The organism is Dactylosporangium cerinum, assembly GCF_042653625.1.
GTDB classification, from domain to species: Bacteria; Actinomycetota; Actinomycetes; order Mycobacteriales; family Micromonosporaceae; genus Dactylosporangium; species Dactylosporangium cerinum.
The window spans coordinates 1-56,670 of record NZ_JBHSIU010000030.1; the positions used below are offsets into that span (position 1 = coordinate 1).

General features: G+C 73.1%; 50 protein-coding genes and 1 pseudogene. 23 read left to right on the top strand and 28 right to left on the bottom strand.

What is annotated here, in order from left to right:
• Positions 1–520 precede the first annotated feature (520 nt).
• The 12 genes from ACFPIJ_RS25095 to ACFPIJ_RS25150 all read right to left on the bottom strand — a co-directional run bounded on the left by ACFPIJ_RS25095 (position 521) and on the right by ACFPIJ_RS25150 (position 11,162).
• Positions 521–1,663 carry a hypothetical protein gene (locus tag ACFPIJ_RS25095; RefSeq protein WP_380117778.1) on the bottom strand — a complete coding sequence of 381 codons (1,143 nt, stop codon included), beginning with the start codon at positions 1,661–1,663 and terminating at the stop codon, positions 521–523.
• Positions 1,664–1,711: 48 nt separating this feature from the next.
• Complete coding sequence (locus ACFPIJ_RS25100; protein WP_380117780.1) at positions 1,712–2,560, bottom strand: HpcH/HpaI aldolase/citrate lyase family protein; 849 nt, start codon at positions 2,558–2,560, stop codon at positions 1,712–1,714.
• Positions 2,557–3,720 (bottom strand): acyl-CoA dehydrogenase family protein, encoded by a 1,164-nt coding sequence (locus tag ACFPIJ_RS25105; protein ID WP_380117782.1) that lies wholly within the window; start codon positions 3,718–3,720, stop codon positions 2,557–2,559. The genes ACFPIJ_RS25100 and ACFPIJ_RS25105 overlap by 4 nt, the downstream gene beginning before the upstream one ends.
• An 11-nt stretch (positions 3,721–3,731) precedes the next feature.
• A complete protein-coding gene (locus ACFPIJ_RS25110) occupies positions 3,732–4,109 on the bottom strand; it encodes a Zn-ribbon domain-containing OB-fold protein (RefSeq protein WP_380117784.1) in 378 nt (125 codons plus the stop codon).
• A complete protein-coding gene (locus tag ACFPIJ_RS25115) occupies positions 4,106–5,218 on the bottom strand; it encodes a thiolase C-terminal domain-containing protein (RefSeq protein ID WP_380117786.1) in 1,113 nt (370 codons plus the stop codon). Before ACFPIJ_RS25115 ends, ACFPIJ_RS25110 begins: the two co-directional genes overlap by 4 nt.
• Positions 5,215–5,604: a MaoC/PaaZ C-terminal domain-containing protein gene (locus tag ACFPIJ_RS25120; RefSeq protein WP_380117788.1), complete on the bottom strand. Its 390-nt coding sequence runs from the start codon at positions 5,602–5,604 to the stop codon at positions 5,215–5,217. The genes ACFPIJ_RS25115 and ACFPIJ_RS25120 overlap by 4 nt, the downstream gene beginning before the upstream one ends.
• A complete protein-coding gene (locus tag ACFPIJ_RS25125) occupies positions 5,601–6,089 on the bottom strand; it encodes an FAS1-like dehydratase domain-containing protein (protein ID WP_380117790.1) in 489 nt (162 codons plus the stop codon). Before ACFPIJ_RS25125 ends, ACFPIJ_RS25120 begins: the two co-directional genes overlap by 4 nt.
• On the bottom strand, positions 6,086–7,039 hold the full coding sequence (locus ACFPIJ_RS25130) for a RidA family protein (protein ID WP_380117792.1): 954 nt from the start codon (positions 7,037–7,039) through the stop codon (positions 6,086–6,088). The genes ACFPIJ_RS25125 and ACFPIJ_RS25130 overlap by 4 nt, the downstream gene beginning before the upstream one ends.
• Positions 7,036–8,361 carry an MmgE/PrpD family protein gene (locus ACFPIJ_RS25135; RefSeq protein WP_380117794.1) on the bottom strand — a complete coding sequence of 442 codons (1,326 nt, stop codon included), beginning with the start codon at positions 8,359–8,361 and terminating at the stop codon, positions 7,036–7,038. Before ACFPIJ_RS25135 ends, ACFPIJ_RS25130 begins: the two co-directional genes overlap by 4 nt.
• The gene (locus tag ACFPIJ_RS25140; RefSeq protein ID WP_380117796.1) at positions 8,358–9,569 is read right to left on the bottom strand and encodes a CaiB/BaiF CoA transferase family protein; all 1,212 of its coding nucleotides are present in this window, start codon (positions 9,567–9,569) and stop codon (positions 8,358–8,360) included. Before ACFPIJ_RS25140 ends, ACFPIJ_RS25135 begins: the two co-directional genes overlap by 4 nt.
• The gene (locus ACFPIJ_RS25145; protein ID WP_380117798.1) at positions 9,566–10,573 is read right to left on the bottom strand and encodes an LLM class flavin-dependent oxidoreductase; all 1,008 of its coding nucleotides are present in this window, start codon (positions 10,571–10,573) and stop codon (positions 9,566–9,568) included. Before ACFPIJ_RS25145 ends, ACFPIJ_RS25140 begins: the two co-directional genes overlap by 4 nt.
• 85 nt (positions 10,574–10,658) lie before the next feature.
• Positions 10,659–11,162 carry a MaoC family dehydratase gene (locus ACFPIJ_RS25150; RefSeq protein WP_380117800.1) on the bottom strand — a complete coding sequence of 168 codons (504 nt, stop codon included), beginning with the start codon at positions 11,160–11,162 and terminating at the stop codon, positions 10,659–10,661.
• A gap of 77 nt (positions 11,163–11,239) precedes the next feature.
• On the opposite strand from ACFPIJ_RS25150, the gene ACFPIJ_RS25155 reads away from it, so the two are divergent.
• Positions 11,240–11,929, top strand: coding sequence for a hypothetical protein (locus ACFPIJ_RS25155; protein WP_380117802.1), 690 nt, complete (start codon positions 11,240–11,242; stop codon positions 11,927–11,929).
• Here ACFPIJ_RS25155 and ACFPIJ_RS25160 read toward each other — a convergent pair.
• Positions 11,926–12,741 (bottom strand): IclR family transcriptional regulator, encoded by an 816-nt coding sequence (locus ACFPIJ_RS25160; protein WP_380117804.1) that lies wholly within the window; start codon positions 12,739–12,741, stop codon positions 11,926–11,928. The two genes, ACFPIJ_RS25155 and ACFPIJ_RS25160, sit on opposite strands and share 4 nt — an antisense overlap.
• 125 nt (positions 12,742–12,866) lie before the next feature.
• Between ACFPIJ_RS25160 and ACFPIJ_RS25165 the strand changes: the two genes are divergently transcribed.
• From ACFPIJ_RS25165 to ACFPIJ_RS25190, 6 genes are all read left to right on the top strand, one after another.
• The gene (locus ACFPIJ_RS25165) at positions 12,867–14,099 is read left to right on the top strand and encodes a flavin reductase (protein ID WP_380117806.1); all 1,233 of its coding nucleotides are present in this window, start codon (positions 12,867–12,869) and stop codon (positions 14,097–14,099) included.
• Between the two features lie 15 nt (positions 14,100–14,114).
• Positions 14,115–15,392 carry an acyl-CoA dehydrogenase family protein gene (locus ACFPIJ_RS25170; protein WP_380117808.1) on the top strand — a complete coding sequence of 426 codons (1,278 nt, stop codon included), beginning with the start codon at positions 14,115–14,117 and terminating at the stop codon, positions 15,390–15,392.
• On the top strand, positions 15,393–16,811 hold the full coding sequence (locus tag ACFPIJ_RS25175) for an aldehyde dehydrogenase family protein (protein ID WP_380117810.1): 1,419 nt from the start codon (positions 15,393–15,395) through the stop codon (positions 16,809–16,811).
• Entirely contained in the window at positions 16,808–17,659 is an 852-nt protein-coding gene (locus ACFPIJ_RS25180; RefSeq protein ID WP_380117812.1) for an isocitrate lyase/PEP mutase family protein, read from the top strand. The genes ACFPIJ_RS25175 and ACFPIJ_RS25180 overlap by 4 nt, the downstream gene beginning before the upstream one ends.
• On the top strand, positions 17,656–18,780 hold the full coding sequence (locus ACFPIJ_RS25185) for an FAD-dependent oxidoreductase (protein ID WP_380117814.1): 1,125 nt from the start codon (positions 17,656–17,658) through the stop codon (positions 18,778–18,780). The genes ACFPIJ_RS25180 and ACFPIJ_RS25185 overlap by 4 nt, the downstream gene beginning before the upstream one ends.
• 85 nt (positions 18,781–18,865) lie before the next feature.
• Entirely contained in the window at positions 18,866–20,323 is a 1,458-nt protein-coding gene (locus ACFPIJ_RS25190) for an aldehyde dehydrogenase family protein (RefSeq protein ID WP_380117816.1), read from the top strand.
• Between the two features lies 1 nt (position 20,324).
• Here the strand turns inward: ACFPIJ_RS25190 and ACFPIJ_RS25195 are convergent, their stop codons facing one another.
• Genes ACFPIJ_RS25195 through ACFPIJ_RS25205 form a run of 3 tightly spaced genes read right to left on the bottom strand, consistent with a single transcriptional unit; the run spans position 20,325 to position 23,215 of the window.
• Positions 20,325–21,680 carry an MFS transporter gene (locus tag ACFPIJ_RS25195; protein WP_380117818.1) on the bottom strand — a complete coding sequence of 452 codons (1,356 nt, stop codon included), beginning with the start codon at positions 21,678–21,680 and terminating at the stop codon, positions 20,325–20,327.
• 46 nt (positions 21,681–21,726) lie between these two features.
• The gene (locus tag ACFPIJ_RS25200) at positions 21,727–22,911 is read right to left on the bottom strand and encodes a tetratricopeptide repeat protein (protein ID WP_380117820.1); all 1,185 of its coding nucleotides are present in this window, start codon (positions 22,909–22,911) and stop codon (positions 21,727–21,729) included.
• A 28-nt stretch (positions 22,912–22,939) separates the two neighbouring features.
• Entirely contained in the window at positions 22,940–23,215 is a 276-nt protein-coding gene (locus tag ACFPIJ_RS25205; protein WP_380117822.1) for a Dabb family protein, read from the bottom strand.
• 83 nt (positions 23,216–23,298) lie between these two features.
• Between ACFPIJ_RS25205 and ACFPIJ_RS25210 the strand changes: the two genes are divergently transcribed.
• From ACFPIJ_RS25210 to ACFPIJ_RS25260, 11 genes are all read left to right on the top strand, one after another.
• Entirely contained in the window at positions 23,299–24,894 is a 1,596-nt protein-coding gene (locus tag ACFPIJ_RS25210; RefSeq protein ID WP_380117824.1) for a carbon-nitrogen hydrolase family protein, read from the top strand.
• 61 nt (positions 24,895–24,955) lie between these two features.
• Positions 24,956–25,756 (top strand): oxidoreductase, encoded by an 801-nt coding sequence (locus ACFPIJ_RS25215; protein WP_380117826.1) that lies wholly within the window; start codon positions 24,956–24,958, stop codon positions 25,754–25,756.
• Positions 25,757–25,841: 85 nt separating this feature from the next.
• The gene (locus tag ACFPIJ_RS25220; RefSeq protein WP_380117827.1) at positions 25,842–26,807 is read left to right on the top strand and encodes an alpha/beta hydrolase family protein; all 966 of its coding nucleotides are present in this window, start codon (positions 25,842–25,844) and stop codon (positions 26,805–26,807) included.
• An 8-nt stretch (positions 26,808–26,815) separates the two neighbouring features.
• Positions 26,816–28,024 (top strand): aromatic ring-hydroxylating dioxygenase subunit alpha, encoded by a 1,209-nt coding sequence (locus ACFPIJ_RS25225; protein ID WP_380117829.1) that lies wholly within the window; start codon positions 26,816–26,818, stop codon positions 28,022–28,024.
• Complete coding sequence (locus ACFPIJ_RS25230) at positions 28,024–28,752, top strand: hypothetical protein (protein ID WP_380117831.1); 729 nt, start codon at positions 28,024–28,026, stop codon at positions 28,750–28,752. The genes ACFPIJ_RS25225 and ACFPIJ_RS25230 overlap by 1 nt, the downstream gene beginning before the upstream one ends.
• Entirely contained in the window at positions 28,749–29,672 is a 924-nt protein-coding gene (locus tag ACFPIJ_RS25235) for a hypothetical protein (protein WP_380117833.1), read from the top strand. The genes ACFPIJ_RS25230 and ACFPIJ_RS25235 overlap by 4 nt, the downstream gene beginning before the upstream one ends.
• 156 nt (positions 29,673–29,828) lie before the next feature.
• Positions 29,829–30,599 carry an SDR family NAD(P)-dependent oxidoreductase gene (locus ACFPIJ_RS25240; protein WP_380117835.1) on the top strand — a complete coding sequence of 257 codons (771 nt, stop codon included), beginning with the start codon at positions 29,829–29,831 and terminating at the stop codon, positions 30,597–30,599.
• Positions 30,596–31,225, top strand: a complete 630-nt coding sequence (locus ACFPIJ_RS25245) for a hypothetical protein (protein WP_380117837.1) — start codon at positions 30,596–30,598, stop codon at positions 31,223–31,225. Before ACFPIJ_RS25240 ends, ACFPIJ_RS25245 begins: the two co-directional genes overlap by 4 nt.
• A 16-nt stretch (positions 31,226–31,241) precedes the next feature.
• Positions 31,242–31,985 (top strand): maleate cis-trans isomerase family protein, encoded by a 744-nt coding sequence (locus ACFPIJ_RS25250; protein ID WP_380117839.1) that lies wholly within the window; start codon positions 31,242–31,244, stop codon positions 31,983–31,985.
• Positions 31,986–32,137: 152 nt separating this feature from the next.
• A complete protein-coding gene (locus ACFPIJ_RS25255; RefSeq protein WP_380117841.1) occupies positions 32,138–32,917 on the top strand; it encodes a class I SAM-dependent methyltransferase in 780 nt (259 codons plus the stop codon).
• A gap of 133 nt (positions 32,918–33,050) precedes the next feature.
• Positions 33,051–34,097, top strand: coding sequence for an AI-2E family transporter (locus ACFPIJ_RS25260; protein ID WP_380117843.1), 1,047 nt, complete (start codon positions 33,051–33,053; stop codon positions 34,095–34,097).
• A gap of 11 nt (positions 34,098–34,108) precedes the next feature.
• Here the strand turns inward: ACFPIJ_RS25260 and ACFPIJ_RS25265 are convergent, their stop codons facing one another.
• Positions 34,109–35,200 carry a nuclear transport factor 2 family protein gene (locus ACFPIJ_RS25265; protein WP_380117845.1) on the bottom strand — a complete coding sequence of 364 codons (1,092 nt, stop codon included), beginning with the start codon at positions 35,198–35,200 and terminating at the stop codon, positions 34,109–34,111.
• Between the two features lie 132 nt (positions 35,201–35,332).
• Between ACFPIJ_RS25265 and sigJ the strand changes: the two genes are divergently transcribed.
• The 3 genes from sigJ to ACFPIJ_RS25280 are packed head-to-tail and all read left to right on the top strand — an operon-like array spanning position 35,333 to position 37,791.
• Positions 35,333–36,220 carry an RNA polymerase sigma factor SigJ gene (sigJ, locus tag ACFPIJ_RS25270; RefSeq protein WP_380117847.1) on the top strand — a complete coding sequence of 296 codons (888 nt, stop codon included), beginning with the start codon at positions 35,333–35,335 and terminating at the stop codon, positions 36,218–36,220.
• Positions 36,221–36,271: 51 nt separating this feature from the next.
• Entirely contained in the window at positions 36,272–37,021 is a 750-nt protein-coding gene (locus ACFPIJ_RS25275) for a DUF6928 family protein (protein WP_380117849.1), read from the top strand.
• 32 nt (positions 37,022–37,053) lie between these two features.
• On the top strand, positions 37,054–37,791 hold the full coding sequence (locus ACFPIJ_RS25280) for a phosphotransferase family protein (protein ID WP_380117851.1): 738 nt from the start codon (positions 37,054–37,056) through the stop codon (positions 37,789–37,791).
• A 41-nt stretch (positions 37,792–37,832) separates the two neighbouring features.
• Here the strand turns inward: ACFPIJ_RS25280 and ACFPIJ_RS25285 are convergent, their stop codons facing one another.
• From ACFPIJ_RS25285 to ACFPIJ_RS25330, 10 genes are all read right to left on the bottom strand, one after another.
• Positions 37,833–39,077 (bottom strand): MFS transporter, encoded by a 1,245-nt coding sequence (locus ACFPIJ_RS25285; protein ID WP_380117853.1) that lies wholly within the window; start codon positions 39,075–39,077, stop codon positions 37,833–37,835.
• A gap of 12 nt (positions 39,078–39,089) precedes the next feature.
• Positions 39,090–41,843: a helix-turn-helix transcriptional regulator gene (locus ACFPIJ_RS25290; RefSeq protein WP_380117855.1), complete on the bottom strand. Its 2,754-nt coding sequence runs from the start codon at positions 41,841–41,843 to the stop codon at positions 39,090–39,092.
• Positions 41,844–42,152: 309 nt separating this feature from the next.
• Positions 42,153–42,431 (bottom strand): DUF4242 domain-containing protein, encoded by a 279-nt coding sequence (locus tag ACFPIJ_RS25295; RefSeq protein WP_380117857.1) that lies wholly within the window; start codon positions 42,429–42,431, stop codon positions 42,153–42,155.
• A gap of 94 nt (positions 42,432–42,525) precedes the next feature.
• Positions 42,526–43,857 (bottom strand): hypothetical protein, encoded by a 1,332-nt coding sequence (locus ACFPIJ_RS25300; protein WP_380117859.1) that lies wholly within the window; start codon positions 43,855–43,857, stop codon positions 42,526–42,528.
• On the bottom strand, positions 43,854–44,471 hold the full coding sequence (locus ACFPIJ_RS25305; RefSeq protein ID WP_380117861.1) for a neocarzinostatin apoprotein domain-containing protein: 618 nt from the start codon (positions 44,469–44,471) through the stop codon (positions 43,854–43,856). Before ACFPIJ_RS25305 ends, ACFPIJ_RS25300 begins: the two co-directional genes overlap by 4 nt.
• Before the next feature lie 44 nt (positions 44,472–44,515).
• The gene (locus ACFPIJ_RS25310; protein WP_380117863.1) at positions 44,516–47,749 is read right to left on the bottom strand and encodes an ABC transporter permease subunit; all 3,234 of its coding nucleotides are present in this window, start codon (positions 47,747–47,749) and stop codon (positions 44,516–44,518) included.
• 85 nt (positions 47,750–47,834) lie between these two features.
• A complete protein-coding gene (locus ACFPIJ_RS25315) occupies positions 47,835–48,563 on the bottom strand; it encodes an ABC transporter ATP-binding protein (protein WP_380117865.1) in 729 nt (242 codons plus the stop codon).
• The gene (locus ACFPIJ_RS25320; RefSeq protein ID WP_380117867.1) at positions 48,550–49,908 is read right to left on the bottom strand and encodes a type 1 periplasmic-binding domain-containing protein; all 1,359 of its coding nucleotides are present in this window, start codon (positions 49,906–49,908) and stop codon (positions 48,550–48,552) included. The genes ACFPIJ_RS25315 and ACFPIJ_RS25320 overlap by 14 nt, the downstream gene beginning before the upstream one ends.
• Positions 49,895–51,118, bottom strand: a complete 1,224-nt coding sequence (locus tag ACFPIJ_RS25325) for a hypothetical protein (protein WP_380117869.1) — start codon at positions 51,116–51,118, stop codon at positions 49,895–49,897. The genes ACFPIJ_RS25320 and ACFPIJ_RS25325 overlap by 14 nt, the downstream gene beginning before the upstream one ends.
• Positions 51,115–52,089 (bottom strand): WxL protein peptidoglycan domain-containing protein, encoded by a 975-nt coding sequence (locus ACFPIJ_RS25330; RefSeq protein ID WP_380117871.1) that lies wholly within the window; start codon positions 52,087–52,089, stop codon positions 51,115–51,117. Before ACFPIJ_RS25330 ends, ACFPIJ_RS25325 begins: the two co-directional genes overlap by 4 nt.
• On the opposite strand from ACFPIJ_RS25330, the gene ACFPIJ_RS25335 reads away from it, so the two are divergent.
• Positions 52,058–52,321, top strand: coding sequence for a hypothetical protein (locus ACFPIJ_RS25335; protein WP_380117873.1), 264 nt, complete (start codon positions 52,058–52,060; stop codon positions 52,319–52,321). The genes ACFPIJ_RS25330 and ACFPIJ_RS25335 overlap by 32 nt on opposite strands.
• On the opposite strand, the gene ACFPIJ_RS25340 is transcribed toward ACFPIJ_RS25335, so the two are convergent.
• Entirely contained in the window at positions 52,318–53,967 is a 1,650-nt protein-coding gene (locus ACFPIJ_RS25340) for a hypothetical protein (protein WP_380117875.1), read from the bottom strand. The genes ACFPIJ_RS25335 and ACFPIJ_RS25340 overlap by 4 nt on opposite strands.
• A gap of 912 nt (positions 53,968–54,879) precedes the next feature.
• Between ACFPIJ_RS25340 and ACFPIJ_RS25345 the strand changes: the two are divergent.
• A pseudogene (locus tag ACFPIJ_RS25345) lies at positions 54,880–55,044 on the top strand (IS256 family transposase); the annotation flags it as partial.
• Between the last annotated feature and the right edge of the window lie 1,626 nt (positions 55,045–56,670).

Sequence of the window (56,670 nt, forward strand, 5' to 3'; positions counted from 1 at the left end):
GTTCGTGGGCCCTGCCTGACGTCTCATGGTCGGAGGCCAGCGTGCGGGGGGACGATGCCTGGGGCAGGGCGGGGATCAATGGGCCCGTTCTGAGCACCGAGCGCCCAGGAAGCTCGAACCTGTCTGATCGTCGATGAGCGTCCGGATCTGCTTGATATGCAGGTAATCCTCGTTCACCTTCAGTGTGTTGACGCCGACGCGGCTGGGAATATTCCGCTGTCAGCCCCGTTGGACAAGAACGAGTGACTGCGTGATCACTTGTGGTGGATGCGTGCTCGTACACTGATGCGCGATAGCCGCGTTTCCGGTGTTCGCCGTGGCAAGGGAGAGTGTGCGATGCCTCGACGGAGCCCACTGTCGGCGACGGGTGAAAACTGACCCCCTAGCGACGGACGCGCAGGTTGCGCCGGCAGCCCCGCCATCGCAACGACCACGGCCAGGCCCATCCTCATGACGATCGCCCCCCGGGGGGAGACGCTCACCCCTCCCTGCCAAGGTCAAATGATCGATGTCAATGCAGTCACGGCAGCCAGGCGACCACGCGGGCGGCGGCGTCCAGGCCGTCGGACGGGACGGGGGTGGCGGTGCCGGCCTTGACGTCGACGACGACGAGCTGCTTGTCGACGACGGCGGCGAACACCTCGGCTCCGGGTTGCCAGGTCGCCGGCTCGTCGAACAGGTGGACCTCGATGCCGCCGGCGGGCAGGGTGGCGACCGGGGCGCCGACCGCCCGGGTCGCCGGGTCGACCGTCTGGAAGGTCCGCTTGTCGACGGAGTACAGCAGCGGGCGGCAGGCGCCGGGCACGAAGAGCACGCCGTGGGTGGTGCCGGCGGTGCCGGCCACGGCCAGGTCCTGGCCGGTGAACGCGCCGGCCCTGGTGATGTCGCCGTCGCCGGTGCGCTGCTTCAGGTGCAGCACGTCCGCGTTCTTGCCGTTGTTGGCCACGACCCAGTTGCCGCAGACGGCGGTGGGGTTCCACATCGCCGGCGAGTCGATCAGCTTCGGGCTCTTGCCGCCGAGCACCGCGACGGTCGTGGTGTCGGCGTCGACGGTGACCTCGAACTCGAGGGCCTTGACGGAGACGGTCTCCGGCAGCGACTTGCGCCGGTCGAACACGACGTGCGTCGCGTCCAGCCACTCGCCGCAGCCCAGCTCGGTGGTGGCGGTGACCGTGCCGGAGCCGTACTTGTCCCGCTTCACCTTGTCCAGCACGGTCACCTTGCCGGCCAGGTCGACCACGACGAGGTCGTCGTTGCGGCGGTAGGAGACCCGCTTGCCGTCCGGCGAGGTCCGCAGGCACAGGCTGTTGCTCTTGGCGTCGCCGGCGAGCTTCTTCTCGCTGCCGTCGGCGAGGTTGCGGGCCGTCACCACCGTGCCGGCGCGGTAGATCACCGTCTTGTGGTCGGGCGTGAACTCGTAGTCCTCGAACTTCGGCGCGTCCAGCGGCGCGATGATCAGGTGGCCGTCGGGCTCCTGGGTCAACACCTTCAGCGAGCCGCCCACCACGACCACGATCTTGCCCGGAACCTTCGGCGGCGGCGCCTTCGACGCCGACGCGGATGCACCGGGCTTGCCCTTCGCGGGTTCACCGGACGAACCGGACGAACCGCAGCCGGCCAGCCCGATCGCGAGCACCCCGAGCACCACACAGAGACGACGCATGCTGTACCTCCCCCGTACGGGAGAGTTTCTAGCACACCTGGCCGATCGCTACCTGGCGAGGTCCAGGAGGCGGCGGGCGGCGCGGACGACGGCGGCGTCGACCATGCGGCCGTCGACGTCGACGAGGACACCGGCGCCGGAGTCGAGCGCGGCGTCGAAGCGGCGGACCAGGTCGGCCGCCTCCTCGACCTCCTCGGGTGTCGGGGTGAACACCTCGTTGACCACGGCGACCTGGGCCGGGTGGATGCAGGCGCGGCCGAGGAACCCGAGCCGCCGGAACGCGACCGTCGAGGCGCGCAGGGCCGCCAGGTCGCGGTAGTCGGTGCTGACGGAGGCGACCGGCGGGGCGATCCCGGCGGCGGCGCTGGCCAGGACGATCTGCGAGCGGACGAACAGCAGCTCGCGCTCGTCGGGGCCGAGGGTGACGCCGAGCTCGGCGCGCAGGTCGGCCTCGCCGATCTGGAGCCGGGCGACCCGCGGCGCGCGGGCGATGTCGGGCGCGCCGAGGACCGCCGCCGCGGACTCGAGCAGCGGCACGACGGCAACGCTGCCGACCGGCCGGCCGCACGCCTCCTCGGCGGCGGCGATGGTGGCGCCGAACGCGGCGACCTCGGCCGCGCTGCCGGCTTTGGCGAGGCAGACCCCCGCGAGGTTGGGCCCGGTCACGGCGCGCACGTCGGCCTCGCCGGTCGGGCCGGGGTTGACCCGGACCCAGACGGCCGGACGGCCCGCGGGCGGCAGGTCCGACAACCAGGCGGCCACGAGCGCGCGGGCGCGGGACTTGCCGGCGGCGGGCACCGCGTCCTCGAGGTCGACGATGAGTGCGTCCGCGCCGCGGGTCAGGGCCTTGTCGAGCTTCTGCGGCGCGTCGCCGGGGACGTAGAGGTACGACCTCATCCGATGGTGCCTTTCCCGCTGGTGAGTGCCTTGGCGATGACGATGCGCTGGATGTCGTTGGTGCCCTCGCCGATCATCATCAGCGGGGCGTCGCGGTAGAGCCGTTCGACGTCGAACTCCTTGGAGTAGCCGTAGCCGCCGTGGACCTGCATCGCCGACAGGGCGCAGGCCGCGGCCGCCTCGGACGCGAACGCCTTCGCCATCCCGGCCTCGAGGTCGACGCGGCGGCCGGCGTCGGCGCGGGACGCGGCCCAGTACACCATCAGCCGGGCCGACTGGACCTGCATCGCCATGTCGGCGAGCCGCAGCTGGATCGCCTGGAACTCCGAGATCTGCGACCCGAACGCCTTGCGCTGGCCCGCGTAGCGCAGCGCCTCGTCGTAGGCGGCCTGGGCGATGCCGAGCGCGCGGGCGGCGACGTTGATCCGGCCCGTCTCCAGGCCGGACAGGACCTGCTGCATGCCGCGGCCCTCGACGCCGCCGAGCAGGGCGGACGCGGGGACCCGGCAGTCCTCGAAGAGGATCTCGCACGACTCGGTCCCCTTGTAGCCGAGCTTCGGCAGGTCGCGCAGGACCTCGAAGCCGGGCGTGCCGGCCTCGACCAGCAGCACCGACATGCCGCGGTGCGCGGGGCTCGCGGCCGGGTCCGTCTTGACGAGCACGGGCAGCGGGTCGGCGTGCCGGGCGTTGGTGATCCACGTCTTGCGGCCGCTGATCACGTAGTCGTCGCCGTCGCGGCGGGCGACGGTGCGGATGCCCTGCAGGTCGGTGCCGGCGTCGGGTTCGGTGAGCGCGATGCCGGTGCGGCGGGCCCCGGTCGCGAGGTCCGGCAGGTACCGGCGGCGCTGCGCGTCGGTGCCGTGCCGGGCGATGAGCCAGCAGGACAGGGAGTGGCTGCCGAGGATGCCGGCGATGCCCATCCAGCCCTTGGCGATCTCCTCGAAGACGAGGGCGAAGGAGACCATGTCGGCGCCGAGGCCGCCGTACTCCTCGGGGACGGTCAGCCCGAACAGCCCCATCCGGCGCATCGTGGCGACGATCTCGGTGGGGTACCGGTCGGTGGCCTCCCATTCGCGGGCGACGGGCCGGATCTCCTTGTCGACGAACGCCCGCAGCGCGTCGCGGAACTGGCGCTGCTCGTCGGTGAGCTCGAAGTCCACTGTGGATCCCCTTACACGACTGCGAAGTAGGGCAGGTTGCGGCCGTCGTCCAGGGCCCGCCAGCGCACCTGGACGCGGGCCCCGATGGTCACGTCCGGCCAGGGTTCGACGTTGGCGAGCAGCCGGGGACCCTCGGCCAGGGCGACGACGGCGACGGCGTACGGCGCGGTGAACGCCGGTGACGGGGCGCGGCGCACGACGGTGAACGTCTCCACGATGCCCGCGCCGGTGACGTCCACGAGGGGTGGTTCGGGTCCGCCGCAGGCCAGGCACACGGGTCGCGGGTAGTGCTGGTGGTGCCCGCACGCGGCGCACCGCTGCACGGTGAGCCGCCGCTGCCGGGTCGCGTCCCACCATGCAGCCGTTGTCTCGTCCTGCGGCACCATCATGTGGTCCGTCCCAACAGGACGGTGCCGTGGGTGGAGAGGATCCCGCCGGTGCCGTGCACGAGCGCGGTGCGGTCCGGCGTGGCGCGCAGCCGGCGGACCGCCTCGACGAGCAGCAGCACGCCCAGCTGGCCTGGGTGGCAGTACGACAGCCCACCGCCGGACGTGTTCAGCGGCAGCGTCCCGGCGGCGACGAGGTCGGGGGCCTCGCCGAAGCCGCAGAAGCCGAGCGCCTCCAGGGACAGCAGGACGGTGATGGTGAACGAGTCGTAGATCTGGGCGGAGTCGACGTCCGCCGGGGTGAGCCCCGCCATGGTGAACGCCCGCCGGCCGGACTCGACGGCGCCGGTGCGCAACAGGTCGCCGATGCCGACAATGGAGGTGCCGGTCGTCGCCTCGCCGTAGCCGAGCACCTCGACGAGGACACCGGGCAGGTCCCGGGCGAGCGAAGCGGTGGTCAGCACGACCGCGCCGCCGCCGTCGGTGACGAGGCAGCAGTCGGCGACCCGCAGCGGGTCGCTGAGCAGCGGGCTGTCCGACACGTCCCCGGCCGACAGCGGCCCCGCGCCGTAGCGGTAGGCGCGCGGGTTCGCCAGGGCCCACTCGCGGGCGGCGACGGCGACCTCGGTCATGCCCGCACGGCCCCGGGCGGCGCCGTACGTGTGCAGGTACAGCTGGGCGGCCATGGCGTACGCGGACACGGGGTACAGCGGCCCGTACGGCTGCTCGAACTGCGCCTCCGGGGTGTGCGCCTCGTACGGGTCGAGGGTGCGGCTGCGCGCCGACCGCTGGTTGGACCCGTACGAGATGACCACCACCGACGCCTGCCCGGCCTGGATCGCCTGGACGGCGTGACCGACGTACAGCTCGAACGCGGACCCGCCGGCGAACGTCGAGTCCGTCCACCGTGGACGCAGCCCGAGATGCTCGGCGACCTGGGTGGCGGAGAACCGGGACACGCCGTTGGTGGCGAGCCCGTCGACGTCGGCGAGGCGCAGCCCGGCGTCGGCGAGGGCCCGGGTGATCGCCTGGGTCTGCAGGTGCAGCACGGTCTTGCCGGTGACCCCGAGGTCGGACTCGGCCGCGCCCACGATGCAGACCCCGGTGCTCATCGCAGTTCCACCGTGGACGACGCGGGCGCGACCGCGACGCGCGCTGCGTCTCCGGCGAGCACCTGGTGTTCGATCGTGACGAGCGCACCGTCCACGGCGGTCACGGTGCCGACGCAGCGGACGGTCTCCCCGGCGTACACGAGCTGCTTGAACCGGAACTTCAGGGTGCGCAGCACCCCGGCGGCCCCGATCCAGTCCTGGACCTGCTCGGCGAGGAGCGCCCCGAACACCTGCCCGTCCACGACCGGGAGGTCCAGGCCGCGCGGGGCGAGATACGAGGGGTCGTAGTGCAGCCGGTGCCAGTCCCAGGTGGCGCCGGCGTAGGCGATCATGTCGGGCAGTGCGATGCGCCGTTCGAGCGGCGGCAGTTCGAGGCCGGGCTTCACGGGGTCACCCCGAGGTAGATGATGGTCTCCTCGTTGGTGGCCAGGAGGTCGCCGTCCTGGTTGGTGTAGGTGGCCCGGGACGTGAACACCAGCATCGGCTGCCCGGCACCCGTGGTCCGCTCGGCGATGTCCTGCAGGCGCCACGTCGCGGTGACCACGTCGTCGGGGCGCACCGCCCGGTGGAACTCGTAGGCGTTGCCGCCGCGGACCTGGCGGGTGCCGGGCAGCTCGATGCCCCAGGTGTGCCCGGCGTAGCCGTCGGCGTCGGCGGGCAGCCCGGCGTACTGGTTGGTCTCGCAGATGAGCGTCGGCGGCGCGACGACCCCGTCGTGCCCGGCGGCGCGGGCCGCCGCGTCGTCGGTGTAGACGGGGTTGTGGTCGCCGACGGCGAGCGCGAAGTAGCGGATCGCGGCCCGACCGAGGGGTTCCGGCGCGGTGTAGGTGACCTCGCGGCCGATGAGGGCGCGGATCGCGTCGGTCATCATGCGGGCACCACCGCCGTCGGCACGACCTCCAGGAGGAACTCCGGCCGCAGCAGGGCCGAGCAGACGACCGAGGTGACCGCGGCCTCCGGGTACCGCTCGGCGCGCATCGCGGCGAGCTTGCCGTAGTCCGCGAGCCCGGCGGGGGTGACGTATTCGAGGAGCCGGGTGACGGTGGCACCCGGCGCGACCAGGTCGATGTTGTCGTAGATGAACGCCGCCTGCGCGACGAGGTCCCCGTCGTGCACGGCGAGTTGCGTGGCGGGGTCGAGGGCGCCGAAGCCGGACATGACGAGGGTGTTCCCGGCGACGACACCGGGCTGGTAGGTCAGGGTGTCGTAGCGGGCCCAGCCGGGGTTCACCGGTCGCAGCGGGCCGAGACCGGCGAGGGCGTCGAGGGACACCGCGGCGCCGGCCGCGACGGGGGTGTCGACGAGGATGCCGGCGGCACCGGGGAAGACCGGGCCGAGCAGCTCGCGCCGGGGCCGGCCGCAGCGCGGGTACTCGGCGCGGGTCGCGGTGGCGGTGAAGTCGGTCGTGCGGACCAGCGCGTCGAGGCCGAGCCCGGCGTGCGCCAGGAGCTCGCCGAGTCGCGTCAGGCACCAGCGGTACTGGTCGCGGAACTCCCCGGTGGTGGTGTGCACGCTCGGCAGGTGGACCAGGTCCCCGGCGATCCGCAGCACTCCCCCGTCGCCCGTGTCGATCGCGGTGCCGCCACCGGCAAACACGGCGAGCTCGACGCCGAACGTGTGTGCCGGGTCGGGGAACCCGGCGACGGGCACCACCGACACCGGCACCCGGTGCACGTCCAGAGCACCGCCGGCACCGGTGACGTACTGCGTGACGTGCACGATGTCGTCCGGCCCGAAACCGGCGTCGGCCAGCTGCCGGACGGCCGCCGCGTGGACGGCGGCCGGGTCGGTGCCGGAGACACCCGGCAGGTAGGTGGTCATGCGGTCGCTCCCAGCGCGTCGAGGAGGTCGTCCAGGTCGGGGGCGCCGGGCAGCGCGGCCACGGCGGCGAGCACCGCGGGTCCGCCGGCGCCGAGGTTGGTGAGGGCCTTGGCGCGCACGGTCGCGTCGAGGCCGGGCGCGCCGGGTCCGCCGCCGCTGCGCGGCACCTCGCCGACGACGATCCGGCCGGACCGCAGCGTCACCTCGACCCGCCCGGGCTGGTCGGCGGCGGCACCGGACCACGGCGCGACGCGGTGCCGCACCACCGCGGCGAGGGCAAGCACGTCGGGCCGGTCGACGCCGGTGAAGGTGGCGGCCGTGACCGCGCCGTCGCGCAGCATCGCCGCGACACACCAGGCCAGGGCGAACTTCGCCTGGTATGCGGTGCGGGGCGCGGCCTGGTCGGGCCCGCACACGATCGCCTCCGCGTCGGGATGCACGTCCACGACGACAGCAACGATCTCGCCCGGGTCGAGGCGCAGGGTCGCGGCGGCGTCGAGCGGCGCGTGCAGCAGCTGGCACGCCGGATAGGGCTTCACCGTGATCCGGGTCAGCTCGAACCGCTCGCCGAGCCCGTCGAGGACCGCTTCCGGTGGGACCCGCCGCCCGGCGAGTGCCGCGTAGAACCCCGATGGGCCCTCGATGGCGCTGGCGGGTCCGCCGGCGCCCGCGGCGGCGAGGCGGGCGGCGAGGATGCCGTGGTGCGCGGCGAACCCGGTGTGCAGCTGCTTCGTCGACGACCCGGTGTGCAGGAACTCCAGGAGCCCGCCGGCCTGGCTGGCGGCGATGCCGAGCGCGTCGACCGCCTGCACGGCGGTGAGGCGGTGCAGCCGGGCGGCGGCGAGGGCGGCGGCGAGGACCCCGCAGGCGGCGGTGGCGTGCACCCCGCGGGCGTGGAACGCGTGCGGCGCGGCGGCGCCGAGCCGGCAGACGGTTTCCAGGCCGACGGCGAGCGCGGCGACCGCCTCGGCGCCGGTGACGCGCAGCTGCTCGCCGACGGCGAGGACGACGGGCAGCACGGGCGCGGTCGCGTGGACGAGACCGCCGGCGTGGGTGTCGTCGAAGTCGAGGGCGTGCACGAGGACCCCGCCGGCGAGGGCGGCGGCGGGTGCGCCGAGCCGGGTGGCGGTGCCGGGGATCCGGGCCTCCGGCGGCCCGCCGAGCTCCCGTGCGACGGCGAGGGCCGGGTCGGCAACACCAAGTCGCAGGGCCGCGACGGCGGTGCCGCACCCGTCGAGCAGGTGCCGCAGCGCCGCCTCGACCGGCAGGTCCTCGAGGGCGACCGACAGGCCCCAGTCGGCGAGGGCGGCGGCGACCGTCATGTGACCGGCCCGAACGCCCCGGCGGCGGTGAGGCCGCCGATGCGGGTGTCGTCGTAGCCGAGGATGTCGTGCAGCACGTAGGCGGCGTCCTCGTTGCGGCGCGGCGCGCGGCGGTGCGGGACGGGTTCGGCACCGACCCGCACCGGCGACGCGGGCTGGCGGATCGTGCCGAACACCGGGTGATCGGTTTCCACGACCATGCCACGGGCGGCGGTGTGCGGATCGGCGAGGGCCGCGGCGACGTCGTTGACGGGCCCGCACGGGACACCGGCGGGTTCCAGGTCGGCGAGCCACGCCGCGACCGTCCGCGTCGCGAAGGCGTCCTCGAGCAGCGCGAGCAGCATCGTCGCGTGCTGGTGCCGCCCGCCGAACGTGGCGAACCGGGGGTCCGTGGCGAACGACGTGCCGGCCACCCCGTCGAGCAGGTCGGCGAGGCGCCGCCAGAACTTCTCCTTCGCGCAGCCGACCACGAGCCACCCGTCGGAGGCCCGGAACACCTGGAACGGCACCAGCGACGGGTGCGCCGAGTGGTGGGTGCGCACGGGTTCGAAGCCGCCGTTGAGGTGCCACACCGCCGGGTAGGTGAGCATGCCGACGGCGGTGTCGTACAGGCTGAGGTCGCAGTCCATGCCGATGCCGTCGCGGCGGGCCGCGTGCACCCCCGCCAGGAGCGCGATCGCGGCGACGAGGCCGCCGCTGTAGTCCACCAGGGACAGCCCGCTCTTCGTCGGCGGCCCGTCGGGTTCGCCGGTGAGCTCCATCCAGCCGGCGAGGCCCTGCAGGATGTAGTCGTAGCCGGGCTGGGTCGAGCGCGGGCCGTTCATGCCGAAGCCGGTCAGGGAGCAGCAGACGATCGCGGGGTTGATCCCGGCGAGTTCGTCGTAGCGGATGCCGAGTTTCGCCGGCACGTCACCGCGCAGGTTGGAGTAGACGGCGTGGCTGGCCCGCACCAGATCCTCGAAGACGAGCCGCCCGGCGGGCGAGGTGACGTCGAGGGAGATGGAGCGTTTGTTGCGGTTGAACGTCTCGAAGAACAGCGAGTCCTCGCCGTCGGCGAACGGCGGCACGTACCGGCCGACGTCGCCGCCGGTCCGCGGGTCCTCGATCTTGATGATCTCGGCGCCGAGGTCGGCCAGGTGCACGGACCCGAACGGTCCGGCGCCGTACTGTTCGAGGGACACGATCCGGATGTCTTCGAGGGGTCTCACCGGCTCAGCTCCTCGATCAGTCGCAGGATCTGCTGCTGGAGCGCGCGGATCCGCGAAGGCGGCAGCCCGTGCGTGGGCGGGCTGAGCTTGATCGCACCGGCGAGCCCGCTGTACTCGCCGATCCGCGCGGCGACCTGGTCCGGCGTCCCGGCGAGGGTGAGCCGGTCGACCATCGCGGGGGCGACCGCGCCGGCGAGCCCGTCGGCGGGCAGGCCGCCCCGGAACGCCTCGATGACCCGCTGCTGCTCGTCGGCGAGGTCGTGGAAGGCGAACAGGTCGGCGTAGGTGCGCACGGAGGCGTAGAACCCGACGACCCCGGCGGCGGCGGCCCGGGCCGCGTCCGCGTCGTCGTCGATCGCGCAGCAGGCCGACACCACCACCTCGAACCCCGCTTTCGCACCGAGGCGCGGCAGGACGTGGGAGGCGAGGTAGGACGGGGAGCACAGCTCGTGGGAGATCCAGCCGTCGCCGATCTCCCCGGCCAGGGCGGTCATCGCGGGCCCGACCCCGGCGAGGTACACCGGGATCGCGGCCCGGACCGGTGCATATGGCCGGCGGTACCCGCGCACCCGCAGCCGGACCTCTTCGCCCTGGAAGTCGATCGGCTCACCCGTGTGCGCGCCGGCGATGAGCAGGCGGATGGCAAGCACCGTCTCGCGCAGCCGGCGGACGGGGCGGGACCAGGTGACGCCGTGCCAGTCCTCGTTGAGCCGCTGCACGCCGGTGCCCAGGCCGAGCCGCAGCCGGCCGCCGGACAGCTCGTCCAGGTCGAGCGCGGACAGCGCGGTGAGGAACGGGCTGCGGGCGAAGGCCAGGGCGATGCCGGTGCCCACCCCGATCGTGCCGGTGCGGGCGGCGAGCGCGGCGGCGGTGACGGGGGCGCTGCGGTGCAGCTCGGGCGCCCAGACGACGGCCGCCCCGGCGGCCTCGGCCCGGTGCGCCGCGTCAAGCTGCTCCTGGAGCGTCTCGCCCCACGGCTGGAAATGCAGCGCCGGAAGCGTCATTCCGTCACCTCCGCTGCGCTCCGGCGCCGGCCTGACTTCAACCTGCGATCCTGATTCGCGGCCCCTCCGCTCCGCTCCGGACCGCTCATGCGGTCAGCGGTCCCGTCTTCGCCACGGGGAAGTGGGACTTGTCGTGGGGGGCGTCGCGCCGGTACACCATGACGCTGCGCTCCCACGACATGACCTCGTCGCCGTCCTGGTTGAGCCCGCGGGTGCGGCACGTGACGATGCCGGCGTAGGGGCGCGACGCCGATGGGCGGGTGGCGAGCACGATGGATTCGGCGTAGAGGGTGTCGCCGACGAACACCGGCGCGGTGAGGCGGATCTGTTCCCAGCCGAGGTTCATGATGGCGTGCTGGCTCATGTCGGAGACGGACAGCCCGAGCACGATCGCGACGCTCAACCCGGAGTTCACGATGAGGCGGCCGTACGGGGCGTCGGCGGCGAAGTGCGCGTTGAAGTGGTTCTGGTTGGTGTTCATCGTGAGCAACGTGAACCACGTGTTGTCGGCCTCGCTGATCGTGCGCCCGAGAGGGTGCTGATACACCGCGCCGACCGTGAAGTCCTCGAGGTAGTTGCCCAGCGTCATGCCCGTGACGCTAGGCAGGGCGCCGCGCCGGAGTCAAGCACTTGTTTCCCACAGCGGATCAGTGTTTCCATTGTCCGATGGGCTGGTGGATCCTGCTGCACATCGTGCTGTTCGTGTTCTGGCTGGGCGGAGACCTGGGCGTCTTCTACTCCAGCCGCTTCGTCCTGCGGCCCGACCTGCCGCCCGTCGCGCGCAACACCGCCCTGAAGATCATGGGCGGGCTGGACCTGGGCCCGAAGATCTGCCTGGTGCTGTTCCTGCCCAGCGGGGTCACCCTGATGGCCCTGGACTCCCACGGCGCGCAGCTCGGCGGCTTCACCCTCTTCCAGTGGTGGACGGTGCTGCCGGTGTGGCTCTTCGCGTTCGGCTGGCTGTTCCTGACGATCAGGGACCACCACGCCCCGGGGAAACACCCCCTCGTCCGGCGGGCCGACTGGAGCATCCGCATCACGCTGATCGGCATCCTGTACGCCCTCGCGGTGTACACCATCTTCACCACCGAACCGTTCGGCGTGACGAGCAACCCGAAGTGGCTCGGCGCGAAGGTGGCGCTCTACGCCACGGCCATCGCGTGCGGTCTGGGCATCCGGCTGACGCTGCGCGGCTTCGCCGCCCCCTACGGCGAGCTGATGACGAGCGGCTCGACGCCGGAGGTGGAGCGCCGGCTGCGGCGGGCGGTGGACGGCTGCCTGCCCTACGTGTGGGGCATCTGGCTGTCCGTCCTCGCCGCCGCCGCGTTCGGGGTGCTCAAACCCTGGATGCACTAACCGGCGTGGTAGCCGAGATGGCCGGACACCCGGGCGGCCGCGGCGAGGAGCCGGTCGGCGCACTCGGCCATCCGCGGCTTGAAGCGCGACAGCGGGCCGGCCGCCGACAGCACCGCGATGACGTGCCCGTCGTGGTCGAACACCGGCGCGGCGACCGACGCCGCCCCGACCTGGCGCTCCCCCATCGAGGTGGCGTAGCCGCGGCGCTGGATCGCGGCCAGCTCCAGGCGCAGCGCGCCGTCCTCGACGATGGTCTTCTCGGTCAGCGCGTTCAGGGCGTGCTTCGCCAGGTACACCTCGATCTCGTCCTCGCCGAGGAAGGCCAGGAACGCCTTCGACGACGCGCCCGCGTGCAGCGGGTAGGGCGTGCCGAGCTGGACCTCCAGGCGCAGCTCCTGCTCGGGCACCACCTGGTCGACGTAGAGCCGCATGTCACCGCGGCGGATGGACAGGGTGGCGGTCTCGCCGGTCTCCTCGGACAGCCGGCGCAGCTCCGGCGCGGCGATCGCGCGCAGGTCGGTGCGGGCCAGGTAGGCCCGGCCGAGCGCCACGGCCGCGTGGCCGAGCGCATACCGGCGGGTGGTCGGATCGACCGTCACCAGGTCCCGGTTGCGCAGTGCGGTGAGGATGCGGTGCACCGCCGCCTTGGTCAGGCCGAGCTCGGCGGCGATCTCGGTGACGCCGAGGTCGGGGCGCCCGACCCGGCCGAAGAGCAGCAGGACGTCCATGGCCCGCTCGACCGCCGCGATGGAGCGGCTGGCGGAGCCGTCGGCGTTGTCGGCGCTGGACGCCGTCGTGGTGGTGGTCGACACCCCAGAAGTCTAAGCACAGATTTCCCTAGGGGAAACGGCGTCCGCGCATCGTTGACATCGCTTCACCGCCGTCGTTACCGTGACCGTGACAGCGTTTCGCTAAGTGGAACAAAAGGTGGGCGCGGGTGACGATCGACCCCGACACGTTCCGTTCGGTGCTCGCACAGTGGCCGAGCGGTGTCAGCGTCGTGACCACCGTCGCGGGCGACGGCTGGCACGGCATGACCGCGAGCTCCTTCTCCAGTGTGAGCATGGACCCGCCGCTGATTCTCGTGTGCCTCAACCGGCGCATCATCACGCACACGCTCATCGAGGCCAGCGGCGTCTTCGCGGTGAGCGTCCTGGCCAAGGACCAGACGATGGTCGGCCGCCGCTTCGCCGGTCAGGAGGGCGTCACCGACCGGTTCGCCGGCGGCGCCTGGCAGACCCGGGTCACCGGTGCGCCGGTGCTCACCGACGCCGTCGGCTGGCTCGACTGCCGGGTGGTCCACGCGTACGCCGGCGGCGACCACACCATCTTCGTCGGCGCCGTGCTCGGCGCGTCCACCGCCCGGATCGTCGCGCCGCTGCTGTTCCACTCCCGGGCCTGGGGCCAGCTGGCCGACGTGCTGCCCGACGAGGTCAGCGTCGCCGACACCGGCCTGCTCTCCGCGCTGCGCAACCACACCGTCTCCGCCGGCGCCGCCGGCACCCTCGCCACCGCGCTGCGCGCCGCCGGGGTCCGGGTCCGGGTCCGCGACCCGCTCGGCTGCCTCACCTCCACCGGCGACCGGTCGACGGCGACCGCCCTGGTCGCGACCGCCGACGAGGTCGCCGACGCGGCGCTGAGCGGCGCCGGGGTGATCGAGCTGCTCGCGGGCGACCCCGCGACCACGAAACACATCCTCGACGAGGCCGACCGCTACGACATGACGGCGACCTGCTGGGTGCCCGACGCGTTCGCGCCGGGCAGCAGCACCGCCGTCCTGGACGCCGTCGACCTGCTGGCCTCGCTCGGCTGTGCCGAGATCGGCCTGGACGAGGGCGCCGAGGCCGCCTCCCCCCGCCAGGTCCGGGAGCTGCTGCAGGACGCCACCGTCCGGGCCAGGCCCGTGTCGCTGCGGGTCCGCCTGCGCGACCGGCACGGCCTCGGCCTGGTCAACGCGCTGACGGCGATGAAGAGCGGGGTGCGGCACTTCGACACCACGCTCGGCGGCATCGACGGGGTGCTCGCCTGCGAAGACGTGCAGTTCCTCGCCGACCGGCTCGGCGTGGCCTGCGACAGCCCCCGCGCCGCGCTGGTCGCCGCCGCCGCCGAGCTCGAACGACATCTCGGCGGCGCGCTGCCCGGCCGCACCTACCGCGTACCGATCTCCTGAAAGGACTTCGCTGTCATGGCACAGCTCACCGCCGACCGTCTGCTGGACGGCCTGTCCGACGCCGAACGCGGCCGGGCCGAACGCGTCGAATCCGTGCTGCCCGCGCTGCGCAAGGCCGCGGCGGGCGCCGACGCCGAAGGCCGCTTCCCGATCGAACACGTCGGCCTGCTGCGCGACGCCGGGCTGCTCGGCCTGGTCGTGCCGGAGGAGTACGGCGGCCTCGGCGGCACCCTGCGTGACCTCGCCGCGGCCACCTTCGCCATGGGCACCGCCTGCGGTTCGACGGCCCTGGCGTACTTCTTCCACAACACCAGCGCCTCCCGCGGGCTGCTGCCCCTGGAGGCGATCCGGGCCGGGCTGTTCGAGACCGACGAGATCCCGGCGGTCCGGGCGTTCGCCGAGAAGGTCCTGACCCGCATGGCAGAGGGCGTCTGGCTGGCCAACTTCGCCAGCGAGTCGGTGAAGAGCGCCGGCGCCAACATCTCCATCAGCACCACCGCGACGAAGACCGACGGCGGCTGGCTGCTCAACGGCGAGAAGTCCTTCGGGTGCGCCACCGGCGTCGCCGACTACTACCTCACCACCGCCCGCCTGGCCGGCACCGACACCGCCGCCGGGCTCGCCACGTTCTTCGTGCCCCGCGACGCCGCCGGCGTCGGCGAGCGCCCGACCTGGGACGCCCTCGGCATGCGGGCCACCGCCAACCAGGGCATCACGCTCAAGGACGTGTTCATCGCCGACGACGAGGCGCTGACCGTGCCCGGCGCGTTCGTGCGGATGCTGCAGGTCAGCCGCGGCTCGTTCGTCGGCAACCAGTGCGCCATCTCCGCGGTCTACCTGGGTTCGGCGCAGGCCGCCTATGACGCCGCCCTCGCCGCCACGACCGGCAAGGCGTTCGCCGACACCGGCCGACCCGTCGCCAGCAGCCCCATGCACCAGGTGCTGTTCGGTGACATGACCGAGCGCCTCGAGACCGCGTACCTGTGGATCCGCCGGCAACTGGAGCTCGAGACGTCCGAGCCGCCACTGCGGAGCAAGGACGACGTGTTCCGCCAGTGGCGGATGGCGAAGGGCTCCATCACCGAGGCCTGCTTCGACGTCGCCGTCGGCGCGCTGAAGTGCACCGGCACGTCCGGCACCGCCAACACCGGGGTCATCGCCCGCGCCGTGCGCGACACCGCGATGTCCCTCGTCATGACGTTCCCCGCGGAACGCGGCCGCCTCGAAGCTGCGAACCTGGTCACCTCGGGCGCGGAGAACGCGCTGTTCGCCAACGTCGCCAAGGGGGAATAGATGGCCGCCCGGTCACTCGTCGACGGTGCCTGGGCACCGGCCACCCGGACCCTGAACGGCACCCTGGAGGACCCGGCGACCGGCGCGGTCCTCGGCCCGCAGCTCGGCAGCACCCGCGCCGAGGTCGAGGCCGCCCTCGCCGCCGCGGACCGCGCCGCCGCCCCGTGGGCGGCCGTGCCGCCGGCCGAACGCGCCGACCTGCTCGACGCCTGCGCCGACGCCCTCGAGGCGGCCGTCGCCGGCATCGTCGCCGTGGAGAGCGCGAGCACCGGCGTGCCGATCCGGCAGGCGACCCCGCTCGGGTTCATCGTCACGGGCTCGTTCCGGCTCGCCGCCGCGCAGCTGCGCGAGGGCTGGCTCACCCGCACCATGACCCGCGACGACGGCCGGCCCGTCACCGTGGAGCTGCTGCCGTGGGGGCCGGCGCTGTGCCTCGTGCCGTGGAACGCCCCGGCGCCGATGGCCGCGCACAAGGCCGCCAACGCCCTCGCCGCCGGCTGCCCAACCATCGTCAAGCCCAGCGAGTACGCCCCTTTGGGCACCCAGTTGCTCGTCGAGACCATCGCCGGGCTGCTGCCGCCGGGCGTGCTGCAGCTGCTGCACGGCGGCCCCGAGGTCGGCGCCACGCTCGTCGGCGACCCCCGGATCCGGGCCGTGTCGTTCACCGGCGGCGTCCCCGGCGGCCGGGCCGTCGCCGGGCAGTGCGCGTCCGGGCTGAAACCCGCGCAGCTGGAGCTCGGCGGCAACAACCCCCTCGTCGTGCTGCCCGACGCCGACGTCGACGCCGCCGCCCGCGCCGCCGTCGACCTGCTCACCACCCTCAACGGCCAGTGGTGCCGGGCGCTCGGCCGGCTCATCGCGCCGCACGACCTGCTCCCGTCGCTGCTCGCGGCGATCGGCGAGCGGCTCGCCGCGCTGCGCGTCGGCGACCCCGCCGACCCGGCCACCGAGCTGGGCCCGCTCATCCACAGCGGGCACCGCGCGCTCGTCGCGGCCCGGATGCTCGACCTCGGCGGCAAGGCGCACACCTTCACCGACGTGCCCGCCGGCGGGAACTTCTTCGCGCCCGCCCTCGTCACCGGCGCCGCCGAGGAGCCGGCCCGGCACGAGATCTTCGGGCCGGTCGCCACCGTGCACGGCTACGGCACCGTCGAGGAGGCCGTCGCGCTCGCCAACGACACCGCCTACGGCCTGGAGGGCTACGTGTTCGGCACCGACGAGGCGGCCGCGCTCGCGGTGGCCCGGCGGATCCGGGCCGGTGAGGTGAAGGTCAACGGCTCCTCGGTGATGAGCCTGCACCTGTTCACGCCGCGGCCCGCCTGGGGCGTCTCCGGCCTCGGCGAGGAAGGCACCGCGGAGACCCTGCGCTTCTTCACCAACCCGCGGGTGACCGGCGTCGAGAACGGCTTCGCGCTGTGAGACGGCTCCTGACCGGTGCGGGCGTGACCCACCTGCCCGGCGTGTACGACCCGCTGACCGCCGCCCTCGCCGTGCGGGCCGGGTTCGCCGCGGCGCACCTGTCCGGGGCGGCCGTGTCGGCGCTGCGGCTCGGGCTGCCCGACCTCGGCTACCTGCACGGCACCCACATCGCTTCCGTCGCCGCCACCGTGACGCCCGCGCTGGGCGGGGTGCCGCTGCTCGCGGACGCCGACACCGGCTACGGCAACGCCCCGCACGCGGTGTGGACGGCCCGCCGGTACGCCGCCGCCGGGGTCGCCGGGCTGCACCTGGAGGACCAGGTCAGCCCGAAACGCTGCGGGCACCTGGCCGGCAAGGAACTCCTCGACGCCGGCCCGGCCGCGGCGAAGATCCGGGCGGTCGCCGAGGCCGGCACCGGCCTGGTCGTGGTCGCGCGGACGGACGCGTACACCGTCACCGGCCTCGACGACGCGATCGACCGGGCGGCCAGATACGTGCACGCGGGCGCCGACGCCGTGTTCGTCGAGGGCGTCACCGGTGTTGACGAGCTCGCCGCCGTGCACGCCGCACTGCCGGGCGTGCCCCTCGTCGTCAACCGCTCCGAGGCCGGCCCGGCCGCCTTCGTGGCCGACGAGCGGCTCGCCGAACTCGGCGTCCGGCTCGTCCTGCACCCGGTCGCGCCGCTGCTCGCCGCCCTGGAGGCGGCCCGGGCCGCGTACGCCGCGATCGCCGCAGACGGGCACGCCGGCGCGGTCCCCCGCCTGCCCTGGGACGGGTTCACCGGCCTGGTCGGACAGGCCGACGCGCTCGCCCTGGACGCCCGCTACGCCCCGGAGGTGCCCGCATGAAGGTCATCGTCGCCGGCGCCGGGCCGGTCGGCCTCACCGCCGCGCTCACCCTGCACCGCCTCGGCGTCGACGTCACCGTCCTGGAGGCCGGCGACGCCCTCGCCACGGAGTCGCGGGCCTCGACGTTCCACCCGCCGTCCCTGGAGATGCTCGCCGACCTCGGGGTCCTCGACGCGCTCCTGACGCAGGGCCTGGTCTCGCCCCGCTTCCAGTACCGGGAACGCGGTGGCGGCATCATCGCCGAGCTGGACATGTCGCTGCTGGCCGGCGACACCCCGTACCCCTTCCGCCTGCAGTGCGAGCAGAGCAAGCTGACCCGGCTCCTGCTGCCGCTGCTTCCCCCGGGAACCGTCCGCTTCGGGCAACGCGTCGACCGGGTGACCCAGGACGGCACCGGGGTGACGGTCAACGACACTGTCCGGGGCGATTGGCTCGTCGGCGCCGACGGCGCCAACTCCGTGGTGCGCCGGTCGCTGTTCGGCGACGCGTTCGAGGGCATCACGTATCCGGACCGGTTCCTGGTCGGCTCCACCGACGAGGACCTGACCGCGCTGCTGCCCGGCATCGCCGAGGTGAACTACCTCTTCGACCCGGTCGAGTGGCTCGTCGTGCTCCGCACCCCGGACCACTGGCGGGTGCTGCTGCCGACCCCGCCCGACACCCCCGACGACGTGGAGCGGGCCCGCCTCCCGGAGCGGCTGCTCGGCGTCGCCGACCCGGGACGGCCGTGGCGGATCGCGCACACCACGCTGTACCGCGTGCACCAGCGGGTCGCGGAGTCCTTCCGGGTCGGGCGGGTCGTGCTCGCCGGGGACGCCGCACACATCAACAACCCGCTCGGCGGGATGGGCATGAACTCCGGCATCCACGACGCGGTCCTGCTGGCCGGCGCCATCGCCAACGGTGACGACGACGCGGTCACCGCCACCGCCACCGCCCGGCGGGACGTCGCCCGCAACTACGTGCAGAAGACCACCCACAACAACTGGGAGAAGCTGCGCGCCGGCGGCGCCTCGGCCTACGCCGACGAGCTGCGCGCCCTGGCCGCGGACCCGGTCGCCGCCCGCGCCTATTTGCTACGGTCCTCGATGATCGCATCGCTGCGGGAGGTTTCAGCGTGAGCGGGCCGCAGCGGAGCGAGGACCCGCGAACCAGGGGCACAGGGTGGAGCTCAGGCCGGCGCCGGAGCGCAGCGGAGGTGACGGCGTGAGCGGCAGGGCGGCCATCTGGCGGAACAACCCGGCCCGGCCCGGCGAGACGGTCGGGCGGGTCCATCCCGTCACCCGCAACATCCCCGACCGGGTCGATGATGCCGTCCGGGCCGCCCACACCGCGTTCCGCGGCTGGTCGGCCATGCCCCTCGACGAGCGGCTGGCCGCGCTGCGCGCCGCCGCCGATGCGATCGCCGCCGACCGCGGCGACCTCGCGGAGCTGCTGGCCCGGGAGATCGGCAAGCCCCTGCCCGACTGCCACGGCGAGATCGGGTTCGCGGTCCAGCACCTGCGGTGGGTCATCGAACACGCCCCGGCCGCATACGCCGACCGCAAGCTCGACGACGAGCTCGGCCGGCTGCTGCGCATCCACAAGCCCTACGGCGTGGTCGTCGCGGTCACCCCGTGGAACGCGCCGGTCATCCTGGCGATGCTGAAACTCGCCGCGGCACTCGCGGCCGGCAACACCGTCATCGTCAAGCCTTCACCGCTCGGCCCGCTCACCGTGCAGCGCCTGGTCCAGCTCTTCCAGCGGCACCTGCCGGACGCCGCCGTGCAGGTGCTGCACGGCCATGCACCGCTGGTCGCCGCGCTGGTCACGCACCGCCTGGTCCGCAAGGTCGCCTTCACCGGCGGTGAGGACGCCGGGCGGGCCATCGCCACGGCGGCCGCGGACCGGCTCATTCCGACCGTCCTGGAGCTCGGCGGCAACGACCCCGCGGTCTTCCTGTCCGACGCGCCGTTCGACCCCGCGAGCATGGAACGGCTCGTCATGGCGAGCTTCGCCAGCGCCGGCCAGGTCTGCATGGCGGCGAAACGGTTGTACGTGCCCCGGTTCCGCCAGGGCGAGTTCGTCGAGCTGTACACGCAGGCGGCGGAGCGGGTCCTCGTCGTCGGCGACCCCCTCACCGAGGGCGTCACCATGGGCCCGCTCATCAGCGCCGACGCCCACCGGGGCGCCTACGACCTGCTGATGACCGCCGACCAGGGCGACGCCGACCTCGTCCCGGTGGGCCGCATGCAGGACGACCGCGACACCGAGGGTTACTTCATGGGTCCGTTCCTGGTGGTCGACGCCGACCCCGGCGCGACACTGGTCCGCGAGGAGCAGTTCGCCCCGCTGGTGCCGCTGATCCTCTACGACTCCGAGGAGCAGGTCCTGGCCATGGCCAACGACGACGACCTCGGCCTCGGCGCCTCGGTGTGGAGCGCCGACGAGGAGCGGGCGTTCGCGTTCGCCCGCCGCATCGAGGCGGGCTTCACGTTCATCAACACGCACAACCGCACCGGCATGTCGCTGCGGGCGCCGTTCGGCGGGGTGAAGCGGTCCGGCTGGGGCCGCGAGTACGGCGAGGAAGGGCTCGCCGAGTACGTGCAGACCTGCGTGGTGCACGCCCCGGCCGCGTTCCGTGCCGGCGGCGCCGGCCTGCCCCCCACCGCGTACCCCTCCTGACTCAACGGCGGCGACTGAGGGTCACGTCAGTCAGGGCGGCGGCGAGGGCGAGGACCAGGGAGCCGATCGCGACCATCAGCGCCATCTCGAACGCGGCCGTCCAGTTGCCGGACGTGGCGGTGAGCCGGGCGAAGAACACCGCGCCGATCGCCGCGATGCCGAAGGCCGCGCCGACGCGCTGGGCGGTCTGCACGACGCCGGCCGCGCTGCCGGCCCGGTCGACGGGCACGTCGGCGAGGGTGAGGGTCTGGTTGGGGGTGATGACCAGGCCGCTGCCGACGCCGGCGACCAGCAACGGCGCCGCCAGCGCCCACGCTGAGTCGACGGTGTGCAGCACCACGATCGTCCCGACCAAACCCGCGATGACGGTGACCAGCCCGGCCACGACCAGGGGCCGGCCGAAGCGGTTGACGACCCGGCCGCCGGCGACCGCGGCCAGGGCCGAGCCGAGCGCGAACGGGGTGGTGGCCAGGCCCGCCTGCAACGCGGTGAAGTGCTGGCCGCGCTGCAGATACAGGGTGAGGATGAAGAAGTTGGCGGTGAACCCGGCGAAGTACAGCAGCACCAGGGTCGTGCCGAGCGCGTAGGAGCGGCGGCGGAACAGTTGCAGGTCGGCGAGGGGCACGCCGGGGTAGCGCAGCTCCCACCACACGAAGCCGCCGAGGGTCAGGGCGCCGGTGCCCAGCAGGTACCACTGCCGCTGTTCGATGAGGGGCAGCAGGATCTGCACCACGGCCAGGCCCAGCAGCAGCACGCCGACCAGGTCCAGGCTCTCCCGGCGGATCCGGTCCGCGGGTCGCCGGGGTATCAGCCGCCAGCCGAGCACGGCGGCGGCGAGCCCGACCGGCAGGTTGATGTAGAACACCCAGCGCCAGCCGTCGCTCGCCCCGGCCAGCTGGATGATCACCCCGCCGAGCAGCGGGCCGGCCGCGGTGGCGATGCCGATCGTGGCGCCGAGCAGACCGAACGGCCGGGCCCGCTCCGGCGGTGGGTACAGCCGCTGGATGAGCCCGGTCACCTGCGGGTTCACCACGCCGGCGAAGGCGCCCTGCACCAGGCGGGCGGTGACCAGCCAGGCCTCGTTCTGCGCCGCCCCGGCCGCGGCGCTGGCCGCGGTGAACCCGAGGAGCCCCGCCACGAACACCGGCCGGATCCCGCGGGCGTCGCCGAACCGGCCGGCGGGCACCAGCAGCAGGCCGAACGTCAGCGCGTACCCGGACAGCACCCACTGCAGCCCGCTCGCGCCCATGTGCAGGTCGGCCTGCATCGACGGGATCGCGACGTTGACGATGCTGACGTCGAGCAGCGTCATGAACGACGCCACGAGGGCGATCGCGAGCGCCCGACCCCTCATCATCGCCGCCGGAGGTACCCGCCCGCAGGCCGTTCATGCGGCCCGCGCGTCACCAGCTGCTGTCGCTGGAGTACCCGCCGCCGGACGGGTCACTGGAATACCCGGAGTCGTCCGAGGATGCGGTGTAGCCCGGGTCCCCTCCGCCCCCGCTGTCGAAGGCGCGGTGCACCAGGCCGGTGACCACGCCGTCGACCACACCTTCAAGCGCGGAGCCCGGCCAGGGCACCCCCGCGCCGGTCCCGCCGGGATACGACCAGCTGGGCCCGACGGGAGCGGGGCGCGGACGGGTCATCTGCCTGGGCCAGCCGCCCGGCGGCACCAGCGCCTCGGCCTCCGCGGCCTTGCCCCGGCCCCGCAGGATCAGGTACAGCGCGTAGTTGACCACCAGGTCGTCCTTGACGGGGTGGGCGCGCAGCACCTTCACCGCCTGCGCGGGTTTGCGGCGCTGCACCAGCAGCCCGGCCAGCGCCGCCAGGACGTTCGGGTCGCGCATGCCCAGGCGCAGGACCTGCTCGGCGTCGGCGGCGCGCTTGCGCTCCACGAAGCCCCGCGCGACGCGCTGCAGCAGGTCCGCGGCGCGCCGGTCGAGCGGTGCGTCGCCGAGCAGGGCCATGACCGTGTCCAGTTCCGCCATCGCCTCGTCCGTCGCTTCGCTCTCCCCCAGCAGCGCCGCGTAGAGGAGTCGCTCGTGCACGTCGTCGGGCCGGCGGGTCACCATCTCGGCCTGCAGCCACCTCGCGAAGCCCGGGTAGCGGTAGGGCGTCGACACCATGACCCGCAGCTGCTCCACGGTGCCCGACCCGGCGATCTGCGTCGCCAGCGCCCGCACGTCGTCCTCGCGCTGGTAGTGGTGCAGGAGGCTGACCAGCTCCCGCAGATGCGGCAGGCTGCCGCCGGCGATCTCCTCGCGCAGCAGCCGCTCGCCTTCCGGGCCGCGCCGGCCGAGTTCGGCCAGGACGCGGGCGTGCAGCTCCATGCCGGGGTCCTTGGCCAGGGCGCACCGCAACCGCCGGCCGCTGAGCGTCTCGTGCGGGTCACCGAGGACCGCACCGAGCGCCACGAACGCGACCCCGGCGCCGAGGAGCGCGGCGACGCCGGTCGCGATCCAGTTGCCCCAGATCAGCCAGGCGCCGCCGGCGAGCGCGACCGGCGGCAGCACGGCCACGGCCCGCAGCGCCCACTCGGTGAGGACGGACGGCCACAGCGGCACTCCCCGGTACGCGCGCAGTCGCATGCATCGATGATGCCGGAGGACGGCAACGTCAGAAGTCCACCACCGTGCGCGCGGCCAGGCGCGGCCGCAGCCAGGCGCCGACCTCCTGGTGCGCCTCGTGCGCCTGATAGCCGCGCAGCCCGTCCACGTCGTCGTGGGTGGTGATCATGCACAGGTCGCCGGACACCTCGCTGTGCACGGTGTCCAGCCCGAGCGTCATCGACAGGACCTGCGGCACCACGCCGACCAGGCCTTCCAGGAGCTCCTTGGCCTTCGGCGCGTCGCCCGGATCCACGAACTTCATGACGACGACATGGGTCAGCACGAGAATCGACCTCTCTTTCAGTGAACGCGCGGCGAGTGTATGTTCGGGAAACACTGTTCCGCTAGAGGAACCAGGAGGCCCTCGTGAGGGTTGCCGCTGTCCAGTTCGCCGTCGGTCAGGACGTGTCCGCGAACCTCGCGAGCTGTCTGCGGATGATCGACCAGGCCGCCGCCGAGCGCGCGAATCTGGTGGTCCTGCCGGAATTCTGCAACCACCTGTCGTGGTACGACGACCGCGACCACGCCCGCCGCATGGCCTGCCGCCTCGGCGACCCGTTCCTGACCGCGATCGCCGAGCGGGCCGCGCTCCTCAAGGTCCATGTGAAGATCAACGTCACGCTGGCCCGCGACGACGGCCGCACCACCGGCACCAACCTGCTCTTCGGCCCGGACGGCACCCTGCTGGGGCAGAGCGACAAGCAGACGCTGATGGGCAGCGAGAACGACCACCTGCACCGCGGCAGCGAGAACGGCCCGGTGATGGCCACCGGCTTCGGTACCGTCGGCATGTATGCCTGCATGGAGGGCGTCGCTCCGGAGGTGGCCCGCGGTCTCGCGCTGCGCGGGGCGGAGGTCCTGCTCAACAGCCTCAACTCGTTCGCCACCGACGAGGCGAGCCTGCACATCCCGGTGCGGGCCGCGGAGAACCGGGTCTGGGTCGTGGCGGCCAACAAGGTCGGCCCGCTGCTGCCCGCCGACAAGCTCGACGTCATCAGCGCCGGGCTCAAGGTGCCGCCGGAGTGGCTGCACGGCGCCGGCGAGAGCCAGATCGTGGCGCCCGACGGCACGGTCGTGGCGAAGGGGCCGCGGACCGGCGAGGCCGTCGTGATCGCCGACATCGACCCCTTGCTTGCCAGGGACAAGCGCCGCCCCGACGGCACCGACCGCTTCGCCGCCCGCCGCGGGCCCGTCTACGCACCGATCGGCCGGCCGCCCCAGGACCCCCGCCCGCCACTGGCCGCCGAGTCGCTGCGTACGGCGGTGGCACGTGGGTGCGCCGGCGTGCCCGAGGCCCTGGCCGCCGGCGCCCGGCTCCTGGTGCTGCCCGAGCTGCAGGACCCCTCGGTCGTGCCCACCCTGCGGGAGGCGCTGGCCGGCACGGACGCGGTCGCGGTGACCAGCATCCTCACCGACGGCGCGCACACCGGCGTCGTGGTGTCCGCCGCCGGCGTCATCGGCCGGCAGCTGCAGCTGCACCCGGTCGCCAGGCTCGACGGCCGGGTCGACCGGCACGGCGACGGCCTGGAGACGTTCGATCTGCCCTGGGGCCGCCTGGCAGTCGTGGTCGGCGACGACGCCATCTACCCGGAGGTGTTCCGCCTCGCCGCGATCGCCGGCGCCGACGTGGTGGCCGTGCCGTTCAGCCCGGCCGAGGACTGGGAGCTGGCCCTCGGCCTGCCCGAGCGCGCCGCGGAGAACCGGCTCAACATCGTCGCTGCCACACCCCTCGGCACGCCGGCCGCCTTCTACGCGCTGAGCCCCGACTTCACGCTGTGGACCGCCTGGGAAGGTCCGTTCACCGGCCGGATCAGCCACCCCCTGGTGACCGAGGTCCCGGCGGGCACCACGGTCGCCACGGCGGTCCTCGCCCCCGCGCAGAGCCGCAACAAGCTCGTCTCGCGCGGCACCAACCTGCTGGACGGGCGACCCTGGCAGCTCGTGGACGCACTGACCCGTTGACATCCGTTACCCGTAGCGAAACACTGTTTCCATAAAGGCTTGAGAGTTGGAGAGTGAGCGCGTGGAGGAAACCGTCCAGCACGTCGAGGAGATGCTCGACGCCTCGCCCGTCATCGACGTCAACGACACCTTCGCACAGTTCCAGCAGCTCCTGGCGGATCTCAAGGCCAAGATCGACGCGAGGTTCGCCACCACCCGCGATCCGTCGACGGAGCAGCTGGAGCAGTACGGGACGTATCCGGAGGGTCCGGGCGGCCGGGTGGCCGCCTACAGCGGGCCGGAGGTCGACTGGATGGTGCACTCGTGGCTGGGCGACCCGTCGCGCAGCTTCGTCAACCTGCACCTCACCTGCTGGCTCGGCCCCCAGGTCAAGGTGCCGCACCTCGGCATCGCGCTGCTGTGCTGGCCGGGCGGCTGGTTCTACACCGACTACATCCCGCGCACCGACATCGTCGTGGACGGCGACTACTTCGACCGCTACTACGCGCCGCCCAACGACGCGTGGCTGGAGCACCGGGCCGACACGGAGTTCGCCTGGTTCACCAGCCGGGCCGGGTTCATCCGCGCCTCGCTGTCGCCGAACGCCTACGTGTACTCGTTCGAGCGCACGGCCCGCAACATCCAGGTGGTCAGCGACCGGCTGCACGCCCAGGTCGACCAGTGGCTCCGGTGGGTCGACGAGGCCCCCGAGGTGCCCGCCGGCGAGCGCGACGCGCTGCGCGAGCGGGACCTGGCGACCCGGCGCAACATCGCCGACCGCGACCCGGCCAACGTCATGGGCGTGCGCTACTTCGGCGAGGAGACCACCCAGCGCCTGGTGCGGGCGCTGTGGGGCGGCGACCGCGAACTGCCCCGCCCATGACCGGCCCGGAGCGCAGCGGAGAGGCTGGTCATCATGAGCACAGTGATCGGTCAGGGCGGCGCCGGAGCGCAGCGGAGGTGACGCCATGACGACCATCCGATCCCTGTGGTCCGCGGTGACGATCCCCGGCGCGCCCGAGCCCTACGCCACCGCCCACCTCAAGGTGCACTACCCGGCGCTGGTCACCGGCTCGGACACCGAACGGCTCAGCGGCGTCTTCCAGGCCGACCCGGCCGGCGGGCCGTACCCCGTGGTGCTGGTGCTCAGCGGCATCAACGTCGGCCAGGACGCGTACCGCTGGCTCGCCGTCGAACTCGCCCGGCAGGGTTTCGTCACGGTCACCTACGACTGGGTCGGACCGCTGTTCGCGGGTCAGGTCGGCATCACGCCGGGCGTGGACCTCGCCCTGGCCCGGCCCGACACCTACGGCGACGGCCCGACCTGCCAGGCGATCGCGCCGCTGTTGCACGAACTGGCCTCGCTCAACGCCGCTGAGGGGCCGCTGCGCGGCGCCCTCGACCTCGACCGGGTGGCGCTGTTCGGGCACTCCGCCGGCGGCACCGTCGCGCTGCAGTCGGGGCGCTTCTTCCCGCAGGTGCGGGCGGTCGCGACCTACGGCGCGCACACCATGGTCTCCACCATGCTCGGCTGGCCCGCGGGCCACATCGCCGACGCGCTCGTCGAATCGCCGGTGCTGCTCCTCGCGGGCACCGAGGACGGCGTCATCGCCGCGTCCGCCGACCGCTACGGCGCCTCGTCCGACGGGCCGCACGATCCGGTCAACCGCACGTTCGACGAGGCGCTGAAGGACCGGGACGGCGAGCACGTCCTGGCAACCCTGGCCGGCGCCAACCATTTCAGCGTCGTCGAGCCCGCCGACCCCACCGCGGCCCGGTCGTTCCTCGACCGTCCGTCCACTGTGGGCGACGCGACGGCCCGCGGCGCCATCGCCGGGCTGCTGTCCGCGTTCCTGCGCACCCATCTGCGCGGCGGTGACCCGGCCGCCATCGACACGTTCCCCCCGGACCTGGTGTCCGTCCGGCGCCGCTAGGAGCCCCCATGTTGAAGAACTTCTGGTACGCGGTCGAATTCGCCGACCGCGTCACCACCAAACCCCTGCGGGCCACGTGCCTCGGGCAGGAGCTGGTGCTGTACCGCACGCCGAAGGGCCGCCCGGTCGCACTGTCGGACCTGTGCGTGCACCGCGGCGCCGCGCTGTCCGGCGGCTGGGTCAAGAACGACTCGATCGTGTGCCCGTATCACGGCTGGGAGTACGAACCCGGCGGCGCCTGCGTGAAGATCCCGGCGAACCAGCCCGGGCGCGGCATCCCGAAGAAGGCCCGGGTCGACTCGTATCCGGTCGAGGAGCGCTACGGCTTCGTCTGGGTGTTCCTCGGCGACCTCCCGGCTTCAGAAAGACCACCCATCCCCGTCTGGCCCGAGTTCGACGACCTGGTGACCAACGGTGGCAAGTTCAAGGCCGTCACCGGCGAGTACCTGTGGAAGTCCAACTACGAGCGGATCCTCGAGAACGGCTGCGACATCGCGCACACGCCGTTCGTGCACGCCGGCGCCTTCGGCAACCCGGAGCGGCCCGACGTCGAGGAGTACGAGCTCGAGATCCCCGACGAGTGGTCGGCGTTCGCGACGGTGCGCCTGCACCCGCCCGCGCCGAAGGGCATCTGGGCGATGGTGGGGCGGCGCGGCAACAACCTGAAGGAACGCCCGCCGGTCGCGACGACGGCCGGCTGGATGCTGCCGAACATGATCAAGCTGCACGTCCGGCTGCCGCTGGGCAACCTCATCATCTACGACACCAACATCCCCATCGACGAGACCACCACCCTGGTCAAGTGGGTGGCGCTGCGGGACTTCTTCACCGGCAACTGGGCCGACAAGAACGCCATCCAGCGGGTCGAGAAGATCTTCGGGCAGGACGCCCCGGTGGTCGACAAGGTCCGCCCCGAGCTGCTGCCGTTCGACCTCGGCGCCGAGCTGCACGTGAAGAGCGACCTGATCGCCGTGCACTACCGGCGCCGCCGGCAGGAGCTCGCCGAGCAGGGCTGGCTGCTGGGCGACGAGGACCGCATCATGGGCGACGTCCCGCGCCGCGAGGCGACGGTCATCGCCTCACCGGCCCGCCGGGAGAACCCGGAACTCGCCCGCGCCTGGGTGCACAAGGCGAAGGGCGAACACCCCACGGTCGCCGAGGCCGAGCGGCTCGGTCAGGCCCGCCGCGACGCCGAAGACTCAGAGGAGCAACTGTGATGTCGCTGCCCTTCGCCCTGGCCACCCGGGCCCTCGACGCGATCCTCGCCCAGCAGCCGCTGACCGAGGTCGGCTCGCCCTACCGGGAGCTGCGCTCGCCCATGTCACCGGCCCCGGTCGGCACGATGCGGGTCTGGGAGGGCTCCGGCGGGATCTCCCGGATGGTCTACGTCGGCCTGGCCGTGCCGCCGATCAACCTCGACTCCCACATGGTGTTCGCGTTCACCGCACCGAAGTCCGGCGTCCCGCACTTCACCCTGGACTCCGTCTACGGCGGCGCCTACTACGCCTATCACCTGGACCTCATCCCCCGGGCCGAGCTGTCGTCGCACCTGTCCTACATGGACAGCGCGTACCACCCGCTGACCGACCTGTACGAGGAGGCGTCGCAGCGCGAAGGGCTCAGCCGGGCGCACATCGGCCCGCGCCAGCACGCCCTGATGTCGCCGTGGATGCTGGTGCACCGCGCCGACGAGGCCGCGTTCCAGGGCATGAACCCGATCGTCGACGCCTACGTGTCGCACTGGCTCGGCCTGGTCTCCGCGGGACTGCCTTCCCCGGTGGTGGAGTCACTGGGCGACACGGACCTCGCCGCCCGCGACGCCACCGTCCGCGCCAACCTGTTCAGCCCGGCCGTCGACCCGGTGTGGGCGCAGGTGTCGCGGCTGCTCGGCGAGCCGGCCTCGGACGAGATCCGCGACGTGCTGATCGGCGGGCCGCTCACGTGACCTCCCCGTCGGAATGGCAGCAGCGCATCGCCGGGGAGTGGCACGGGCGGCCGAGCCTGTTCGACGCCGACGGCACCTGGCGCGGCTACGAGGACATCCGCCGATCGTCCGTCTTCGAAGGCGGCGTCACCACGTACTACATGGACGGTGGCCTGGAAGGCGGCGGCCCGCTCGCGGGGCGTTTCCGGCTCGGCGCGCCGTTCGCGTTCGGCGTCGTGGACTCCGACGCCGATCGCATCTACACCGGCCCGGACTTCTTCGGCACCGGCCAGCCCTACGGCACCTTCGTCGACGCCCACTACTACGGCCCCGGCTGGCAGGTCGACCTGAACACCTGGAACCAGGTGCTCGGCGACGACACCCAGGTGTACTCCTCCATGCTCTACCAGGGCCCGGCGGTCGTCGGCTGCTTCAACGGTGTCTACAAACGGGGGGTCTCCGATGCCTCGTTGAGCGAGCACCTCGCCGCCGAGACCCGCAACGGCCCGGTGCCCTACATCCTGCCGACGAAGCAGGCCGGCGCCTACAGTGGACGGTGCGAGCTGTGGGGCGCCGACCAGAAGCTGATCGGCCCGGTCGACGTGACGATCGCCCTCACCCCGATCGACCTGCTGCGCACCCGCCTGACGGTCACCTGGTCCGGCGCGCTGGACCGGTCGTACACGGTGGACTGGCGCCGCGACGGGTTCCGCTCCTTCTACGAGGGGCCGGAGGCGTGGGGCAACGCGATCGCGTTCGGCCGCGCCAACTACGCCACCGTCCACTTCACCGACGTCGTGAAGATCACCGGCCGCGAGTTCATGCTCGACGCCACCCCCGGCATGGGCGCGGGCACGGAGCTGGCCGTGGCGTACCGGATCCACGACGGCGCGACCCTCGCCGGCATCCTGCACGGCTCGCTCACGTGGAGCGCCGCATGACCGGCCAGCGAAGCGTCTCGGGCCGGTCATCAGCAGCGCAGTGTTGGGTCAGGCGCCCGGAACGAAGTGAGGACGCATGACCGGCCAGCGAAGCGTCTCGGGCCGGTCATCAGCAGCGCAGTGTTGGGTCAGGCGCCCGGAACGAAGTGAGGACGCATGACCGTCGTCGTGGTCACCGGGGGGACCCGCGGCATCGGCCACGGCCTGGTGCGCGAGTTCCTCGCCCGGAAGTGTTCGGTCGTCTACTGTGGACGGTCGCTGGAGTCGGTGGCGGCGGCGTTCCCCGGCAGCGGGCCCGAGCTGCGGGGCGTGGTCGCCGACGTCACCGACCGCGACGCGGTGCGGGCGCTGTGGGACGAGGCGGTCGCCGCATACGGTCCGGTCGACATCTGGATCAACAACGCCGGCGTGTCCACGGCCCGCCGGCCGCTGTGGGACCTGCCGCCGGCGGAGCTCGACCAGGTCGTCGACGTCAACCTCCGTGGCGTCGCCCACGCCAGCGCGGTCGTGCTGGCCGCGATGCGCGCCCAGGGACACGGGGCCCTGTGGAACATGGAGGGCTTCGGCTCCGGCAACCAGAAGGCGGCCGGGCTCACCGCGTACGGCGCCACCAAGCGGGCCGTCACGTATCTCACCGACGCCCTCGCGAAGGAACTCGGCAAGGACTCCCCGGTCACCGTCGCCCACCTCTCCCCCGGCATGGTGGTCACCGACCTGCTCTCCCGCGATTACACGCCGGAGGAGTTCGCCAAGGCGAAGAAGATCTTCAACATCCTCGCCGACAGGGTCGAGACCGTCACGCCGTGGCTGGCCGACCGGGTCCTCGCCGGGGTGCCGAACGGTGGGCGGGTCGCCTGGCTCACCACCCCCAAGGCGTTCGGCCGGTTCGCCACCGCCGCCTTCCGCAAACGGGACCTCTTCGCATGACGGGCCACGACTATCCGGTCGTCCTCGCCGTCGAGGACTTCGTGCCGACGCTCCTGGCGATGTACGGCTTCTGGCTGCTGGCCTCGCTGGGCCGGGTCACCCCTGGACGGGTCGGTGCGGTGCTCATCGGCGCCGGCGGCATCGCCAAGTCGGTGTGGAAGCTGCTCGTCGCCGGCTTCGACGTGGATCTGCCGTGGCTGGAGGGCGCGCTCTTCCCTCTCATGTCCGCCGGCGCCGTCCTGCTCATCTGGGCGCTGCTGCCCACCGCGCCCTGGTGGCCGTTCGCCGCGGTGTACACCGCCGTGGCGGGCGGTGCCCTGCTCGCGGGCAGCATGAAGCCGGTGTTCATCCTCGCCACCGCGGGTGTGACCACGATCAGCGTCATCGGCGCCGTGTACGCGGGGCGCCGGCGGGCCCGGCTCGCCATCGCGCCCTACACGCTCGGCATCGTCCTCGTCACGGCCCTCGTCCCGCTGCGCAACCACCCTGACCACGAGACGCTGCGGCTGCAGTGGATCGAGCAGGGCACGAACACCGCCGCACAGCTGGCGTTCCTCGCCGCGGCGTGGCTGACCGTCCGCGCATACCGCAGCTCCCCTTCGCCCTTCCCCGAGGTGCTCGTATGACTTCTGAGGTGCTTGCATGACCGACGTCCTGGGCTGGCGCCACAAGTTCGGCGTCATCGCCCCCTCCACCAACACGATCGTCGAGCCCGACTTCTACGCCATGGGCGTGCCCGGCGTGACCGCTCACTTCTCCCGCATCCACATCCGCAACCAGGACCTGTCCAGCGACGAGGGCTTCGAGAACCTCCTCGTGCAGATCCGCGCCGAGATCGGCCACGCCTGCGAGCGGGTCCTCACCTGCGAGCCGGACTTCATGGTCATGGGCATGTCCGCGGAGACCTTCTGGGGCGGCGTCGAGGGCAACCGCGAGTTCGTCGCCCAGATCAACGGCATCACCGGCCTGCAGGTCGCCACCGGCGCCGAGGCCTGCGAACGCGCCCTGCACCTGTTCGGCGCCCGCCGCATCGGCGTGGTCACCCCGTATCAACCGGTCGGCGACGAGAACGTGGTCCGCTTCTTCTCCGAGCTCGGTTTCGAGGTCGTGCGCATCAAGGGCCTGCGCTGCCCCACGGCCGTGTCGATCGCCCACGTCACCGAGGACGAGCTGCGCGCGGCGATCCTGGAGGTCGACGGTCCTGACGTCGACGCGATCGTGCAGTGCGGCACCAACCTGTCGATGGTCCGCCTCGCCGACGAGGCCGAGCGCTGGCTGCGCAAGCCGGTGATCGCCATCAACGCCGCGACGTGGTGGATGGCGCTGCGCGACAACGGCGTCCAGGACAAGGTGTACGGCGCCGGCTCTCTGCTCCGCGACCACTGAGCCTTCGCCCGGTTTGCGCGGGGGGTCCCATCCGGATCCCCCATGCCCGCTTGCCGCAAGGCCCATATCCTGCTATATGTTCCGATAGGTGGAATTCACCCCCTGTGCAAACGGGTCGGCCCGGAGCTGTCCCGCTGGGACACAATGCCCGGATGACGACGCAGAAGCCCGCCGCTTCGGCGCTGCCCGGTGCGGACTACTTCGACCAGTGGTATGCCGACATCGCCGACTCGACCAGCCGGGACGCCCTCGTCGCCCGGGTGCTCGGGCTGCCGGCGCACCTGCGGTCCACGAGCCTGCTCACCTGGCAGGGCATCGCCGAGATGACCGAGCGGCTGCGGGTGCCGCACGGCGGCCTGCTGCTCGACATCGCCTGCGGCCGGGGCGGCTACGGCATCGAGATCGCCCACCGCACCGGCGCGCGGCTGATCGGGGTGGACTTCTCCGCGACGGCCCTGCGGCAGGCGGGGGCCGCCGCCGCCGAGCGGCTGCCGGCCGGGCGGGCCGAGTTCCGGGTCGGGACGCTGCTGGAGACGGGCCTGGCAGGTGGCACCGCGGACGCGCTGATGTGCGTGGACGCCCTGCAGTTCGCCGCGCCGCCGCTGGCCGGGTTGCACGAGTTCCGGCGGGTGCTGCGGCCCGGCGGGCGGCTCGCGGTGACCTGCTGGGAGGCCGTCGAGCCGGGTGACCCGCTGGTGCCGCCCCGGATCAACGCCGTGCACCTGCTGCGGGACCTGACCGCGGCGGGTTTCGCCGACGTCGAGGTCCAGGAGCGGCCGGACTGGCGGCAGGCCGAGCGGACGCTGTGGGAGACGGTGGTCGGGCAACCCGATCCGGACGCGGCGATGCGGTCGCTGCAGGAGGAGGGGCGCCGGGCCCTGGAGACGTTCGGCTTGCTGCGCCGGATGTTCGCCACCGCGACCGCGCCGTAACCGTTCATGCGCCCGGGTGGCCGGGCCAGGTGATCGGGCCGTGGCCCGGTCAGCTCCGTGGCAGGCGCGGGCCTCGCCTGTGATCATCCGGCCGGTGCCGGTTATCGGGGCTGTCGCGGGGCAGTGCCGTGGCATGGCTCTGCAGGACCCGCCGGCCTGGCTTGCGCGGTTGGGCCGGTCGGGCTGGCTGGTGACCGGTGCGATCGTGGGCGCGGCGGCGCTGATCGCCGGGCTGGGCCTGATCCTCGCGATCCTGGCGCCGGTGCTCGTCATCGTCGTGATCGCCGCGGCGCTGCAGCCCCTCGTCGAGCGGCTGCGCCGGCGCGGGGTCCCGCCGGCCCTCGCCGCGCTCATCGGGGCGTTGTTCGTCCCGGCGATCCTGGTGCTGCTCGGCATCCTCACCGTGCGCACCGTGTCCTCCGCGAGCTCCGACTGGGCCACCGTCGCGGCCGACGCGGGCCGGCACCTACGCACGGCGCTGGGTGCCGACCCGTTGCACACGCTCATGGCCTCGAAGCAGTGGCAGGCCGCGCTGTTCGGCGTCGGCTCGGCGGTGCTGAGCGGCGCCGCGCTCGCCGGTCAGGCCGCGATCGGCGTGCTGCTCGGCGCGTTCCTGCTCTTCTACATGTTCAAGGACGGCCCGGCGCTCGTCGATCACCTCGACCGGCGGCTGCCGCTGCGGCCGGGGCTGACCCGGGAGTTGCTGAACAGTGCCGCGCTCCGGATGCGCCAGTACGTCCTCGGCACGACCGTGGTGGCCGCCATGGACGCGCTGGTCATCGGGCTCGGGGCGATGGTGCTCGGGCTGCCGCTGATCGGCATGATCGCGCTGATCACGTTCGTCGCGGCGTACGTGCCGTATCTCGGCGCGTGGGTCTCGGCGGCCTTCGCGGTGCTCGTCGCCCTCGGCGCCGGCGGTCCGGAGGCGGCCACCTGGATGCTGGCGATCGTGCTGGTGACGCAGAACGTGCTCGAGGGGGTGCTGCGCCCGTTCGTGTTCGGCCGGGCCCTGGACCTGCACCCGGTCGCGATCCTCGCGGTCACGATCGTCGGCGCTGCCATCGCTGGACTGGTCGGGGTGCTGCTCGCGCCGCCCATCGCCGCGATCGCCGTCTCCTGGCAGGCGATGCTGCGCGCATCGCCTCTCCCCGATGACGACGTCGCAGCGACCGGCGGCTGACGTCAGCCGGCTCAGAAACCGATGGCCTCGCGGAGCAGCAGGACCGTGCCGCGGCCGGGCTCGAGCTCCCCGTTGAGGATGAGCAGGCGGTTGACGACGCTGGGACGGCCGTAGGCCGCCTGGGCCCGGACGCTCTCCAGCGGCAGGCAGTGCTCCTCGACCCGGCGCAGGGCGGCGCTCAGGTCGGGCACCACCTTCTGCGCCCCGACGATCCAGATGGCGCGGCCGGCACCGCCGGCGTAGCCGGGCACCTGGGCGCCGCTGGCCGAGGCGACGACGAGGGACCCGGTCTCGGTGACCGCGGAGACGCTGCCCACGATGACGTCGGGGCTGGAGATCATCGCCCAGATCTCGCGGGTGCTGGTGGCCCGGTCCATGGTCAGGGTCCGCGACTTGACCGCGTCGTAGCGCCCGCCGGCGTTGATGTCCTCGTCGATGCCGGACAGGCGGAGGGTCTCACTGGCCCCGGTGAACACACTGGCACCAGCCGGGATCAGCTCCTCGACGCGGACCCGGGCCGCGGCGACGTCGTCCAGGATCTCGACGGTGAAGTTGTTCGCCCGCAGCGCCGCCGCCGCCCGCTCCAGGACCGCCTCGGACGCCGGGCCCGTGAACCCGTCGGCGGGCTGGTCGGCCGGCCGGTCGGCCGGCTGGTCGGCCGGCTCGGTGGTCGGCGCCGAGCCGGCCAGCGGGCTGGTGTCCAGGTACCTGATCTCGTAGACCCGCTCGGCGAACTTCCAGCCGTCGCCGGTGCGCCGGTAGCGGTCGTGGTAGATGGCGAAGTTCTGCCCCTGGAAGCCGTTCTTGGTCCGCGCGATCTCCTGCATGTAGGTGCGGCCGGCCGCGGTGTCGCCGTCGAGCTGGATCGTGCCCGGATGGGAGTTCTGCACGAAGAAGTCCCATTGGGCCTGCAGCCGCTCGCCCCCGGCGATGATCTCATCCCGGCCGACCAGGTCGACCGGGACGTCCGGCATCCGCAGCGCGCCGTCGTCGGTGAACAGCGCGGCGAGGCGGGCCCGGTCGCGCATCATCGCCGCGTCGGTGAACTCACCGCGCAGCGCCTCGATCTCGACCCGGTCCGCGATCGCCTGAAAGTCCGTCATCGGTGTCCCCTGCTCAGTGGAAGATGGGTTGGTCTCACCGGTCCGACAGCACAGCGCCCGGAAATGTGAGGCTCACATTTCGGCGCGCTGTCTTGTCGGACCGGTGAGACCAACCGAGGGAGCCGCACGGTCATGACCACCCCAGCGATCATCAGCGAACGCCACCAGTTGATCAACCTGGCCTACCGGCTGCTGGGCTCCCTCGCGGAGGCCGAGGACGCCGTGCAGGAGACCTACGTCCGCTGGTACGCCATGTCCCGCGAACAGCAGGAGGCCATCGAGTCGCCCGGCGCCTGGCTGACGACGGTCGCCAGCCGCATCTGCCTCAATCTGCTGAACTCGGCCCGGGCCCGCCGCGAGCGCTACGTGGGCGAGTGGCTCCCCGAGCCGCTGCCCGACCACACGGAGTGGACCGGCCGGACCCCGGCCGACCCGGCCGACCGGGTCACCCTCGACGAGTCGGTCAACATGGCGTTCCTCGTGATGCTCGAGTCGATGACCCCGGCCGAGCGCGTCGCGTTCATCCTCCACGACGTCTTCCGCTACCCCTTCGCCGAGATCGCCGACATCGTCGGCCGCACCCCGGCGGCCTGCCGCCAGCTGGCGTCCTCGGCCCGCCGCCGCATCCGCGCGGCCCAGGCTCCCGCCGCCCCGGCAGCCCGGCAGGCCACCGTCGTCCGTGCCTTCAAGGCGGCCTGGGAAGCCAGGGACGTCGACGCGCTCATCGGCCTGCTCGACCCCGACGCCACCGCGACCGCCGACGGCGGCGGCCGGGCCAGGACCTTCCTCGACCCGATCGAAGGCGCCACGGCGATCGCCCGCGCCTGGATCGAGATCGCGCACCAGGCCCCGGCGGGCGTGACGTTCCTGGAACGCACCGTCAACGGCCGTCCCGGTCTGGTCGCCCAGCAGGACGGGCACACGCTGACGGTGTATGCGTTCGCCGTCGCCGACGACCGGATCAGCCGCATCTGGGCGGTCCGCAACCCGGAGAAACTCCGCCCCTGGACGGCCGACTGAACCGGCCCGCACCAGGTACCGTGGTGATCAACTCACGGGAGGCCAGGTTCGATGGGTGCGAAGACCGCGCTGCTGGCGTTCGCCGAGGGGGACCTGCGGACCGTCCTGCGGGGAGCGGTCCGGTCCGACCCGGCGGAGGTCATCGACCTCGTGCGCCGGTTGCACCCCACCTACGAGGTGACGCCGATCGGCGACGGCTCGCTCGGTGAGGACACCTACCCGCCGGACGACACGACCTACGCCACCGTCCTGGGCGGCGCCCAGCTGTTCTGCGACCAGCGGCTCGTCGCATACGACACGGCGCAACTGCTGCGGGCCGCGGCGGGCCGGCGGCTCATCATGCACCAGATGCACTCGGCGGTCGATGCGCTGTCCTTCGCCGTGTGGGAGAACGGTGACCTGGTCCGTTCGGTGGGCGTCTCCCCGGACGGCGGCGTCGTGGAGAACATCGGCGAGCCGTTCGAGTTCGAGCTGCCGTACTGGGCGGGCGAGCATCCGGTCGGGCCGATGTTTCCCGGCGACGATCCGTATCCGCTGCCCTTCCACCCGCTGGAGCTGGGTGACGCAGCCCTGCGCGGGTTGTTCGGTTTCATCCTCGAGGGCCGCCGCCGCCCGGACGACGTCGATCCGTTCGGCGTCCACCTGCACGGCTTCCGGGTGGCCGACCCGACCGGACGGGAAGCGGCGGAACGCGAGGCCAGGATGCGGCAGGTCCTGCAGCGTATGCGACCGCCGCAGCGGTTCCGGTTCATGCCGGACGGGCAGCTGCGCGAGATCGGCGACGATCCGGAAACCCGGTGACGCCGGAGGTCACCCCCGCGACAATGGCCGGCATGGATGAGGTCAAGGTCGTCGTCGCCCATCACGAGCGGGCGACCCTGCGCGTCGGTGACGTGTTCCTGAAGGTCGACGCCGATCAGGCGCGGATCGACGTCGAGGTCGAGGCGATGGCCCTGGCGCCGATCCCGACGCCGGTGATCCTGTGGCGCGAGCCGCCGGTGCTGGCGCTCGCCGGCCTGCCGGGCACGGCCCTCGGGCGCCTCGGCGAGCCGTCGGCCGCATCACCGGCGGCGTGGGCCGCGGCGGGGGCGGCGGTGCGGAAGCTGCACGACGCGCCGCTGCCGCCATGGCCGGGGCGCAGCGTCGAGGACATCGCCTCGGATCTCGACCGCGAATGCGGGTGGCTCGTCGCGAACGACGTCCTGCCCGCCGACCTGGTCACGCGCAACCGCCACGTGGCCGGGGCGGCGCTGCGGCAGTGGACGCCGGTGTTCACGCACGGCGACCTGCAGATCACGCACGTGTTCGTCGACGGTGACGAGGTCACCGGCGTGCTGGACTGGTCGGAGGCGAGCCGGGGCGACGCCATGTTCGACCTGGCCACGCTGACGCTCGGCCACGAGGACCGCCTCGGCGAGGTCCTCGCCGGCTACGGCACGGACGTCGACCTCGACGCGATCCGGGGATGGTGGTCGCTGCGCAGCCTGCTGGCGGTCCGCTGGCTGGTCGAGCACGGCTTCGACCCGTCCGCGCCGGGCTGCGAGTTCGACGTGCTGCGGGCCCGGATGTGACACCGGCCGGCGCTGGTCGTACACCTCCGGAAAAAACGGGATCACGGAGCCTCTGAGGACTGGTCGGCGTGGGCGATGCGGGTCAGCTCGCGCCACAGCAGCACGACGAAGACGGCCGAGCCGGCGAACGCGAACCAGAACGGGGCCGTCACGTCGACACGGGTCGCCAGTGCCCCGCCGATCGCCGAACCGATCACGAGGCCGCCGAAGACGCTGATCGTGTTGACGCTGCCGACGCGACCCTGCAGGTGGGTGGGGACCGCGCGCTGGCGGACGGTGATCGACGTGGTGCCCCAGATGAACGCGTGGGCGCCGAAGACGAAGAAGATGGCCGAGGCGACCCACGCCGACGTGGTGACGGCGAGGGCCAGGTGGGTGAGGGTCTCGACGATCAGACCGGCCCGCATGATGTTGCCGAGGCTCACGCGGCGGGTCAGCCAGCCGTACATGCCGGTGCCGAGCAGGCCGCCGACCGCGCCCACGGTGGTGAGCAGGCCGAACCCGACGGCGCCGAGGCCGAGGCGTTGCTGGGTGTAGAGGACCAGGACCGACCAGGCGGCGCCGAACGTGACGTTGAAGATGAGGATCGTCAGCGACAGCGTCCGCACCGCGGGGTGCCGGATGGTCCAGCGGAGCCCTTCGACGACGGCGTGCCGCACCCCGGCCGGTGGGGAGGCCGCCGCCGCGGTCGGGTCCTTGGGCAGGACGACCCGGGACACCAGCAGCACGCCGGCGCCGACGAGGACCGCCTCGGCGGCGAACGGCCAGGCAATGCCGGCCGCGAACAGGGCCGCGCCGATCGGCGGGCCGACGAGCTGGTTGAGGGTCAGGAAGCCGGCCTGGAGGCGGGCGTTGCCGATCGCGAGGTCGGCCCGGTCCACGAGCATCGGGGTGAGCGTCGCGGCGGCGTTGTCGGCGAACACCTCGGCCGTCGTCAGCAGGCCGAGCGCGGCGAGGGCGAGCGTGACGGTGAGCCGGTCGGTGACCATGCAGGCGATCAGCACGGCGAGGACGACGGCCCGGAACCCGTCGGCGGCCATGACGATCCGCCGGCGGTCGAGGCGGTCGGACAGGACCCCCGCGTAGAGGCCGAAGACCAGCGGCGGCGCCCACCGCAGCATGGCGGCGAGGGACACCAGGAACGCGTTGGTGGTGAGCGACGCGACGAGCAGCGGACCGGCCGCGACGGCGATGCCGTCGCCGAGGTTGCTCGTCCACGACGACGCCAGCAGCCACCGGAACCCGGTGCCGAGCCGGTCCGGCACGAGTTTGCTCAAGGTGCTCACGAGCACAGGACCCTACGCCAGGTTGAGTTCCGCTGCGTGGGCCACGACGGCGCGGCGGTTGGCGAGGCCGAGCTTCGTCAGCACCGCGGAGACATGGTGGTCGGCGGTCTTGACGGAGATGAACAGCTTGCCGGCGATCTCGGCGTTGGTGTGTCCCCGGGCGACGAGTTTGGCCACGTCGAGCTGGCGGTTGGTGAGCCCGGCGGGGTTGCCGCGGGTGCCCGTCCGGGGGCGTTGCGGCAGCTGGGCGACGCCGCGGCGGCGCAGGTCCAGCCGGAGCCGGTCGGCCACGGCGGTGGCGCCGAGCAGGTCGAGGCGTTCGATGGCCTGCACCTGGTCGTCGACGTCGGGGGAGTCGGCGAGCGCCATGGCCTCGTCGAACGGCGCGCCGGCGCGGCGCCACCACGCGGCCGCGTCGCGGTGCCGGCCGGCCAGCGTGAGCCGGTGCGGCTCGGCGACCTGATCCGCGGCAACCTGGTCCGCAGCAACGCCCGCGGCGATCTGGCCCGCAGCAACGCCCGCGGCGATCTGGCCCGCAGCAACGCCCGCGGCGGTCTCGCCCGCAGCAACGCCCGCAGCGACGTGGTCCTCGGCAACGCCCGCGGCGGTCTGGCCCGCAGCAACGCCCGCGGCGGTCTGGCCCGCAGCAACGCCTGCGGCGACGTGGTCCACGGCAACGGCTGCGGCGACGTGGTTTGCGGCGAGGCCGAGCCGGCGCAGCCACACGGCGAGGTCCCCGGCGACCCAGGCCGTGGCGGGCGTGACGGTCAGCGCCGCGGTCACCCGCGGATCCGGCACGCCGGTCAGCCACATGCGCTCGGCGAGCGCGGACAGCACCGGCAGGCGGCGCAGCGGCTCGTCGAGGCGTTCGGCGACGGCCCAGGCGGCGTCGAGGTGGTCGTTGACGACCCCGGTGCGGCGCAGCGGCAGCAGTGCGCTGATCAGGTGCGGCCACAGCGTCGCGAGGGGCATGCCGTCGCGGGCCAGGACGTCCGCGGCGTCCTCGGCGGCGGCGCCCCACCGGCCGTCGAGGAACCGCAGCCGGGCCCGGACGGCGGTCTGCCAGTGGTTGCAGATCGGGATGTCACGGGCGACGGTGAACGCGAGGGACTCCTCCAGGACGTGTTCGGCCTCGCGGAGGCGGCGCTGCTCGACGTCGAGGTAGCTGAGGTTCGAGTAGCCGCTGGAGGCGAGCTCATCGAGGCCGTGGGCCTTGGCATCCTCGATCAGGGTGACCAGGTGCCGGCGGGCGCCGGGCACGGCGAGCCCGAGACCGGTCTCGGCCTGCACGACCGCGCTGCGCAGGCCCAGGGCCTCGTCGCCGGTGGCCTCGGCGATCCGGGTGGCGTCGGCGCAGAGCCGCCCGGCGATGTCCTGGTCGCTCTTGAGGTAGGCGAGGTACCCCAAGGTGACCAGCGCGCCACCGTGCTGGGCGCCGCCACGCTCCGGCGCGACGGCCGCGGCCCGGTCGGCGTGGCGTTCGGCCTCGTCGCGGCGGCCGCGGTAGTACTCGAACAGCGCGCACGACTCGTGTGCCGCAGCGAGCCCGGCCCGGTCGCCGGCCGCGTGCCAGAGCGGGAAGGTGGCGGTGACGCTGGCGATCGCCTGGTCGAGGCGGCTCGTCATGTACTGCTCGTACGCGAGCCGGGTCAGCACCTTGGCGCGCTCGCCGGGCGGGGCGCCGTGCACGCCGGCCACCGCGATCTCCAGGAACGCCACCGCGTCGGTGTGGTCACCGGCCCGGGCCGCCTCGACCGCGGCGTCCTGCGCGTAGCGGGCCGCGCGGGACGCGTCACCGGCGGCGACCGCGTGGTGGGTGAGCACCGCCGGGTCGCGCGGTTCGAGGCGTTCCAGGGCCTCGAGGAGCCGGGCGTGCAGGCGGGCCGCGCCGCCGGCCGGGATCGTGCTCTCCAGCGCGAGCCGGGCCAGCTCGTGCCGGAACACCAGGCCGGAGTCGCGCAGCAGCAGCCCGGTGTCGTGCAGCCGCCGCAGCGTCGGCAGGTCCACGCCGAGGGTGGGCAGCACCCGGTCGGCGAGCCGGTCCGGGGCGGTCGCGACCAGCTGCAGAACCTCCAGATCACCGGCGGCGATCCCGGCGGTGCGGGCCAGGACGGCGTCGCGGACGGTCGCGGGCAGCGGCCGCCCGGGTTCCTTCGCGACCTCGGCGACGAAGAACGGGTTGCCGCCGGTCAGCGGGTGCACCTGGGTGGCGTCCAGGCCGCTGCCGCGCAGCAGCAGCGCCACGCCGGCGACGGTGAGCGGGCGCAGGCGCAGCGTGCTGAGGCCGCCGAACTTGGCGAAGTCGCCGAGCAGCGGGCGCAGCTGGTGCTGGGCACCGATCTCCTCGTCGCGGTACGTGACGATCAGCGCGCACGGCAGCACCTCGAGCCGGCGCACCAGGAAGCGCAGCACCTCGACCGACGCGCCGTCGATCCAGTGCGCGTCCTCGACGACCAGCACGGTGGGTTCGGCGCGCAGTGCCGTGTAGGCGGCCTCGCACGCGGCCGGCGCGTCGTGCAGGTCCGCCGGCCGCAGACCGGGGATCAGGTCCCGGAACGGGCCGAGCGGCCGCGGTGTGACCAACGGGTCGCAGCCGCCGCGCAGGACCCGCAGGCCTGCCGCTCTGGCGCAGGCCACCTCGACGAGCGCGGACTTGCCCGCACCCGGCTCGCCGGTGATCGCGACCCCGGCGCCGGTGCCCCCGGCCGCCGCGGCCACCGCACGCGACAGCGCGACGAGCTCGCCGTCGCGTTCGAACAGGTCCATGTCGTGATTGTATGAGCGGACAGCGCAGCGTCCCGGGCCGCTCATCAGCAGCGCAGAATCGGCTCACGCCGACACCCGAGCGCAGCGCAGGCGGCGGCATGAGCGGCCAGCGCAGCGTCTCGGGCCGCTCATCAGCAGCGCAGGATCGGCTCACGCCGACACCGGAGCGCAGCGCAGGCGGCGGCATGAGCGGCCAGCGCAGCGTCCCGGACCGCTCATCAGCAGCGCAGGATCGGCTCACGCCGACGCCCGAGCGCCGCGGCACGAGCGGCGCCGCCGGGCCTGGAAGACCCGGCGACCGCCGACCCGTCAGGCCGATCCGGCCGTCTGGGGGCCGAACTCGTTGGCGACCACCGACACCAGGTCGGCCGGGAAGCCGCCGCGGCGGGCGTGCTCCCGGATGGTCTCCGCGTCCTCGGTCTCGTGCACGCAGTAGATCTTGTCACCGGCGACGTAGCTGGTCACCCAGTTGTACGGCACACCCAGCGACGCGACGGCCGCGTTGGACGTCTTGGCGATCTCGGCCAGCTGCTCCGGCGTAAGGTTCGCGGCGCCCTCGATCTGACGCTCGACGAGGAAACGTTGCACTGTGGTGCTCCCTTGAACGTTGCCGCGGCGCGGTGCCGGCGGCGATGAGGCAAGCCTCGCCGCCGCCGGCCGCGCCGACATCGGGAGCGGTTCCCTATTCGCGCACGGGGAGTCCGGTGGGTGGTGCGGCCCGGCGGCGGGCCCTGGCCGGCAGCACGACGAGGGCGCCGGCCCCGGTCAGCAGCAGTGCCGTGCCCCACAGCAGCAGCACCGGCAGGATCCCGCCGTCGCCGGTCTTCGGCAGCGCCTGCCCGGCGGCCTCCGCGGCGGTCGCGGCCGTGGACTTGACGGTGAACTTGGCGACGATCGTCGTGTCCACCGGCCCGGTCACCGGGTCGCTGCCGTTGTTGCACTCGGTGTCCACCTGCGGGTGGTCGAACAGGATGTCCGCCACCGTCAGCGTGACCAGCCCGGGCGTGCCGGCGGTGAACTGGCCGGTGAGCGTGGCACCGGGCACCGTCGCCTGGGCCGCGATCGCGCCGTAGGCCGGGCCGGCCAGCTTCACCGTGCCGGTCTGGGCGCCGCTGAGCTTCACGGTCGCGGTCGGTTTGAGGTCGCCCGCAGTGATCGGCGCCGGGCCGTTCTTCCCCCCGTTGTCGAAGGTGTACGTGATGGTCACGTTCGCGCCGTACCCCGGATTGGTGGGCGACATGCTCAGCGTGTGCGTGGCCGTCCAGTCGCGGATCGTGCTGAGCGTCTTGCACTTCATCGTCACCGATTTGGGCCCGAACGTCTCCGCGGGGGTGGTCGCCTCGGTGCTCGACGCGGACGAACTCGCGGACGGGCTTGCGGACGGGCTCGCCGACGGGCTTGCGGAGGGGCTCGGGGACGCGGAGGGTGAGGGCGAGCCCGACGGAGCCGGTGCCACCACGGACGACAGCGTGATCGGGGTGTCCACCGGCGCGGCCTTGTGGTCCCGGTCGCCGGTCGCCGAGCAGTACGTCGTCGCGGTGACGTTGGCGAACGCCACCTGCCGGACCGTCAGCGTCACGGTGCCGGCCGTCGTCGCGGTGTACGTGCCCGTCGCGCTGATCGGGCCGAGCGGCACCGCGGCCGCCTTCGCCGAGGCCGGGTACGCGGTCTGATTGAGCGTGACGCTGCCGGTCTGCGCGCCGCCGACCGCGACCGTGACCCGCACCGGCACGTCACCGGCGTTCAGCGGCACCGGGCCGTTGGTGACGCCCGCCGCGGCGGCGAGGGTGACCGTGACCGTCTGCCCGGCCGCCGGGCTGGCCGGGGACTGGGTGAGGGTGAATGTGTCGTTCCAGCTGGTCGGTGAGGTGCCGGTGCCGGCGTCGCTGAAGTACAGCCGGCAGCCGAGGGTCGCGGCGACGGGGTCGGCCGCGAGCGCGGGCACGGCGAGGCCCACGAGTGCCACGGCCGCCACGACGGCGGCTCCGGTCGCGATGCGGCGCACGGTGCTCACATCCCTTCCGCGGCACGGGCCCGCCGCCGCCGGGCCGGCAGCACGACGAGCAGCCCGACACCGAGGGTCAGCAGCGCCGAACCGGCGAGCAGCACCACGAACGGCTCGTCGCCCGGCCCGGTCTTCGGCAGCGCGGTGGGTTCCGTCGTGGCGGCCGCCGCCTGGGTCGTCGTCGCGGCTGCGGCGGCGCCGAAGGTGAGCTTCACCGACGCCTTGTTCGCGGCGATCTCGCCGGCGTTGCCGCCGGACGGCAGGATCTGCGCCGCGATCACGCAGGTGCGCTTCGTGCAGTCGAAGGTGCCGAACTTCTGCGCCAGTTTCAGCGTCACCGTCGGCAGCTTGCCCGCGGCGTCGGCGTTGACGAACTGGCTGCCGCCGGCGAGGTTGCAGTCGGTGGGGCCCTTCACCTCCTCGATGCACTGCCCGACCGCGATCTGCTTGAGATTGGGGGTGAACCCGCTGCCGCCGACGGTCACCGAGGCACCATCGGTCAGGCCGGTGGTCTTGCTGACCGTGAGCGTGGGCGCGGCCCACGCGGGCGCCGCGCCGAGCGGCACGATCCCCGCGAGTGCCGCCGTGACCAGCACCGCCAGGGTCGGGATCCGTCGTTGCATCGGAATTCTCCTCATGTCGTTGCGCCTGAACGGTTGACGGCGGCTCATGTCGTTGCGCCGGAACGGTTGACGGCGGCGAGGTCGGTGCCGAGGTAGGACCGCACCACCGCCGGGTGGGCGCGGACGTCGTCCGGGGTGCCGTCGGCGATGATGCGGCCGCTTTCCATAGCGACCATCCGGGTGGCGAGGCGGGACAGCAGCGGCAGGTCGTGCTCGATGACCAGCAACGTGGTGCCGAGCTCGCGGTGCACGCGCAGCAGCAGGTCGCCCAGCGCTGCGCCGTCGGCCTGGGAAACGCCCGAGGACGGCTCGTCCAGCAGCAGCAGCGCCGGTTCGAGGGCGAGCAGGCAGGTGATCTCAACCATCCGCCGGGTACCGGTGGACAGCGCACCGACCAGCGAACCGGCCACTGTGGACAGTCCCATCAGGTCGATCAGCTCGTGGGCCCGTCCGGCCTTGCGCCGCTCGGCCAGGGGCGCACCGAGTGCGGAGGCGAGCAGCCCGCTCGGCGCGGTCCGCTCCCCCGCGGTCATCACGGTCTCCAGGACGGTCATCGTGGCGAAGAGCCGCGCGTCCTGAAACGACCTCACCAGGCCGAGCTTCGCGCGGCGCTCGGGGGTGGCGCGGGTGACGTCCCGCCCGGCGAACGTGACGGTGCCGGCGTCCGGGGGCACGAATCCCGCGATGATCTCGAACAGGGTGGTCTTTCCGGCGCCGTTCGGGCCGATGATGCCGAGCACCTCGCCGGCCTCGACGTCGAGGCGGACCCCGGCGACGGCCGTGACCCCGCCGAACGACCGGGCGATGTCGCGCACCACCAGCAGCGGTTCCCCGGGCGCGGGCGCCCTGACGGGCCCGGTGCGGGCCGGCAGCGTCGGCGCCGCGTGCCGTCCGGTGACACCTTCCCCCACGCGCTGCGACGGGATGCCGTCCACCGCCGTGCGGCGTGCCGGGCCCCCGGCCGTCGTGCGCGGCCGTGCTGCTTTCGCCGCCGCACCTCCAGCCAGTCCGTCGCCCGCCGCGCCTCCAGGCGGGCCGTCCGCCACCGCGGCTCCAGGCGGGCCATCCGCCACCGCCTTGCCGAACACGCCGTCCACCACCGCGTCGCCGAGCCGGCCGTCCACCGCCACGGCTCCAGCCAGTCCGTCGCCCGCCGCGGCTCCAGGCGGGCCGTCCACCATCGCCTTGCCGAACACGCCTTCCGCCACCGCGTCGCCGAGCCGGCCGGCCACCGCCGCGCTTCCAGCCAGTCCGTCGCCCCCCGCGTCTCCAAGGCCGCCGCCCGCGGCGGCTCCAGGCGGGCCGTCCACCACCGCCTTGCCGAACACGCCGTCCACCGTCGCGGCTCCCGGCGGACCGTCCGCCGCCGGGTCGCCGGGCGGCGGCGCCGCGGTGGCGGCCGGTGGTCTGGTCCAGCGGGCCACGAGGAGGTCGCGGGCGCGCACCACCAGGCCGCCGAGCCCGCCGGGCAGCAGCACGACGACGAGCAGCCAGGCGAGGGTGAGCGCGGCCTGGCCGGCGATGCCGAGGTCGACGAAGGCGGGGATGCCGACGATGACGAGCGCGCCGAGCAGCGGCCCGCCGAGCAGCCCGATGCCGCCGACGACGGTGACCGCGACGACGTCCACGCTCGCCCCGGCCGGGAAGCTGTTGACGGTGAGCTGCGTCTGCCCGTGGCCGATGACGGCACCGCCCAGTCCGGCGAGGGCGCCGGCGACCGCGTACGCCTGCAGCTTGCGCAGCGGCGCGGACACCGTCAGCGCCCTGGCCGCCTCCTCGTTGTCGCGCAGGGCGGTGAGCAGCCGGCCGAACGCGCCGCGGCGCAGGTTCGCGGTCAGCCACAGCCCGAGTCCGAGCATGAGCAGGGCGAACAGGTAGTAGTCCTTGGCTACCTCGAGGGTGTAGCCGGCCCACCGCGGTTTCGGGGTGGCCACCCCCGAGCCGAGCAGCCAGTCCCGGCGCAGCAGGAACGTGCTGGTCGCCAGGGCGAACGCGAGGGTGGTGACGGCCAGCGCGAGCCCCCGCAACCGCAGCGCCGGCACGCCGACGGCGGCGGCGGCGAGCGCGGCCGCGGCGCAGCCGGCGACCACCCCGACGAAGAAGTTGCCGGTATGCGCGGCGACCCGCACCGACACTGCGCCGCCGATGCCGGCGAACGCGAACTGGCCCAGGGACAGCTCCCCGGCCACGCCGGTGACGACGAGCACCGACAGCGCGACGAGGGTGAAGCCGGCGACCGTGGTCAGCGCCGACGCCGTCTGGTTGTCCACCAGATACGCGAGCGCCGCGGCGAGCAGGAACCCGACGCCGGCGGTGAGCCGGCCGAGGTGGCGCACGGGCCACGGCCCGGACAGTGCGCCGGCGCCGGAACGCGCCCAGCCGCCGTCGTCGGTGTCGCGCCGGCCGAGGCGGGGCTGGCGCAGCAGGGCGATGAGGATCGTCGCGCCGAGCACGACCTGTACCACACCGGCACCGGACGACCCGGACAGCAGGATCTGTTCGAGCACGCCGATGCCCAGCGACGCGGCGAACGCGACCGGGATCGACGACAGCCGGGCGATGACCGCGCCGGCCAGGCCCTTGAGCAGCAGGTCCGGTCCGAGGGTCTCGATCGACTGGGCACCCTGGGTGGGGGTGACGAGAATGGCGGAGAAGGCGGCGATGCCGCCGGCGATCGCCCAGGCGACGGTCGCCATCCGCGGTGCGGCGACCCCGTCGAGCAGCGCGGCTGACGGCTGGTCGGCGGCGGCGCGGATGGCCAGGCCGTGCCGCGACTGCTTCAGGAACAGCGCGAGCGCCACGAGCAGCAGCGGGGTCAGGATCAGCATCGCGGTGAACGCGGGCCCGACCGGGGTGCGCCCGACCGTGAACGAGGGCAGTCCCGGCGGGCGGGGGAACGTGGCGCCGCTGACCCCCTGCCGGTTCACCAGCAGCGACACGACGAGGATGAACTGGGACAGCCCGAGCGTGGCGATCATGCCGATGACCCGGGAACGGTGCCGCAGCCGTCTGACCACGCCCGCCTCGACGGCCGCCGCGACACCTGCGGCGACCGCCATCGCGGCCGGGAACGCCACCCAGTACGGCAGGCCCTCCCCGGCCACGAGCCGGCCGAGGACGGCGGCGCCGAACACCCCGATGGAGCCGTGCGCGAAGTTGACGAACCGGCTGGAGCGGTACACGAGCACCAGGCCGACGGCCAGCAGCGCATACGTGAGGCCGGTGAACAGGCCGAGCAGGATCCGGTCCGGCCCGAAGTCGTAACCCAATACGCTCATGCCGTCACCTCCGCTGCGCTCCGGCGCCGGCCTGAGCTCCAACCTGCAACTCTGATTCGCGGCTCCTCGCTCCGCTGCGGGCCGCTCATGCGTGCCCGCCCAGCATCAGTTGCTGCACCAGTTCCGGCTGCTGGGCGAGGTGGGCGGAGGTGTGCTCGGCGACGATCGTGCCCTTCTCCATGAAGTACACGCGGTCCACCAGGGACAGCGCGACGTTGACCGACTGCTCCACCACGAGCAGGGAGGTGCCGAGCCGGTTCAGCCGGCGGACCATCTCCAGGAGCCCACCGACGACGACGGGGGCGAGGCCGAGGGAGAACTCGTCGATGAGCAGCACCCGGGGCCGCTGGATGAGGGTCTTGGCGAGGACCAGCATCTGCCGTTCACCGCCGGACAGGGTCGAGGCGGGCTGGTCGCGCCGCTCGTACAGGCGCGGGAAGACCGCGAACGCACCGTCGATCGCGCGGCGCAGGCGGCCGTCGCGGCGGCTGACCGTGTACCCGTACATGCGCAGGTTCTCCGTCACGGTCAGCGACCCGAAGGCCTGCTGACCGACCACTGTGGACATGCCGAGCCGGACCCGGCGGGCGGCCGGCACCGCGGTGATGTCCCGCCCGTCCAGCAGCACCCGGCCGGTCGCGGGGCGGTGCAGGCCGGCGAGCACCCGCACGAGGGTGGTCTTGCCGACGCCGTTGGGGCCGCACAGCCCGACCATCTCGCCGTCCGCGACGCGTACGCCGACGCCGTAGAGGACCTGGATCGGCCCGTAGGCCGCGTCGACGCCGGTGCAGGCCAGCGCGTCAGCGGGCGGCAAAGGGCACCTCCTCGCCCTGGTAGGCGAAGCAGCCGCAGCCGCCGTCGTACGCGATGGCGCGGTAACCGTTCGCGGCCGAGAACCGGCCCGGGCCGAGCAGTCCCGCGAACCCCGTCGCGGGGCGGAACTGCGTGCCGAGGGCGCGGGCGGCCTGCGACCACGCCGACGCGTTGAGGTCGGCGCCGAGGTTGCGGGCGCCGGCCTGCAGCAGCAGCGCCGCGTCGCAGTACGGGAACGCGACGCGGGCGTTCTCCCGGGTCGCGAACTTCTGGCCGTCGGCCGCGAAGATGTCCACGCAGGCGCGTTCGGCGTCGGTGCCGGGGAACGGATACGCGCTGTCCGGGACGTCCTGGCTGGGGTTGAACCCGATCCCGACGGCGCCCTGCAGACCTTCCCGCGGGATCGTCGCCGGGTTGTTCACCAGGAAGGTCAGGTTGTCGAAACTGGACAGTGCGTAGCGGGCGGTGAAGCTCTGCGCGGCGGCGACGGTGAGGAAGAACGACGCCATCCGCGCGCCGCCGAGGAAGAACACCCGCTCGACGCCCTTGGCCCGGAAGTCGACCGCGGCCTGGTTCAGCCCGGCGTTGAGGGTGCCCAGGTCGGTCGTGTCGATCCAGGCGACCGTGGGTGTCACGTTGAGGCGTTTGAGCTCGGGTACGGCCAGCCGCTCGTACGCGGTCCGGTTCGTGGGCGTGTCGGCGGCCACGACGCCGGCCTTGGTCGTGCCGGCGAAGTACTGCTGCTGCTCGAGGCTGCCGAGGAACGCGCGGACGAACTCGTCGTAGTCCGGGTAGCTGGCCGACCACAGGTACGGCGCCAGTTTCGTGAACGTGCTCTGGTCGTTGGCGACGAGGGTCGCGTCGAGCACCAGCGTGCGCCGGGACGCGTAGCAGGGGCGGGCGTTGCTCTGGAACTGCCCGGTCAGCACCACCGCGAACGCCTTGTCGTCCTGGGTGATCTGGTTGCACAGCCGTTCCTCGGCGGCTGGCGAGTCGTCGGCGGCCTCGTAGTTGCGGTAGACCGCGACCATCTTGCGCCCGGCGATGCCGCCGTTGGCGTTGACCCACGTCTCGAGGGCCTTGACCTGGCGCGCCGGGTCGCCGGCGTCGGCGGTCTTGAACCCGGTGACGCTGGCGGTGGCCTTGAGGTCGACGCCGACGAACACCACCTTGACGCTGTCGGCGGTGACGCCGGGGCCGGCACCGGTGCGCGGCGCGCCGTCGTCGTCCGCGCCGTCGCCGTCCAGGGCGCCGGGCATCACGGACGAGCAGCCGGCGAAGGCCACCACGGCCGCGACCGCCGCGATGCCCGCCCGCAGCGCGAGGGACCAGTCATGCACCCGCACCGGGGCTCCTCTTCTGCCGGCCGAACCGGCCTTTCCGTGGTGGACGCTGCAGTGCGGCCCGCCAGTCGTCGGCGTCCGCGTGGCCGGCGAGGTACGCGTCCAGTTCGCCGAGGTCCACGACGGCGGACCGGGTGGTTTCCTGGACATCAGCTTTGGTGCGTTCCCCGGTCAGGACGGCGTCGAGGGCGGCGAGGTCGACGATCGCCGTGCCGCCGTCGCCGTCCGGTTCGCCGATCAGCCGGCGCAGGGTCGCGGCGCTGATCTGGGCCCTCGCCCGCCGGCGGAGCCGTTTCGCGCCCGGGGCATCGTCGAAGACGAGCACGGCGCCGAGCGCGGGCACCCGTACCAGCGGCGGCAGGAGCAACGGGTCGTCGCTGTGCGGGACCGGGTCACCGGCGCGGCGCCAGGCCCGCAACCGGCGGTGGACCCCGAGGACGATGAGGGCGATTCCGATCGCGTTGAGCGCGAACAGCCCCCACGGGTACGCGTCGTAGGCCACGGACGCCTCGCCGAGCCCGGCGATGTCGGCGCGGACCTGGTAGCGGCCGAACGCCGCGAACGGGATCGTCACCGGCACCCGGTACTCACGGGTCTCGCCGGGCCGGATCTCGCCGGAGCGCGGCGCGGCCGTCGGGTCGCCGCCGCCCTTGCCGACGCGCACGTTGAGCGGCAGCTCGCGGAGGCTCTGCGCGCCCGGGTTGCGGACCTCGTAGACCAGGGTGCGTTCGGCCCTGGCGCCGAACCATTCGCTCCACGACGGGCGGCCGTCGAGGCGGATCCGCACCACGTCGAGCCGCGCCACGGTGCTCGCCGCGGTCGGGGCCGGGCCGGTGGCGTGACCGGGAATCTCGAGCGGGACGTCGACGTGGCCGATGGCGCCGGTGCCGACGAGCGCGACGTGCACGACGCACGGGCACGGGCGCGGCGGGTCACCGACCCGGATGTCGACGCTGAACGTGCCGTCGGCCCTGGCCGGGGTGGCGAGGGCCGCGCGCATGTCGCAGGCGCCCGAGCCGGTCATGGCGAGCTCCCCGCAGGTGACGAGCTGCAGCAGCTGCCCGGCCGGCCATCCGGCGCCGGTGACCTTCAGCGTCGCGCCCGGCTTTGCCGACGGGGCGCCGAGGCTCGCGGTCAGGCCGTCGGCTCGGGCCGGTGCGGCCGGCCCGATGGCGACCAGCAGTCCACACAGGACGGTGAGAATCCGCCTCATCGCACCGTCACCGGTTCGGGCAGTCGCCTGCGGGGCTTGGCGGTGTGGGCTTTGGCGTGGCGCCGCCGGTACCAGATGAACAATGCGATCGCGGCGACGATGACGGCGAGGGTCGGCCACGAGACCACCACCGTCGTGTCCTTGCCCCTGGCCCGCACGCCGCCGTCGGCGGTGACGGTCACCGAGGTCGTGACCACGTCGAACGGCCACACGCCGCTGATGGTGCCGCCGAGGCGGGTCCGCGCGCCGGGCAGGAGGTCGATCTGCGGGGTGCTGCCGTGCTGCCGGATCTTGTGACCGAACAGGCCCGTGACCTTGACCTGGAGGGTCGGCGGCAGGTGCAGGTTGCCGGTGTTGACGACGTCGTACGAGTATGAACCGTCCACTGTGGTCGGCAGCCAGGGCGTGTCGTTGTTTGTCTGTACGCCGTCGATCCGCAGGCCGGGCACGGTCGGTCCGCTGACCCGCAGGTAGACGCGGGCGGCCACGGCGCGGCGGACGGTGACGTCGACGCCGTTCTGCTTCGTGGTCGCGCCCGGCTGCTCCTCCATGGCGACGACCCCGCCGACGTGGTCGCCGGGGGTCGCGTTGGTGGGCACGGTGATGACGAAGGGGACGTCGGCCTGGGATTTCGCGGGTACGGTCACCGTCGTGGCACCGACCCGCGTCCACGCGCCGATGTCGGTGTTGGTGGCGTCCTGGGTCCGCAGGCCGAACCCGCCGTCGTTGGGGGTGTTGTAGGCGTCGGCGCCGTAGAGGCGGAAGGTGCGCGGCTGGTCGGCGAGGTTGGTCACGCGGACCGAGTCCTGCACCGAGGTGCCGGGCGGTGATTCCAGGAAGAAGTACAGGCGGGGCGCGGGTCCCGGCTCGGCGGGCGGGGTCGGGTTGACCGACCACTCGCCGTTGTCGGCGGCGTGCGCCGGGCCTCCGGTGAGCGCGGTGCAGATCGCGATCGTGATCGCGATGACCAATTTCCGCAACGTCGTTCCTCCTGCTTGGAAGTGGGGGCCGGCAGGCCCCCACTTCGTTTGCCCTTCGCCTTCGCTGGCTGCGTTGCCGTTGCCGGCTGCGTTGCCCTCGCTGGCTGCGTTGCCTTTGCTGGCTGCGTTGCCTTCGCTGGCTGCGTTGCCTTCGCTGGCTGCGTTGCCGTTGCTGGCTGCGTTGCCTTCGCTGGCTGCGTTGCCGTTGCTGGCTGTTTGCTAGCTCAGCGTGATCGTGAGCGTCGCGGTGTAGCTGCCGGCCAGTTGGTTGGCCGGGATCTGCAGGTCGAGCGCGGCGCCGGCGTCGAAACCGCCACCCGTGCCGGCCGCGTTCGCCGGGGCCGAGCACAGGGTCGAACCGTCGACCGCACCCGCGGAACCCGCCGTCGCCGTCACCGCGTTGGTCGATCCTGCGGCGGCGACACACGTCGGGGTCCAGGTGAGGTTCGCCTTCGCGATGCTGCCGCCCGGCGTACCGGTGAAGTCGGTGACCGCACCGACCAGGCTCCAGCCGAAGGTGCTGCCCCGGTAGTCCGTCACGGTGATCGGCGCGAGCGCGCCGGTGCCGTGCTGGACGGTCCCGTTGAGCGTGACGCCGCTCAGCGTGACGTTGCCCGAGCCGGTCGTGCGGGACATCGCGAGGTTGCCCGCCGTGACCGTCTGGGACAGGTTGTAGGAGAGGTTGCAGGAACCCGTGGTGGCCAGCCCGGTCTTCGCCACGCAGGAGTCGGCCGAGGCCGTCCAGGTGGCGACCGCGAACAGGGTGCTCGGCCCGGCGCCCGACGTCGCGCCGATGTAGGCGGTGGTCGGGTCGTTGACGGTGAACGAGCCGCTGATCGCGCCGGTCGCGCTCGCCGTCGCCGTGACCGCCGCGTCCGCGGTGGGCGGCGGCGGAGGTGCGCCGGCCTTGTAGCCCCGGATGGAAACGGTGCTTCCCGGGTTCCAGTTGGTGCCACTGACCGCCACCGCGGTGCCCGCGCCGCCACCACCGGGGGTGATGGAGATGGCCGGTGCGCCGAGAATGGTGATCGGCGTGGTGACGGTGTTGGTGCCGTCGGACACGGACAGCGTCCGCGCCCCCGTCGTGGCGCCGGCCGGGACGACGAGCGTCCCGGTGCCCGCACCCGTGGCGTCGGTCGTGCCGGCCCCGCTGCCTTCAGCGGTGCCACCGCCGCCCGCGTTCTTCAGCGACGCGCTCAGCGTGGCACTTGCGTTCAGGCCGGTCACAGCGAAGTTGATCGTGTTCCCCGCCCGCGCCGCGCTGGTGACGGTCTGCCCGGTGACCGAGGTGATGCTGGTGCCGCCGCCGAACACGCTGTAGTTCTCGACGATCGTGCTCGCCGCCGGGGCGGCCTTGTGGTCCCGGTCGCCCGGGCCAGAGCAGTACGTCTTCGCGGTCGCGTTGTTGAACACGGCCTGCGTGACGGTGAGGGACGCCGCCCCAGCCGTGCCGGCCACGTAGGTGCCGGTCGCGGTGATGGAGCCGAGCGGCGCACCCGCGGCCGCCGCGGCGGTCGGATAGGTGGCCATGTTGAGCGTGACGGTGCCCGACTGGGACCCGCCGAGCGCCAACTTGATGATGACCGGCACGTCACCCGCGTTGAGCGGAACCGGGCCGTTGTTGGGTCCGGCCACTGCGGTGAAGGTGACGGTGACGGTCTGCCCGGGCGACGGCGTGGCCGGCGTCTGGGTGAGCCCGAACGTGTCGTTCCACGTCGTCGGCGAGGTGCCGGTGCCGGCGTCGCTGAAGTACAGCCGACAACCGAGCGAGTTCGCCGCGGGCCCGTACGCCTCGGCACTGGTGCTGCCGAGCGCGATGGCGGCGGTGAGGCCCAGGGCCCCGGCCGCCAACCTGGAGGGGGTCTTCATCGAATTGCCGCTTCCTCTCTGGTGTTTGCTCCGGCGGTCTGCCCCACCGCATCCAGTCGCCGTTTCGCAGAGTGGAACGATGTTTCTTCGGTGGTAACGTCTATGAAGGCAGTCGCATCTCCGGTTGTCAACCGTCCAGACAGGTGCTGTTGCCCCACGAGCCGCAGTGCCCACATACCGGGACCGCTCCACCGACCCGGCCCGAGATCCAGCCGGCGATTGAGGTCTGCGCCAGACCCGACGTTCGGTGCGGATGCCTTCGCTCCGTTTCCTTGGGCGGGCTTCCTTCGCCTTCCGCACCGGACAGTCCCTGACCCCGCTTCGTGACGTTTCGCGTCCACCACAGCGAACGGCCGGCGCCCCGTCCCTGAGATGCCGCCACCACGGACGTCGGCACTGTGGCCACCAGTTCCAGGCCCGTGCGCCCGCTGCCGAGGTCGATTTGCCGCCGGCCTGTCCGCTTCGGTCAGCCCCCGGCGCGCCGATGCTCACGCCAACAGACGCCGCGGCTGGAGCCGCGCTGGACAGGGCCCCGAGCCGGCATGTCAAGGCCGACGCCGACGTCGACGGCGGCCCGAGCTTGGGCCGGCCCGAGCTAGCGAACAATCTTGCGGCCGTGCCCGTGCGCCCGCTGCCGAGGTCCATGTGCCGTCGGCCGGTCCGCTTCGGGCAACCCCCGGCGTGCCGATGCTCACGCCACACACGCCGCGGCCGGAGCCGCGCTGGACAGGGCCCCGAGCCGGCATGTCAAGGCCGACGCTGACGTCGCCGCGGCCCGGACTTGGGCTGGGCCCGAGCAAGCGAACAATCTTGCGGCCGTGATCGAAGGTTGACGCTGGTCATGGGCGACCAGACCCGCCCTTCGATCATGAGCGTTCACCCGTCCGATGGCGGGTCGGGGTTCCCGTCCGCGCGATCACCCGCCTGATCGGCGCCGTCCTCGCCGAACAAGCCGACGAATGGAGCGAAGGCCGCCGCTACGTGTGCCTTGAAATCCTCACCGAGGCCCAGCGCACCGTCATCACCACCGAGAGGACGAAACCACAGACGCCCTCGACCCAACTCGCCGCCGCCTGACATCAACCACAACGGATCAGCGCCGACCACCTCCCACACCACCAGCGCGGACCCGACCCGGCGCGGAGCAGCACGACACGACCCGGCGCAGCCCAGCCCAGCACGCCAGCGCGACACGGGGCCAGCGCGACACGGGCCAGCGCGACACGGGGCCAGCGCGACACGGGGCCAGCGCGACACGGGGCCAGCGCGACACGGGGCCAGCGCGACACGGGGCCAGCGCGACACGGGGCCAGCGCGACACGGGGCCAGCGCGACGCGGGCAGCGCGGCCGACGCGGGCAGCGCGGCCGACGCGGGCAGCGCGGCCGACGCGGGCAGCGCGGCCGACGCGGGCAGCGCGGCCGACGCGGGCAGCGCGGCACAACAAACGTGCGGAAGGCGCGCGCCATCACCGCCTGGCAGCAAGCAGTTGCGCCACCTCGGGCAGGGTCACCTCAGGCGTGCAAGCAATTAGGGCGGAGAGCGTGCGGCGAGGAACTGCAGGAACGTAGCCGATGGACAGATGACCCCGTGACAGGCCGGAATCGAAGCGCGATCAATGCAACTGCACCGAGGTGGAATGCCGCGACGACCGTCGGCCGAGGCCCACGCAAGGTGCTCGTTGCGGAGTGCCGGCGGCCCAGGTCGACGGCTGGCGCGCAAGCCTTGCCTGGAACGGTGCCGCCGAGTTGCCCGAATGCTGCTGAAGCCGGACACGGAGGCGTCGGCTGCCTCTGACTCAGCCGTGCCTGCTCCCGGCACCGCGCCAGCAGGCGTGAGAGCCAGACCAACGGGCGCTGCAACCTGACCGTCAGCCACAGCAGCCGGCCCAGCAGGTTTGGCAACCGAGCCACCGACGTCGACACCCGGCTGAGCAGGAGCTGCAACTCCCCGCTCAGGTGAAGGCGCAGGCATCGGAACCGCGCCTACGGGACCGGCCTCGGCACCAACAATCCTGGCCACCAGACTCACAGCGTCCGAACCCAGTTGAGCAGCAGTTGGAGCCAACTGCCCAGGCGAAGGAACACGAGCAGCACGACCAACCGCAGACGCCCGGCGCGTGGCCGCGGCGCTCGAGCCGACGGCCCTGGCATCAGACGACGCTGGAGCCGGCCGCGTGGGCGGAGACACAGGCGTTGAAGCCGCCGGCACCGACGAAGCCACACGAGTTGGAGCCGACCGCGCGGGCGAAGCGGAACGAGCTGGAGCCGACCGCGCCAGCGAAGCCACACGAGCTGGAGTCGGCCGCGTGGGCAAAGCCACACGAGCTGGAGTCGGCGGCGTGGGCAAAGCCACAGAAGCAGGGCGACCAGCCACAGACGCTCGGGACGCGGTCACGACACCCAAGCCGACAACTCCAGCACCAGCCGGCGCAGGAGCCGACCGCATGGACGAAGACGAAGGCGCAGCACGACCAACCACAGACGCCCTGTCAACCACAGATGTGCGGGACTCGGTCGCGGCGTTCGAGACGACGATCCTGGCATCAGACGACGTTGGAGCTGGCCGCGTGGGCGGAGGCACAGGAGCAGACGAAGGCGTGGCAGCCGGCCGCGCAGGCAGCGGAGCCCGACGCGCAGGCAGAGCAGGCCGGCGAGTAGGCGCAGGCGGACGCACAGGCATATCGGCAGGTACGGACGCAGGC

Excerpts from the sequence above, each read along its gene's own strand:
- ACFPIJ_RS25155 (WP_380117802.1), top strand. The coding sequence starts at position 11,240 with ATGGGCTGGTGGATCCTGCTGCACATCGTGCTGTTCGTGTTCTGGCTG.
- ACFPIJ_RS25145 (WP_380117798.1), bottom strand. The coding sequence starts at position 10,573 with ATGACGCTTCCGGCGCTGCATTTCCAGCCGTGGGGCGAGACGCTCCAG.
- ACFPIJ_RS25100 (WP_380117780.1), bottom strand. The coding sequence starts at position 2,560 with ATGAGGTCGTACCTCTACGTCCCCGGCGACGCGCCGCAGAAGCTCGAC.
- ACFPIJ_RS25135 (WP_380117794.1), bottom strand. The coding sequence starts at position 8,361 with ATGACGGTCGCCGCCGCCCTCGCCGACTGGGGCCTGTCGGTCGCCCTC.
- ACFPIJ_RS25310 (WP_380117863.1), bottom strand. The coding sequence starts at position 47,749 with ATGAGCGTATTGGGTTACGACTTCGGGCCGGACCGGATCCTGCTCGGC.
- ACFPIJ_RS25220 (WP_380117827.1), top strand. The coding sequence starts at position 25,842 with ATGACGACCATCCGATCCCTGTGGTCCGCGGTGACGATCCCCGGCGCG.
- sigJ (WP_380117847.1), top strand. The coding sequence starts at position 35,333 with ATGACCACCCCAGCGATCATCAGCGAACGCCACCAGTTGATCAACCTG.
- ACFPIJ_RS25115 (WP_380117786.1), bottom strand. The coding sequence starts at position 5,218 with ATGAGCACCGGGGTCTGCATCGTGGGCGCGGCCGAGTCCGACCTCGGG.
- ACFPIJ_RS25325 (WP_380117869.1), bottom strand. The coding sequence starts at position 51,118 with ATGAGGCGGATTCTCACCGTCCTGTGTGGACTGCTGGTCGCCATCGGG.
- ACFPIJ_RS25265 (WP_380117845.1), bottom strand. The coding sequence starts at position 35,200 with ATGACGGACTTTCAGGCGATCGCGGACCGGGTCGAGATCGAGGCGCTG.
- ACFPIJ_RS25290 (WP_380117855.1), bottom strand. The coding sequence starts at position 41,843 with ATGGACCTGTTCGAACGCGACGGCGAGCTCGTCGCGCTGTCGCGTGCG.
- ACFPIJ_RS25110 (WP_380117784.1), bottom strand. The coding sequence starts at position 4,109 with ATGATGGTGCCGCAGGACGAGACAACGGCTGCATGGTGGGACGCGACC.
- ACFPIJ_RS25200 (WP_380117820.1), bottom strand. The coding sequence starts at position 22,911 with ATGCGACTGCGCGCGTACCGGGGAGTGCCGCTGTGGCCGTCCGTCCTC.
- ACFPIJ_RS25195 (WP_380117818.1), bottom strand. The coding sequence starts at position 21,680 with ATGATGAGGGGTCGGGCGCTCGCGATCGCCCTCGTGGCGTCGTTCATG.
- ACFPIJ_RS25230 (WP_380117831.1), top strand. The coding sequence starts at position 28,024 with ATGTCGCTGCCCTTCGCCCTGGCCACCCGGGCCCTCGACGCGATCCTC.
- ACFPIJ_RS25275 (WP_380117849.1), top strand. The coding sequence starts at position 36,272 with ATGGGTGCGAAGACCGCGCTGCTGGCGTTCGCCGAGGGGGACCTGCGG.
- ACFPIJ_RS25185 (WP_380117814.1), top strand. The coding sequence starts at position 17,656 with ATGAAGGTCATCGTCGCCGGCGCCGGGCCGGTCGGCCTCACCGCCGCG.
- ACFPIJ_RS25255 (WP_380117841.1), top strand. The coding sequence starts at position 32,138 with ATGACGACGCAGAAGCCCGCCGCTTCGGCGCTGCCCGGTGCGGACTAC.
- ACFPIJ_RS25260 (WP_380117843.1), top strand. The coding sequence starts at position 33,051 with ATGGCTCTGCAGGACCCGCCGGCCTGGCTTGCGCGGTTGGGCCGGTCG.
- ACFPIJ_RS25225 (WP_380117829.1), top strand. The coding sequence starts at position 26,816 with ATGTTGAAGAACTTCTGGTACGCGGTCGAATTCGCCGACCGCGTCACC.
- ACFPIJ_RS25095 (WP_380117778.1), bottom strand. The coding sequence starts at position 1,663 with ATGCGTCGTCTCTGTGTGGTGCTCGGGGTGCTCGCGATCGGGCTGGCC.
- ACFPIJ_RS25340 (WP_380117875.1), bottom strand. The coding sequence starts at position 53,967 with ATGAAGACCCCCTCCAGGTTGGCGGCCGGGGCCCTGGGCCTCACCGCC.
- ACFPIJ_RS25125 (WP_380117790.1), bottom strand. The coding sequence starts at position 6,089 with ATGATGACCGACGCGATCCGCGCCCTCATCGGCCGCGAGGTCACCTAC.
- ACFPIJ_RS25250 (WP_380117839.1), top strand. The coding sequence starts at position 31,242 with ATGACCGACGTCCTGGGCTGGCGCCACAAGTTCGGCGTCATCGCCCCC.
- ACFPIJ_RS25305 (WP_380117861.1), bottom strand. The coding sequence starts at position 44,471 with ATGCAACGACGGATCCCGACCCTGGCGGTGCTGGTCACGGCGGCACTC.
- ACFPIJ_RS25245 (WP_380117837.1), top strand. The coding sequence starts at position 30,596 with ATGACGGGCCACGACTATCCGGTCGTCCTCGCCGTCGAGGACTTCGTG.
- ACFPIJ_RS25175 (WP_380117810.1), top strand. The coding sequence starts at position 15,393 with ATGGCCGCCCGGTCACTCGTCGACGGTGCCTGGGCACCGGCCACCCGG.
- ACFPIJ_RS25130 (WP_380117792.1), bottom strand. The coding sequence starts at position 7,039 with ATGACCACCTACCTGCCGGGTGTCTCCGGCACCGACCCGGCCGCCGTC.
- ACFPIJ_RS25150 (WP_380117800.1), bottom strand. The coding sequence starts at position 11,162 with ATGACGCTGGGCAACTACCTCGAGGACTTCACGGTCGGCGCGGTGTAT.
- ACFPIJ_RS25280 (WP_380117851.1), top strand. The coding sequence starts at position 37,054 with ATGGATGAGGTCAAGGTCGTCGTCGCCCATCACGAGCGGGCGACCCTG.
- ACFPIJ_RS25240 (WP_380117835.1), top strand. The coding sequence starts at position 29,829 with ATGACCGTCGTCGTGGTCACCGGGGGGACCCGCGGCATCGGCCACGGC.
- ACFPIJ_RS25170 (WP_380117808.1), top strand. The coding sequence starts at position 14,115 with ATGGCACAGCTCACCGCCGACCGTCTGCTGGACGGCCTGTCCGACGCC.